Here is a 57,671-nt window from a genome sequence, read left to right as displayed (position 1 = left end):
CCGTACCGAGCCGGTGCGGCAGGTGCGACCGAGGTCATTGCGCAGCAGATCGACAATCATCAGGTTTTCCGCGCGGTCCTTGGGGCTGGCCAGCAGTTCGGCGGCGTTCGCAGCGTCTTGCTCAGGCGTCAGGCCCCGCGGGCGAGTGCCCTTGATCGGGCGGGTTTCCACATGGCCCTGGCTGACTTTGACGAAGCGTTCCGGCGACAGGCTGAGTACGGCATCGCCGTCAGGCAGGCTCTGGAAACCGGAAAAAGGCGTCGGGCACGCTGCGCGCAGCGCGCAGTAAGCGGCCCACGAATCACCCTGGCAGGGTGCGCGAAAGCGTTGGGCGAAATTGACCTGATAACAGTCGCCGGCCTGAATGTACTGCTGGATGCGCTCGATGGCCTGTTGATACTCATCGGCGCTCAACTCGGCAGTCATCGGGGTGAGCAGTTTGAAGGGCGCGACCACTCCCGGCGCAGATTGGCTGAACAGATCGATCAGGCGCTGACGCTCGCTGTCGGGCAGGGTCGGGTGGAACACCAATTGACTGGTCAGCGAAAGGTGATCGCTGATCAATGCCCAGTTGTACAAACCGAAACGTGCGTCAGGCAGCTGCAGGTCGTCACGGGCCTGGCTCGGCAGGCGCTCCAGATGTCGGCCGAAGTCGTAACTCAGGTAGCCGATCAATCCACCGGCAAACGGCAACTCATAAGGTGCTGGCAGGGTGGCTTCGCCCAGGCGTGTCAGGTTATCGCGCAGGCGTTGCAGGAAGGCGTCGCCACTTTCGTCGGGCGATACCGTCAGTTGTTCCAGCGGCCAGGCGCTGAGCAGGTCATAGCGGCCGCGGTCGGCGCTGGGGCGGCCACTGTCGAGCAGCACGGCGCCAGGGGCATGGCGAATCGCCGCGAAATATTCGGCGGGGTTGGCGCGATAGGGCAGCGGGTGTACGGAGCAGGTCAACATGGGCGGGGGAAGTCAGCCATCGAGGCGGGGTGGCGATTGTAGTCCTCTGCAGGACTTGGTCCTAGAGGGATGTCGGAAAGATGCATGTTGATAACGGCCGAAATAAAACTCTGTGGCGAGGGAGCTTGCTCCCGCTCGTCTGCGCAGCAGACGCATGATCCAGCTGGCACACATGGGAGAAGGGGGGGGCTGCTGCGCACCCCAGCGGGAGCAAGCTCCCTCGCCACAAAAGATCAGCCTTCGACCGCAGGAATATGTCCAAACATCTCCTGTACAAACGCCACGCGCTCTTCGACCGATTCAGTCACGCCACGAGCCTTGAGGTCTTCCAGCCGCGCCTCGACCGCATGAGTACGCAACGTCAGCCCGCAATCGTTGGCAATCTGGATATTCAGCCCCGGCCGGGCGTTGAGTTCCAGAATCAGCGGGCCTTTTTCCTGGTCCAGGACCATGTCGACACCGATGTAGCCCAAGCCGCACAACTCATAACAACCAGCGGCGAGTTTCATGAAACCGTCCCAGTAGGGCAGTTGCACGCCATCCACTGCGTTCGTGGTGTCCGGGTGTTTGTTGATGATGTTGTTCAGCCAGGTGCCGCGCAGGGTGAGGCCGGTGGCCAGGTCCACGCCGACACCGATGGCGCCCTGGTGCAGGTTGGCCTTGCCGTTGGACTGGCGCGTCGGCAAGCGCAACATGGCCATCACCGGGTAGCCCATCAAAACAATGATGCGAATGTCCGGCACGCCTTCGTAACTGATGCTCTTGAAGATCTGGTCCGGGATCACGCGGTATTCGATCAGCGCCCGGTCGCGGTGCCCGCCCAGGGAGTACAGGCCGGTCAGGATGCTGGAAATCTGATGCTCGATTTCTTCATGGCTGATGATCCGGCCGGACACCGTGCGATAACGCCCTTCAAAGCGGTCGGCGATGACCAGGATGCCATCGCCGCCAGCGCCCTGGGCCGGTTTGATCACGAAGTCGCTGCGCCCGCCGATGATCTCTTCGAGATTGTCGATTTCCTTCTCGGTGGAGATCACGCCATACAACTCGGGCACGTGGATGCCGGCGGCGATGGCGCGTTCCTTGGTGATGATCTTGTCATCGACGATTGGGTACAGGCTGCGCTTGTTGTACTTGAGCACGTAGTCTGCGTTGCGTCGATTGATCCCCATGATGCCCCGAGCTTCCAGGGCCTTCCAGGTCTTCCAGACGCCGAACATCACGCATCAGCCTTTTTCAGGAAGGCCTTGAAACGCACGAGTTCGGTCAGGCGATAACCGCGATAACGACCCATGGCCAGCATGAAACCCACCAGGATCAGCAGGATCGCCGGGAACGTGAACACGAAGTACACCAGTTCCGGCACGGTCATGATCAGGTGCGCCAGAGACGCGGCGAACAGCGTACCGATGGCCACTTTCATGGCATGGCCACCGCCGCGCTCTTCCCAGGTGATCGACAGGCGTTCGATGGTCATGGTCAGGATCACCATCGGGAACAGCGCCACCGACAAGCCGCGTTCCAGGCCGAGTTTATGGCTGAACAGGCTGATCGCCGCAATCAGCACCACCACGAACGTCAGCACCACCGACAGCCTCGGCAGCATTTGCAGTTTCAGGTGTTCAAGGTAGGAGCGCAGCGACAGGCCCAGCGCCGTGATGATGGTAAACAGCATGATACCGAAGCCGAGCTGGGTTTCGCGGAAGGCCAGGGCGATCAGCACCGGGGTGAAGGTGCCCAGGGTCTGGATGCCGATCAGGTTGCGCAGGATCAGGATCACCAGCACGCCGATCGGGATCATCACCATGATCATGAAGGTCTGCTGGGTTTGCAGCGGCAGGCCGTACAGCGAATATTCGAGGAAGTTGGCGTCGGTGTTTTCGTCGGTCAGCTTGGCCAGGCGAATGGCGTTCATTTCGCTGTTGTTCAGGCTGAAGGTCACATTGGCTTTCTTGCCGCCATCGACGGTGATCAGGTTTTCGTCGCCGGTCCACCACAGCAGGCGATCGGTCGGCAGGCCCTGTTCACCGGTTTCCGGGTTGAAGTACATCCAGTCGGTGCCATTGAAACTGCGCAGCCACAGTTCCGGCATTTGCGGCTGGTCGGCCACCAGGCGGATGGTGTGGACCTTCTCGATCGGCACGTGGGCGATGGACAGCAGCAACTCGACGATTTTCGCCTTGTGCGCGGCGGATGGATCACCGGCCAGCAGCAGTTTCACGTTGTCGTCGTTGAGGTTGTTGACCCGCTTGATGGCTTCGCCGACGAAGGTCTCGACGTCGGCCGAGTGTTGGCGAATCGGTGCGAGCAGGGCTTCGGCGGCGATTTTTTCCGGGCCCTCGATGGTCATGCTGTCGCGAAAGGTCGGGCCTTTGATCTTGGCTTTCTCGCCGGAATAACGCTTGGTCAGCACCAGGCGGTAATACAGCGTCTGGTTGCCTTTGGCCCGGCGTGCCGACCAGGTGACCTTGCGGTTGCCGTCGACCCGGTTCACGGCCACGCCGTAGTTATTGGAGATAAAGCTCTCGTTGAGGCTGACGAAGTCGCGGCTCAGCGGAGGCACGAACATCTGAATCTTGACCGGGTCCTTGGCACTGGCGACGAACTCGACCTTGGCGTCGATGTTCCACAGGTCGTCGGTGGCGTCTTCGGTCACCGGGATGCCCAGCACGAAGATCTGATAGGCCGTAACTGAAATGCCCAGCACCACCAGGATGGCGATCAGCAGTTTCAGGTGAAGGGTAAGAGAGCGCATTTGAATTACTCGGCGGTATGAGCGTCGGTGGTGCAGGCAGGTTTGCCGGCAGCATATTTAAGGCTGGGGTCAACCAGTGCATCGAAGCGCTTGAGTGCTTCGGAGCCAATCAGGAGCGGATATTGGAACGCGCTGCGGTCGGTCAGGTTCACTTCGATGCTGCGCAGGGCCGAGCCCATGCAGATGTCCAGTTCGATCACCGGGCGGGCGGTGTACTTCTTGCCTTCCTCCGGGTCGTAGTCGCCGGCCCGGCGCTTGATCTTGCTGACACGGGCCAGCGGGCGTTCGATCGGGTGCGAATGGGCGGCGTCGATGGCCAGGTAAAAGCGCACCCACGACTCGCCGTTGCGTTTGAAACGTTTGATGTCCCGGGCACTCAGGGAAGCGGTTTTCGCTCCGGTGTCGAGTTTGGCCGCCACTTCCAGATCGATGCCATTGAGCGATGCGTACTCATTGAGGCCATACACGGTCTTTTCCCCGGCCATTGCGAAGCCGGGCAGGCAAAGGAAATAAAGGAAGGTGGGGAAGGGCTTGAGTCTCATAAATCCTGGTGCGCAGCGGTCCGACTTGATTCAAGGCCCTGGCATCGCTGCGCAAGCTCCCTCGTATGCCTGGCAGGGTTTTATGACAGGCAGTGCAGATGTGACAAACAAATGCGGGCGGCATTCTAGCACGGTGGTTTGATGGCGCCAGCGCTGGCCGGTGGCTATAACCTTAGGGGGTTGCTTCGTTATGGTGCAGCCGGTTATCAGAAGATTGTCGACAATATCTATTTATCCTTTGACTGATGCGCCTCTATTCGTTAGTTTTTACGGCATTGGCTTACAAGGTGTCGACAATATGCTGGATCAACTCGATCCCCCGGTTTCTACGCAAGACGATACGGAGACGCTTTCCGAGAACGTCTTCCGACGTATTCAGGCGGCTATCGTCAAAGGCGATATCGCGCCGGGCAGCAAAATCTCCGAACCGGAACTGGCGCGCACCTACGGCATCAGCCGCGGCCCGTTGCGCGAGGCCATCCACCGTCTGGAAGGCCAGCGCCTGCTGGTTCGTGTGCCGCATGTCGGCGCACGGGTGGTGTCGCTCAACCACGCCGAACTGATTGAGCTATACGAAATCCGCGAATCCCTGGAAGGCATGGCCTGTCGCCTGGCCGCCGAGCGCATGAGCCTCGAAGAAATCGACGAACTGCGTCGGGTCCTGGAAACCCACGAGCGCGATGAGGCGTTTCAGGCCGGGAGAGGCTACTACCAGCAGGAAGGCGATTTCGACTTCCATTACCGAATCATCCAAGGCAGCGGCAACCGCACGCTGACCCAAATGCTCTGCGGCGAGCTGTATCAACTGGTGCGCATGTACCGCATCCAGTTTTCCACCACGCCCAATCGCCCGCACCAGGCGTTTGCCGAGCACCACCGAATTCTCGATGCCATCGCCGACCGTGACGGTGAACTGGCCGAGTTGTTGATGCGCCGTCACATCGGCGCCTCCAAACGCAACATCGCCCGTCATTACCAGGACGGCGCTAACCCGACAGCCAAACGAGGTGAGTCATGAGTTTGAACAAGAGCACTCCAGGCCAGCGTTTCCGCGATGCGGTCGCCAGCGAGCATCCATTGCAAGTGGTCGGCGCGATCAACGCCAACCATGCGCTGCTGGCCAAGCGCGCCGGTTTCAAGGCGATCTACCTGTCGGGTGGCGGGGTGGCTGCAGGCTCCCTCGGCGTGCCGGACCTGGGCATCACCGGCCTGGATGACGTTCTGACCGACGTGCGCCGTATCACCGATGTTTGCGACCTGCCACTGCTGGTGGACGTGGACACCGGTTTCGGTTCCTCGGCGTTCAACGTCGCTCGCACCGTCAAGTCGATGATCAAGTTTGGCGCCGCAGCGATTCACATCGAAGACCAGGTCGGCGCCAAGCGCTGCGGTCACCGTCCTAACAAGGAAATCGTGACCCAGCAGGAAATGGTCGACCGCATCAAGGCGGCCGTCGATGCGCGTACCGATGACAGCTTCGTGATCATGGCCCGTACCGACGCCCTGGCAGTGGAAGGCCTGGAGTCTGCCCTGGATCGCGCCGCCGCGTGCATCGAGGCCGGCGCCGACATGGTGTTCCCGGAAGCCATCACTGAACTTGAAATGTACAAGCTGTTCGCCAGCCGCGTGAAAGCGCCGATCCTGGCCAACATCACCGAGTTCGGCGCGACGCCGCTGTACACCACCGAGCAACTGGCCGCTGCCGACGTATCTCTGGTGCTGTACCCGCTGTCGGCTTTCCGGGCCATGAACAAGGCTGCGGAAAACGTCTACACCGCGATCCGTCGCGATGGCACGCAACAGAACGTCATCGACACCATGCAGACCCGCATGGAGCTTTACGATCGCATCGACTACCACACCTTCGAGCAGAAGCTCGATGCGTTGTTCGCCGCGAAAAAGTAAGTCGAATAACTCCCTAATAAATTCAAGAAATTGGAGGCAGAAATGGCCGAAGCAAAAGTACTCAGTGGCGCCGGGCTCCGTGGCCAGGTAGCCGGGCAAACCGCACTGTCCACCGTGGGTCAGTCGGGTGCCGGTCTGACCTATCGTGGTTATGACGTTCGTGAACTGGCGGCAGACGCTCAGTTCGAAGAAGTTGCCTACCTGTTGCTGTACGGCGAACTGCCGAGCAAGGCGCAACTGAATGCCTACATCACCAAACTGAGCAAGCTGCGTGACCTGCCGCAAGCACTGAAAGAAGTGCTGGAACGCATCCCTGCCGACGCCCATCCGATGGACGTGATGCGCACTGGCTGCTCGTTCCTGGGCAACCTGGAGCCGGAGAACAACTTCTCCGAGCAGCACGACAAGACCGACCGCCTGCTGGCCGCGTTCCCGGCGATCATGACCTACTGGTATCGCTTCAGCCACGAAGGCAAGCGCATCGATTGCGTGAGCGACGAGCAGTCCATCGGCGGCCATTTCCTGCACCTTCTGCACGGCAAGAAGCCGAGCGAGCTGCATGTCAAGGTGATGAACGTTTCGCTGATTCTCTACGCAGAGCACGAGTTCAACGCGTCGACCTTTACCGCCCGTGTCTGCGCATCGACCCTGTCCGACCTGTACTCGTGCATTACCGCAGCCATCGGTTCCCTGCGTGGCCCGCTGCACGGCGGCGCCAACGAAGCGGCGATGGAAATGATCGAGCGTTTCTCGTCGCCGGAAGATGCGATCAAGGGCACCCTCGGCATGCTCGAGCGCAAGGACAAGATCATGGGCTTCGGCCACGCGATCTATAAGGACAACGATCCGCGCAACGAGGTGATCAAGGGCTGGTCGAAAAAACTCGCTGACGAAGTGGGCGACAAGGTGTTGTTCCCTGTGTCCGAGGCCATCGACAAGACCATGTGGGAGCAGAAGAAACTGTTCCCGAACGCCGACTTCTACCATGCCTCGGCGTACCACTTCATGGGCATCCCGACCAAGTTGTTCACACCGATCTTCGTCTGCTCACGCCTGACCGGCTGGGCCGCCCACGTGTACGAACAACGTGCCAACAACCGCATCATCCGTCCAAGCGCCGAGTACACCGGCGTTGAACAGCGCAAGTTCGTACCAATCGAACAACGCTGAATGGTGGAGGTCGGCACCGGGATCTGAAATCAACGCAGATCCCTGTGGGAGCGAGCTTGCTCGCGATGACGGGCTGACATTCAACATCAATGTCGCCAGTTACATCGCTATCGCGAGCAAGCTCGCTCCCACAGTGGATTGTGTTCAATTCAAGTCTGGTGCCAGGCCCCACCTTTTGTAACTACCGTGACCGAGTCCTGACGATGAACACTGAATTCCGCAAATCGCTGCCCGGCAGCCACCTGGATTACTTCGACGTCCGCGCGGCAGTCGAGGCGATCCAGCCTGGCGCCTACGACACCCTGCCGTACACCTCCCGTGTGCTGGCGGAAAACCTTGTGCGTCGCTGCGACCCGGCCACGCTCACCGAATCCCTGAAGCAATTCATCGAACGCAAGCGCGACCTCGACTTCCCGTGGTTCCCGGCCCGCGTGGTGTGCCACGATATTCTCGGCCAGACCGCGCTGGTCGACCTCGCCGGCCTGCGTGACGCCATCGCCCTGCAAGGCGGTGACCCTGCGCAAGTCAACCCGGTGGTGCCGACGCAATTGATCGTCGACCACTCCCTGGCCGTCGAGCGCGGTGGTTTCGATCCAGAGGCGTTCGAGAAGAACCGCGCCATCGAAGACCGTCGCAACGAAGACCGTTTCCACTTCATCAACTGGACCAAGAAGGCGTTCAAGAACGTCGACGTGATCCCGCCGGGCAACGGCATCATGCACCAGATCAACCTGGAGAAAATGTCTCCGGTGATCCAGGTGCGTGACGGTGTGGCCTTCCCTGATACCTGCGTCGGCACCGACAGCCACACCCCGCACGTCGATGCGTTGGGCGTGATCGCCATCGGTGTCGGTGGCCTGGAAGCCGAGAGCGTGATGCTCGGCCGCGCATCGTGGATGCGTCTGCCGGAAAGCGTTGGCGTCGAACTGACTGGCAAGCTGCAGCCGGGCATCACCGCCACCGACATGGTGCTGGCGCTGACCGAGTTCCTGCGCAAGCAGAAAGTCGTTGGCGCGTGGCTGGAGTTCTTCGGTGAAGGCGCCTCGGCGCTGACCCTCGGCGACCGCGCAACCATCTCCAACATGGCCCCGGAATACGGCGCCACCGCGGCGATGTTCTACATCGATCAGCAGACCATCGACTACCTCAAGCTCACCGGCCGTGAAGACGAGCAAGTGCAGCTGGTGGAGAACTACGCCAAGCAGACCGGCCTGTGGGCTGACAGCCTCAAAGGCGCGCAATACGAGCGCGGCCTGACCTTCGACCTTTCCTCGGTCGTGCGCAACATGGCTGGCCCGAGCAACCCGCACGCTCGTGTAGCGGTTTCTGATTTGGCGGCCAAAGGCATCTCCGGCCACTGGGATGATGTGCCGGGTCAAATGCCGGACGGCGCGGTGATAATCGCCGCCATCACCAGCTGCACCAATACCAGCAACCCGCGTAACGTGATCGCCGCCGGCCTGCTGGCGCGCAACGCCAACAAGCTTGGCCTGACCCGCAAGCCATGGGTCAAGTCGTCCCTGGCACCGGGTTCGAAAACCGTCGCGCTGTACCTCGACGAAGCTGGCCTGACCGATGAGCTGGACAAACTTGGCTTCGGCGTCGTCGCCTTCGCCTGCACCACCTGCAACGGCATGTCCGGCGCACTGGACCCGGTGATCCAGCAAGAAATCATTGACCGCGACCTGTACGCCACTGCCGTGTTATCCGGTAACCGCAACTTCGACGGTCGGATTCACCCGTACGCCAAGCAAGCGTTCCTGGCTTCGCCGCCATTGGTGGTTGCTTACGCCATTGCCGGTACCATCCGTTTCGACATCGAAAAAGACGTGCTGGGCGTGGTCGACGGCAAGGAAATCCGCCTGAAAGACATCTGGCCGAGCGACGAAGAAATCGACTCGGTGGTGAAGTCCTCGGTGAAACCTGAGCAGTTCCGTCAGGTGTACATTCCGATGTTCGCCATCCACGAAGACACCGGCCCGAAAGTCGCGCCGCTGTACGACTGGCGTGAAATGAGCACCTACATCCGCCGTCCTCCGTACTGGGAAGGCGCGCTGGCCGGCGCTCGTCCGCTCAAGGGCATGCGCCCTCTGGCGGTACTGCCGGACAACATCACCACCGATCACCTGTCACCGTCCAACGCCATCATGCTCGACAGCGCCGCTGGCGAATACCTGGCGAAAATGGGCCTGCCGGAAGAGGACTTCAACTCTTACGCGACTCACCGTGGTGACCACCTGACCGCGCAGCGTGCGACGTTCGCCAACCCGAAACTGTTCAACGAAATGGTTCAGGAAGACGGCAAGGTCAAGCAAGGTTCGCTGGCCCGCGTCGAGCCGGAAGGCAAAGTAATGCGCATGTGGGAGGCCATCGAAACCTACATGGATCGCAAGCAGCCGCTGATCATCATCGCCGGCGCCGACTACGGTCAGGGTTCGTCCCGCGACTGGGCGGCCAAGGGCGTGCGCCTGGCGGGTGTGGAAGCGATTGCCGCCGAAGGTTTCGAGCGCATTCACCGCACCAACCTGGTGGGCATGGGTGTGTTGCCGATGGAATTCAAGCCGGGCACCAACCGCCACACCCTGGCCATCGACGGCAGCGAAACCTACGACGTGATTGGTGAGCGCACCCCGCGTGCCGAACTGACCCTGGTGATCCATCGCAAGAATGGCGAGCGCGTCGATGTGCCGGTGACCTGCCGCCTCGACACCGCCGAAGAAGTGTCGATCTACGAGGCCGGCGGCGTGTTGCAACGCTTCGCCCAGGACTTCCTCGAAGAATCGGCGGTCGCCGTCTAAAACGCTGCACAGACATGGGACTTTGAGTCCCATGTCTGTTTCTAGATCAGGAGTAACGAGCACCATGGCTCACGCAGCTACTTTTCCAAAGCAAATAAGGATACCCGCCACCTACATGCGCGGCGGCACCAGCAAAGGCGTGTTTTTCAGCCTGAAGGATTTGCCTGAAGCGGCACAGGTCCCTGGCCCGGCCCGCGACGCTTTGCTGTTGCGCGTGATCGGCAGTCCCGACCCGTACGACAAACAAATCGATGGCATGGGCGGCGCGACCTCCAGCACCAGCAAAACCGTGATCCTGTCGAAAAGCATCAAGGCCGATCACGATGTCGATTACCTGTTCGGTCAGGTGTCCATCGATAAGCCCTTCGTGGACTGGAGCGGCAACTGCGGCAACCTGTCCGCGGCGGTCGGTTCGTTCGCCGTCAGCAATGGCCTGGTGGACGCCAGTCGCATCCCGCACAGCGGCGTGGCGGTGGTTCGCGTGTGGCAGGCCAATATCGGCAAGACCATCATCGCCCATGTGCCGATCACCAATGGTGAAGTACAGGAAACCGGTGATTTCGAACTCGACGGCGTGACCTTCCCGGCGGCCGAAGTGCAGGTCGAGTTCCTTGATCCGGCGGCGGATGAAGAGGGCGGCGGCGGTTCGATGTTCCCTACCGGCAATCTGGTGGATGACCTGGAAGTGCCCGGCGTCGGTACCTTCAAGGCGACCATGATCAACGCCGGCATCCCGACAATTTTTATCAATGCCGAAGACATCGGCTACAAAGGCACCGAGTTGCAGGGCGCGATCAATGGCGACCCGAAAGCCTTGCTGATGTTCGAAACCATCCGCGCCTACGGCGCATTGCGCATGGGCCTGATTTCCAACATTGACGAAGCGGCCAAACGTCAACACACGCCAAAAGTGGCCTTCGTGGCCAAGCCGGCGGACTACGTTTCGTCCAGCGGCAAAGCCATTGCGGCAGGCGATGTCGACCTGCTGGTGCGTGCGCTATCCATGGGCAAGCTGCACCACGCAATGATGGGCACGGCGGCAGTGGCGATCGGCACGGCGGCAGCGATCACCGGCACTCTGGTTAACCTCGCAGCAGGTGGCACCGAACGCAACGCGGTGCGCTTCGGCCACCCGTCCGGCACCTTGCGCGTCGGCGCCGAGGCCAGCCAGGTCAACGGCGAGTGGACTGTGAACAAGGCGATCATGAGCCGCAGTGCGCGGGTGTTGATGGAAGGGTTTGTGCGGGTGCCGGGGGATTCTTTCTAAGATCACCCAAACCCTGTGGGAGTGAACTTGCTCGCGATGGGGCCAACTCATTCAATACATGTGTTGGCTGATGCACCGCCATCGCGAGCAAGCTCGCTCCCACAGTGGACTGCATTTCAAGAATAAGAATTTGTCATTGACTGAGAATGCCCTGAACCGAGGTCCCATTAACGACCCACTTCATAGAGTGAATCGAACATGAGCGCCAACGTCGACCTGAACAACCGCCCCGACTACGACAAGGTCCTGCAGGATATTGCCGATTACGTCCTCAACTACAAGATCGAGTCAAAAGAAGCGCTGGATACCGCGCGCAACTGCCTGATCGATACCTTGGGTTGCGGCCTGCTGGCCCTGCGTTTTCCCGAGTGCACCAAGCACTTGGGGCCAGTGGTGGAAGGCACCGTCGTGCCGTTCGGCGCCCGTGTGCCGGGGACCAGTTACCGACTCGATCCGGTGAAGGCGGCGTGGGACATCGGCTGCATTGTGCGCTGGCTCGACTACAACGACACCTGGCTCGCGGCGGAGTGGGGGCATCCGTCGGACAACCTCGGCGGTATTCTCGCGGTAGCCGACCATTTATCACAAAAGCACCTGGCTAATGGCGTGGCACCGCTGACCGTGCGTACAGTGCTTGAAGCGATGATCATGGCCCATGAGATTCAGGGCGTGATCGCGCTGGAAAACTCGTTCAACCGTGTCGGCCTCGATCACGTCATCCTGGTGAAGGTCGCCTCAACCGCAGTCACCGCCAAACTGATGGGCGCCAATCGCGAGCAGTTGTTGTCGGCGTTGTCCCACGCTTTTGCTGACGGTCAAGCGTTGCGCACGTATCGGCATGCACCGAATGCGGGTTCGCGTAAATCCTGGGCGGCGGGGGATGCGTCCAGTCGTGGCGTGCGTTTGGCGGACATAGCGATGCGCGGCGAGATGGGCATTCCCGGTGTGTTGAGTGCCAGGCAGTGGGGGTTTTACGACGTGTTGTTCAGCCATGCCAACAATGATCTGGCACTCAAGCCTGAAGACAAACGTGCTTTCAGTTTTTCGCGGCCGTACGGTAGTTATGTGATGGAAAACGTGTTGTTCAAGATCAGCTTTCCGGCCGAGTTCCATGCACAAACGGCCTGTGAGGCGGCGGTGATCCTGCACCCGCAGGTGCGCAATCGCCTGCATGAAATCGACAGGATCGTCATCACCACTCACGAGTCGGCGATTCGCATCATTTCCAAGGTCGGCCCACTGGCCAATGCCGCTGATCGCGATCACTGCATCCAGTACATGACTGCTGTACCGCTGGCCTTCGGCAATCTGGTTGCCGAGTATTACGAAGATGATTTCCACAAGACACACCCGATCATCGATGTGCTGCGCGACAAAATGGTGATTGTTGAGGAACCGCGTTTCACCCGTGAGTATCTGGAGCCCGACAAGCGCTCCATTGCCAACGCGGTGCAGGTATTTTTCAAGGATGGGTCCAGCACTGAGAACGTGGTAGTGGAGTACCCGATTGGCCATCGTCGGCGTCGGGTGGAAGGCATTCCGTTGCTGGAGGACAAGTTCAGGGCGAACTTGCTGACAAGATTCACCGGGCAGCGCAGTGAGGAGATTTTTTCACTGTGCAAGGATCAGCAGAAGCTTGAGGCGACACCGGTGAACCGGTTTGTGGATTTGTTTGTTATCTAGGAGACCGCGTTATCGTTTGATCGCGAGCAGGCTCGCTCCTACAGGGGATCTGCGGTGGACACAAATCAACTGTGGGAGCGAGCTTGCTTGCGATGAGGCCGAACAGACAATAAAGAACTATTTAAACCGCCGCTCCACACCTTTCTCCACGAGAATTTTCGCGGAGATTTCTTCCACGGAAAAATGCGTGGAGTTGATGTTCGGGATGTTTTCGCGGCGGAACAGGTTTTCCACCTCGCGAACCTCGAACTCGCACTGGGCGTAGCTCGAGTAACGGCTGTTGGGCTTGCGCTCGTTGCGGATCGCGGTGAGGCGGTCCGGGTCGATGGTCAGGCCGAACAGCTTGTGCTGGTGAGCGCGCAGGGCGGATGGCAGTTGCAGGCGTTCCATGTCGTCTTCGGTCAGCGGGTAGTTGGCTGCGCGGATACCGAATTGCATCGCCATGTACAGGCACGTCGGCGTCTTACCACATCGCGACACGCCCACTAGTATCAGGTCGGCCTTGTCGTAATAGTGCGTGCGGGCGCCGTCGTCGTTGTCGAGGGCGAAGTTAACGGCCTCGATACGCTCCATGTAATTGGTGTTGGCGCCGATAGAGTGGGACTTGCCCACGGTGTAGGAAGAATGCTCGGTCAGTTCCTGTTCAAGTGGTGCCAGGAACGTCGAGAAAATGTCGATCATGAAACCATTCGAGGTTGCGAGAATCTCACGAATGTCCTGATTGACGATGGTGTCGAAGATTATCGGACGGAAGCCGTCGGTTTCGGCGGCTTTGTTGATTTGTTGTACCATGGCCCGCGCTTTGTCCACGTTGTCGATGTACGGCCGCGTGACCTTGCTGAAGGTAATGTTTTCGAACTGCGCCAGAAGGCTTTGACCCAGGGTTTCGGCGGTAATGCCGGTACCATCGGAGATAAAGAAAGCAGATCGTTTCATTTGCACCTTGGGCCTTAAGCTAGTAACGAATCTTGGATATGATAGGCGCGATTTGCCGGCCGCCATTGGCCCGCATTCTCACTTATTTTCCAGGTCCAGGCCATATAGCCGGTAAATGCTCACTTAAGCAGCCGGTTTCTGAGCTTTTCCAACACAGTTAGTGGAGAGATCACCTTGGTAGAGTACGTAGTTTCCCTCGACAAGCTCGGCAAAGACGACGTTGAGCACGTGGGGGGCAAGAACGCATCCCTGGGCGAGATGATCAGCAACCTGGCAGGTGCCGGTGTATCGGTGCCCGGTGGCTTCGCCACGACCGCTCAGGCGTATCGTGATTTCCTGGAACTGAGCGGCCTGAATCAGCAGATTCACGACGCGCTCGATGCCCTTGACGTCGATGACGTGAATGCCCTGGCCAAGACCGGTGCCCAGATCCGCCAATGGATCATGGAAGCCGAGTTCCCTGAAAAATTGAACGCCGAAATCCGTACCGCGTTCGCCACGCTGTCCGCCGGCAACCCTGACGTGGCCGTGGCCGTGCGTTCTTCCGCTACCGCTGAAGACTTGCCCGACGCTTCCTTCGCCGGCCAGCAGGAAACCTTCCTGAACATCCGTGGTGTGGAAAACGTCATTCGCGCCGCCAAAGAGGTGTTCGCCTCGCTGTTCAACGACCGTGCCATTTCCTATCGCGTGCACCAGGGCTTCGACCACAAACTGGTAGCCCTGTCCGCTGGCGTGCAGCGCATGGTCCGTTCCGAAACCGGCACCGCCGGCGTGATGTTCACCCTCGATACCGAATCGGGCTTCCGTGACGTGGTGTTCATCACCGGCGCTTACGGCCTGGGTGAAACCGTCGTACAAGGCGCGGTGAACCCGGATGAGTTCTACGTCCACAAGGGCACGCTGGCTGCCGGTCGCCCGGCGATCCTGCGTCGCAACCTGGGCAGCAAGGCCATCAAGATGATCTACGGCGACGAGGCCAAGGCCGGTCGTTCGGTCAAGACCGTCGACGTGGACAAGGCTGAGCGCGCACGTTTCTGCCTGACCGACGCTGAAGTCAGCGAACTGGCCAAGCAGGCGATGATCATCGAGAAGCACTACAAGTGCCCGATGGACATCGAGTGGGCCAAGGACGGTGACGACGGCAAGCTGTACATCGTGCAGGCCCGTCCGGAAACCGTGAAGAGCCGCACCCAGGCCAACGTCATGGAACGTTACCTGTTGAAAGAAACCGGCACCGTGCTGGTGGAAGGCCGTGCCATTGGCCAGCGCATCGGCGCCGGCAAGGTCCGCATCATCAAGGACGTGTCCGAGATGGACAAGGTCCAGCCAGGCGACGTACTGGTTTCCGACATGACCGACCCGGACTGGGAGCCGGTCATGAAGCGCGCCAGCGCCATCGTCACCAACCGTGGCGGCCGTACGTGCCACGCGGCGATCATCGCCCGTGAGCTGGGTATTCCTGCGGTAGTAGGTTGTGGCAACGCCACCCAGCTGTTGAAAGACGGCCAGGGCGTGACCGTTTCCTGTGCTGAAGGCGACACCGGTTTCATCTTCGAAGGCGAACTGGGCTTCGACATCAAGAAGAACTCCGTGGACGCCATGCCGGATCTGCCGTTCAAGATCATGATGAACGTCGGCAACCCGGACCGCGCCTTCGACTTCGCGCAGCTGCCGAACGCCGGTGTGGGCCTGGCCCGTCTGGAATTTATCATCAACCGCATGATCGGTGTTCACCCGAAAGCGCTGTTGAACTACGACGGTCTGCCGCAGGACATCAAAGACAGCGTCGACAAGCGCATCGCCGGTTACGACGATCCGGTCGGCTTCTATGTCGACAAGCTGGTTGAAGGCATCAGCACCCTGGCCGCTGCGTTCACCCCGAAAAAGGTCATCGTGCGTCTGTCGGACTTCAAGTCCAACGAATACGCCAACCTGATCGGCGGCAAGCTCTACGAGCCGGAAGAAGAAAACCCGATGCTGGGCTTCCGCGGTGCTTCGCGTTACATCAGCGAATCGTTCCGTGACTGCTTCGAGCTCGAATGCCGCGCCCTCAAGCGCGTGCGCAACGAGATGGGCCTGACCAACGTCGAAATCATGGTGCCGTTCGTCCGTACATTGGGCGAAGCTAGCCAAGTGATCGATCTGTTGGCCGAAAATGGCCTGGCCCGCGGCGAGAATGGCCTGCGCATCATCATGATGTGCGAACTGCCGTCCAACGCGATCCTCGCTGAAGAATTCCTCGAGTTCTTCGACGGCTTCTCCATCGGTTCCAACGACCTGACCCAGCTGACCCTGGGCCTGGACCGTGACTCCGGGATCATCGCGCACCTGTTCGACGAGCGTAATCCGGCGGTCAAGAAGCTGCTGGCCAACGCGATTCAGGCCTGCAACAAGGCTGGCAAGTACATCGGCATATGTGGTCAGGGGCCTTCGGACCACCCGGACCTGGCCAAGTGGCTGATGGAGCAGGGCATTGAAAGCGTTTCGTTGAACCCGGACTCCGTACTGGAAACCTGGTTCTTCCTGGCGGAAGGTCAGGCGCAGGCTTGATCCTGTAGGAGCGAGCCTGCTCGCGATGGACTGCAGAACACCGCGTTTTTTTCAGAATGAACGCGTCATCGTTGGCGACCATCGCGAGCAGGCTCGCTCCTACAATGATTGGCAGCGTGGTCGGTGAACACTGCCTTTAAGATTCAAGCAGGGCGGGCTCCATCTGGATGCCGCCCTTTTTTGTGCAAGAGATTATGCAAAGCAGCAGCAACCTATTTCCTGTCGCCCTGATCAGCGCCGAACGGCGCGGTGATCTGAGCGAAGATGTCTATCGTTTGAAACCCGGTAACAGCCCCGACTTCACCGTCGAACTGGCTGTGACACGCCTTGGCATGGCCGATGGGTCGTCCTCCCGTGGTGTGCCGGTGATCCTGCTACACGGCAGCTTTTCCAATCGCCGGTTCTGGTTTTCTCCCAAGGGCCTGGGGTTGGGTGCTTACCTGGCCCGCCTGGGGTTCGACGTCTGGATTCCGGAAATGCGCGGTCACGGCCTGTCCCAGCGTAACCACGACTACCGTAAGAACCGTGTCGCCGACTACGCACGCTATGATCTGCCGGCCATTGGCGCGTTCGTGCGCGAACAGAGCGGGCAGGTGCCGCACTGGATCGGTCACTCGCTGGGCGGTACTACGTTGGCCGCAGCGTTGGGTGGCGAGTACATCGGTGAGCCGGTCGTGGCCTCGGCGGCGTTTTTCGGTACACAAGTCAGCCGCACCTACTGGCCATTGAAGATTCCGCCGGTGGAGTGGAGTGGTCGCTTCATTCTCAAGCGTTTTGCCCAGTTGTCCGGTTCAAGGCTCAAGCGCGGTCCGGAGGACGAGCCCATCGGCCTGGCCCTGGAAAGCATGCGCTGGTTTGGCTTGTTCGGGCGCTTCGGCGATGCCGACAAGGACTGGTGGGCAGGCCTGGCCGAGGTCAAGTTGCCCGTATTGGCGGTCAGTGCCGCGGGTGATCATCAGGACCCGGCCTGGGCGTGTCGCAAGCTGTTCGAGCAGTTCGGTTCCGAGCACAAGCAATTCATCAATCTGGGGCGCGAGCAGGGCTTCGGCGACAATTTCGGTCACGTGGAAATGCTCGTCAGCAAGGCAGCCCAGGCTGAAGTCTGGCCTTTGGTGACGCGCTGGTTGGCCGATCAGCAGACACCTTTGCCGGGCGCGCAACAGGATTTGGCCGCGGCAATCTGAGCCTGACGCTCTAACAAGGGCATTTCGCTCTGGTCGGCTTGCGGCTAAGATATGACGCATTGAGCTGTTCTGGTCACTTTGCGTGGCTGAGCCATCACTGATGTTCGTGCTGTCTTCCTCTTCACAGGAGTTTCTCGATGATCCATTACCTCACGCCTGACCTGTGCGATGCCTATCCGGAACTGGTGCAGGTGCTGGAACCGATGTTCAGCAATTTCGGCGGCCGTGATTCCTTCGGTGGCGAAATCGTGACCATCAAATGCTTCGAGGACAACTCGCTGGTCAAGGAGCAAGTCGAGCTCAAGGGCGATGGCAAGGTCCTGGTGGTCGATGGCGGGGGCTCTCTGCGCCGTGCGCTGCTGGGTGACATGCTCGCCGAGAAAGCGGCCAAGAATGGCTGGGAAGGCCTGGTGATCTACGGTTGCATCCGTGACGTCGACGTCATCGCGCAAACCGACCTGGGGGTTCAGGCACTGGCCAGCCACCCAATGAAAACCGACAAGCGCGGTATCGGCGATCTCAACGTTGCCGTGACCTTCGCTGGCGTGACCTTCCACCCGGGCCATTACATCTATGCGGACAACAACGGCGTGATCATCTCGCCCAGCCCGCTGAAAATGCCTGAATAAAGCGCGGGTCGACCAAAGGAGTGCGGATGTTCGAGGAAGAAAACGCGCAATGGGGGCTGGTGCATGCCCTGGTACTGGACGGTAAAGGCGGCGCGCGTTCGATTGCCCGGACTGAACTCGATGACTTGCAGCTGCAGGCCCATGAAAGCCTGTGGCTGCACTGGGATCGCAGTCATCCGCAAACCCGGACCTGGTTGCGCAAATCCAGCGGTCTTAGCGAATTCAGCTGTGACCTGTTACTCGAAGAAAACACCCGTCCGCGACTTTTACAGCTTTCCGACAGCGAACTGCTGCTATTTTTGCGCGGGGTCAATCTGAACCCCGGTGCCGAGCCGGAAGACATGGTGTCGGTGCGGATCTTCGGCTCTGCCCAGCGTGTCATTTCCCTGCGTTTGCGTCCGTTGCGTGCCACCGATGAACTGCTGGTGCAACTGTCCGAGGGCAAGGGGCCGAAAACCGCCTCCGAACTCATCCTTTGCATGGCGCAGTACCTCACCAACAAGGTGCAGGATCTGGTCAGCTGTCTCTCGGAAGTGGTCGATGAGGAAGAAGAAAAACTGGATGCCGACGAACGGTATACTCCTGAGCACGGATCGGTTTTGCAGATTCGTCGCCGGGCGGCTGCGTTGAAGCGCTTTCTTGCTCCGCAGCGGGACATTTTCGGGCAGTTGACGCGAATCAAGTTGCCCTGGTTCGTCGAGGATGATGGTGATTACTGGAACGAATTGAACAACAGCCTGACTCGTTATCTTGAAGAGCTGGAATTGACCCGGGAGCGAGTGGGGCTGGTTCTGGAGGCTGAGGACCGTCGCTTGAGCGTGCGCATGAACCGCACGATGTATCGCTTCGGGATCATCACCGGGATCTTTTTGCCGATGAGTTTTCTGACCGGGCTTTTGGGGATCAACGTCGGTGGAATTCCATTCTCTGCCAGCCCTTACGGCTTTCTGATCGCCTGCCTGATGATGGTCTTGGTGGCGCTGGGGCAGTGGTGGTTGTTCCGACGTTTGCGCTGGGTCTGAGGGAAACCATGTGACCCGACCAAATCTGACCGCGTCTCCCACAGACATCACGAGAGGTGCGTATGCACGATCCGTTTGAACAGTCTTTACGCGACATGCTCAACGCCTCACCGTCCACCCGGGACGACGATGCGTGCCTGGGGCGTGTGCTGAAAACCGCCAACCGCCAGGTCGGCGCCGGTGATTTGTTCAGTCTGCTGGGGCGCTGGTTGCCCGCACTGATGATCGCCCTCAACAACGGATCGGCCCATGTCGCGCCGGTATCCCGTCTTCGTAAACCTACTGCTCGCACTGCTGATAAGGCTGATTGAATATGGAACTTGATCTCTGGACTCAGAGCCTCGTCACTGCAATGACTGCGTTGTGGACCAAGGTTGCGAACTTCATTCCGAACCTCTTCGGCGCACTGGTTGTGCTGCTGTTGGGTTTTGTCGTGGCCAAGCTGCTGGACACCTTGCTCTCCAAGTTGCTCGCCAAATTGGGCCTTGACCGCTTGATGGGCGGCACCGGCCTGACCAAATTGCTGTCCCGCGCAGGGTTGCAAGTTCCTATTTCGACCCTGATCGGCAAGATCGTCTATTGGTTCGTTCTGCTTATTTTTCTGGTTTCTGCGGCAGAATCTCTTGGCCTTGAGCGAGTTTCAGCTACGCTGGACATGCTTGCGCTGTATTTGCCGAAGGTATTCGGCGCGGCGCTGGTGTTGCTGGTAGGTGTGCTGCTGGCGCAACTGGCCAACGGACTGGTGCGCGGAGCAGCAGAAGGCGTGGGTCTGGACTATGCTTCAGGGCTTGGGCGGATTGCCCAGGGCTTGGTGATCATCATTAGTATTTCGGTTGCGATCAGCCAGTTGGAGGTCAAGACTGACCTGCTCAACCATGTGATCGTGATTGTGTTGATAACCGTTGGTCTGGCGGTAGCGCTGGCCATGGGGTTGGGAAGCCGGGAAATTGCCGGCCAGATTCTTGCGGGAATCTACGTGCGTGAGCTGTACCAGGTTGGGCAACAAGTGCGGGTTGGCGAGGTCGAAGGCCAGATCGAAGAGATCGGCACGGTTAAAACCACATTGCTGACCGATGAGGGTGAGCTAGTCTCTCTTTCCAATCGGATTCTCCTTGAGCAGCATGTGAGTAGCCGCTAACCCGGCAAACCCTGCTAATGTATGCCGCCGCAAAATGCCTGCTCACGCTGGCAGCGGCGGACATTGACCTGACTGTCGGCCCGACTTGTTTTGAATAAAGCCCAATCGTTATCCATGCGCTACGACCCCCGCGAGCTCTCTGATGAGGAGTTGGTCGCGCGCTCGCATACCGAGCTGTTTCACGTAACACGCGCTTATGAAGAACTGATGCGGCGTTACCAGCGAACATTATTTAACGTGTGCGCACGCTATCTCGGGAACGATCGCGACGCAGACGATGTCTGTCAGGAGGTCATGTTGAAGGTGCTGTATGGCCTGAAGAACTTCGAAGGTAAATCGAAGTTCAAGACATGGCTATATAGCATCACGTACAACGAGTGCATCACACAGTATCGGAAGGAAAGGCGAAAGCGTCGCTTGATGGACGCATTGAGTCTTGACCCCCTCGAGGAAGCGTCCGAAGAAAAGACGCCGAAACCTGAGGAAAAGGGTGGACTTGATCGCTGGTTGGTGTATGTGAACCCGATTGACCGGGAAATTCTGGTGCTACGATTTGTCGCAGAGCTGGAGTTTCAGGAGATCGCAGACATCATGCATATGGGTTTGAGTGCAACAAAAATGCGGTACAAACGCGCTCTAGATAAATTGCGTGAGAAATTTGCAGGCATTGCTGAAACTTAGTTCAGCGCAAATATCTCTTACGTGTAGGCAAGTTCTGTTAGACTTGCCGCCGAGTTGTCCCCCGGTTTGCGGGACTGCTTCACAATCACCAGATGGGGATTTAACGGATGAAACTGAAAAACACCTTGGGCTTGGCCATTGGTACTCTTATTGCCGCTACTTCGTTCGGCGCATTGGCACAAGGCCAAGGCGCAGTTGAAGGCGAGCTCAACTACGGGAAGAAGTACAACGACAGCGTTAACAACGTTGAAGACGGCTACACTCCTGGCGCCTCCATCGGTTACTTCTTGACCGACGACGTATCGTTGAACTTGACCTACAACAATGACGACCACACCCGTTCGAACAACGGTACTGGTAATCAGAAAATCGAAGGCGACCAGTTCGGTCTGAACGCTCAGTACCACTTCAACAACGCTGGCGACGCTCTGCGTCCTTACGTTCAAGGTGGTGTTAAGCACGGCAGCATGACCAACGTAGCCGCTGACGGCCACACCGGTCGTGACCAGTCGACTTTCCTGACTGCTGGCGCTGGCCTGAAGTACTACTTCCTGGAAAACGTCTACGCTCGTGCTGGCGTAGAAGCTGACTACAAGCTGGACAACGGCCGTTGGGACTACATCCCGTCCGTAGGTCTGGGTGTTAACTTCGGTGGCGGCAACAAGCCTGTCGCTGCAGCTCCAGCTCCAGAAGTTTGCTCCGACAGCGACAACGACGGCGTTTGCGACAACGTTGACAAGTGCCCTGACACCCCAGCCAACGTAACTGTTGACGCTGATGGCTGCCCAGCTGTTGCTGAAGTCGTTCGTGTAGAGCTGGACGTGAAGTTCGACTTCGACAAGTCGGTAGTCAAGCCAAACAGCTACGGCGACATCAAGAACCTGGCTGACTTCATGAAGCAGTACCCATCCACCACCACTACTGTTGAAGGTCACACTGACTCCGTCGGTCCTGACGCTTACAACCAGAAACTGTCCGAGCGTCGTGCAAGCGCCGTTAAGCAAGTTCTGACCAACCAGTACGGTGTTGAGTCGTCCCGCGTTCAGTCCGTTGGCTACGGCGAATCCCGCCCAGTTGCTGACAACAAAACTGAAGCTGGTCGCGCTGTTAACCGTCGCGTAGAAGCGCAGGTTGAAGCTCAAGCTAAGTAATTAGCTCGCAGCTCTGAAAAGCCCGGCTCAGGCCGGGCTTTTCTTTGTCTGCGATTTGGTGAAACAGCTGAAACTACGCTGACTGATCCGCCGCCATCACAGGCAAATCATGCTCCCACAGGGATTGAGTTGCACTGGCTGCCACTGCGCCGATCACCAGTATGGCAGGGCTTTTCAGCTGGAATCTGTAGGCCGCTTCATCCATTTCTGTAAGAGTGCTCCGACATTCCCGTTGATGGGGCAAGGAAGCATTTTCAATCATGGCCACGGGCGTATCCGTCGCCATGCCACCGGCCATTAGCTGCTCACGGATTTCACCGAGCTTGGCCACTCCCATGTAAATCACCAATGTCGTTCCGCCTTGAGCCAGTGCCTGCCAGTTCAATTGGCTGTCGTCCTGGGTGTGTGCGGTGACCAGCGTGACACCACGGGCGACACCGCGCAAAGTCAGCGGAATATCGCATTGCGTTGCCCCCGCCAGCCCGGCAGTGATGCCGTTGACCAACTCGGCTTCGACCCCACGCTCACGCAACCACTGCGCTTCTTCACCACCTCGACCGAAAATGCACGGATCTCCGCCCTTGAGCCGGGCCACGCATTTACCCTGCCGGGCATAACGAAGCATCAGGCGATGGATGAACGCTTGCGGGGTGGAGCGGCAGCCACCGCGCTTGCCCACCGGGATGATCCGTGCCCCGGGGCAATGCTCGAGTACCGCGACATTGACCAGGTCATCGATCAGCACCACATCAGCCTCGCGCAAGGCGCGTACCGCTTTCAACGTGAGCAACTCCGGATCACCCGGGCCCGCACCTACCAGCCAGACTTTTGCACTCATAGTGTTTTCCTCACGAGAAGACGGTGATTGGCTGCGCCGTGGCAGCCAGCAGGCGTTTGATTTCCGGAACGCAGGACCCGCATTGCGTGCCGCAACCCAGTTCTTGCTTGAGTCCCTGCAAGTCCAAGCCGCGGCTGATGCCAGCGCAGATCGCGTTCTGGCCGACGTTCTTGCAATTGCACAGGATCTTGTTCGCGTTGACGGGCGCGTCGAGATTGCCCGGTGGTGCGCTCAGCGGCGCAAGCAACCAGCGCCGCAGTTGCTGGTCCGCGCGACCTTCGAGCCACAGCCCCTGCAACCAGTGCTGGGCAAGGGTTTCACCGGCCAATCGAATGGCAGTGATCCGGCCATTTTCGATCCGCACGCGCTTGCCGATGGCCCGTCGAGGGTCGTCGTAAGCCAGCACCGGGCCGTCATCGAGCGCCAGGTTTTTATCGATTTCGCTTAGCAGCTCTGCCGAAGGTGCTGAAGTATTGGCCGCCCGTACAAGCAGGGCAGGGCGCTCGCGACCAACAAGGCTGAGGCTGACGTAGGAAAACGCCTCACAGAGCGGTCGTAGCGTCTCAAAATGCCGTTGAACATCGCCCTCGATCAGTGCGAACAGTTTCCAGGGCAAATCCACCGGATCCAGGCGAACGCCGCTGTGTTTAAGTTCGGGCTGTTTTGACAAAGGATCGAATGCGGGCAGGGTGAGGCTGTTCACCCCGCCCTTGAGAAAACGGTCGCCCCAATGCATCGGCAAAAAGGCCTGGCCCGGGCGCACGCTGTCATCGCTGGCAACCGCGACGACGACGGCGCCGCGTCGGCTTTTCAGGCTGACCAGATCCCCAGGCTGCAGGCGATGGCGGCGCAGTTCGTCCGGGTGCAGGCTCAACTCCGCTTCGTTGACATGGCCGAATAGCTGCGCGGCTGTGCCGGTGCGGCTCATGCCGTGCCATTGATCGCGCAGGCGGCCGGTGATCAGGGTCAGCGGGAAGCGAGCATCCCGTTGCTCTTTGGCGGCGCGATACGGATCGGCCACGAACTTTGCGCGCCCATTGGCAGTGGCAAATATCCCGTCGACGTACAGCCGTGCCGTACCTTCAACGGCACCCACAGGGAAGGGCCATTGCTGCGGGCCGAGACGATCGATCAGTGCATGGCTGATGCCGGACAGATCCAGGTCGCGGCCTTGAGTCAGTTGTTTGTATTCGTCAAAGACCTGAGCGGGATTATCAAATTCAAACAGGCTGGTTTGGCCGGGACGCAGGTGTTTTTCCAGACGTTGTGCGAAATCTACGGTGATTGCCCAGTCCGGCCGCGCCTCACCCGGTGCGACGATTGCCTGGCGTACGTGGGAAATGCGCCGCTCGGAGTTGGTCACGCAACCTTCCTTTTCACCCCAACTGGCAGCGGGCAGCAGAAGGTCGGCGAACTTCGCGGTTTCAGTGGTGCTGAAGGCTTCCTGCAGCACCACGAACGGGCAGGCTTGCAAGGCTGCGCGCACGGCCGTCTGGTCCGGCATGGATTGCGCGGGGTTGGTACAGGCGATCCATAGCGCCTTGATCTTGCCGTTGCGCACTTGCTCAAACAGCTCGATTGCGGTGAGTCCGGGATTTTCCGGCAGTTGCTCGACGCCCCAGTAGGACGCGACTTGCTCACGGTGTTGTGCATTGGCGGCGTCACGGTGGCCGGGCAGCAGGTTGGACAAACTGCCGGTTTCCCGCCCGCCCATGGCATTTGGCTGACCGGTGAGGGAGAAAGGTCCGGCGCCGGGACGACCGATCTGCCCGGTGGCCAGGTGCAGGTTGATCAGTGCACTGTTTTTCGCGCTGCCGGCGGTGGACTGGTTAAGCCCCATGCACCACAGCGACAGAAAGCTCGGTGATGTGCCGATCCACTCGGCACATTGCTGCAATTGCCCGAGGCTGATTCCGCAGAGCTGCGAAACCATTTGCGGCGTGTAGTCACGCACCAGGTTTTTCAGCTCGGCCAGGCCTTCGGTGTGGTCCCGGATGAAGTCACGATCGATCCAGTCTTCCCACAGCAGCAGATGCAAAATCCCATGGAACAGGGCGACATCGGTGCCCGGCAAGATCGCCAGGTGCAGGTCAGCCAGATCGCAGGTGTCTGTACGACGAGGGTCAATGACGATGACCTTCATCTGCGGCCGGCGGGATTTGGCGGCTTCCAGCCGGCGAAACAGCACCGGGTGAGCGTAGGCCATGTTGCTGCCGACGATCATCACGCAATCGCTCAGCTCCAGGTCTTCGTAGCTGCAGGGCGGGGCGTCGGCACCCAGGCTGCGCTTGTAGCCGACCACCGCCGAGGACATGCACAGGCGCGAATTGCTGTCGATGTTGTTGGTGCCTACCAGGGCACGTGCCAGCTTGTTGAAGGCGTAGTAGTCCTCGGTCAACAGTTGCCCGGAAATGTAGAACGCGACGCTGTCCGGGCCATGTTCGGCAATGGTCGCGGCAAACACGCTGGTAGCGTGATCGAGGGCGGTATCCCAATCGGTTCGGTGACGGGCCAGGCCTTTACCGAGACGCAGTTCGGGGTACAGCGCCCGCGCCGTCAAGTCGCCGGTCAGGTGCAGGGTCGAACCCTTGCTGCACAGTTTGCCGAAATTGGCCGGGTGCGCCGGGTCGCCGCTGACGCCGAGGATGCGCTCGCCGTCGTGTTCGATCAGCACGCCACAGCCGACCCCGCAGTAACAGCAGGTGGATGCAGTGATCTGGCGGTCCATCAGCCTGCATCCCGCAGGGCCAGCATCACTCGGCCATTTTCCACCCGGGCGAGATGGTGATGGGCACAGCCGATGTCCGGGGCCAGGGCTTCGCCGCTTTCCAGGTCGATTTGCCAGTTGTGCAACGGGCAGGCCACCCGCTTGCCATAGACCAGGCCTTGGGACAACGGGCCGCCCTTGTGCGGGCAGCGGTCGTCAAGGGCGAACACTTCGTCGTCGCTGGTACGAAAAATCGCGATGTCTCCCTTTGGCCCGGCGATGATCCGCGAGCCCAGGGCATTGATCTCTTCCAGTGCGCAGATATCCAGCCAGTTCATGCCAGCACCTCCAGGTTTTTCACGGGGATGACGTCGAATTCTTTTTTCAGCTGGGGCTGTTCCAGGCGTTCCTTCCACGGGTCCTGTTCGAACGACAGCGAGAACTGCAGGCGATCGTTGAGCGCCTTGCGCCGCTCCGGATCTTCCAGCACGGCTTTCTTGATATGTTCCATGCCGACCCGTTGCAGGTAGTGCACGGTGCGTTCGAGGTAGAAGGCTTCTTCGCGATAGAGCTGCAGGAATGCACCGTTGTATTCGCGCACTTCTTCGGCGGTCTTCAGCTTGACGAAGAACTCCGCGACTTCGGTCTTGATCCCGCCGTTGCCACCGATGTACATCTCCCAGCCGGAGTCCACACCGATAATTCCCACATCCTTGATACCGGCTTCCGAGCAGTTGCGCGGGCAACCGGAGACAGCCAGCTTCACCTTGTGCGGCGACCACATGTTGAACAGGTCATGTTCCAGTTCAATGCCAAGTTGTGTGGAGTTCTGGGTGCCAAAGCGGCAGAACTCGCTGCCGACGCAGGTTTTCACCGTACGGATGGATTTGCCGTAGGCGTGGCCGGACGGCATGTCCAGGTCTTTCCACACCCCCGGCAGGTCTTGCTTGCGGATGCCCAGCAAGTCGATGCGCTGGCCACCGGTGACCTTGACCATCGGCACGTTGTACTTGTCGGCGACGTCGGCAATGCGCCGCAGCTCTGAAGGGTTGGTCACGCCGCCCCACATCCGAGGGACTACAGAGTAGGTGCCGTCTTTCTGAATGTTGGCGTGGGCGCGTTCGTTGATCAGTCGCGATTGCGGATCGTCCTTGGCTTCCCCAGGCCAGGTGGAAATCAGGTAGTAGTTGAGCGCCGGCCGGCAGGTGGCGCAGCCGTTGGGTGTGCGCCAGTTGAGGTAGCTCATGGTGCCGGCGATTGTCAGCAGGTGCTGCTCGCGGATGGCCTGGCGGATTTGCCCGTGGTTGAGGTCGCTGCAGCCGCAGATGGCCTTTTCGCTTTTCGGTTTGACGTCCGCAGCGCCGCCCACGGTGTTGATCAGGATCTGTTCGACGAGGCCGGCGCAGGAGCCGCAGGAGCTGGCAGCCTTGGTGTGTTTCTTGACGTCGTCGACACTGAACAGCCCGTGTTCCTGAATGGCCTTGACGATGGTGCCCTTGCACACACCGTTGCAGCCGCAGACTTCGGCGGTGTCGGCCATGCTCATGGCTTTGTCCTGGCCCTGATGTCCTACATCGCCAAGTGCATTTTCACCAAACATCAGATGATCGCGGATCTCGCCGATGGCGTGATTCTCACGGATCTGCCGGAAATACCAGCCGCCATCTGCCGTATCGCCGTACAGGCAGGCACCGACCAGCACGTCATCCTTGATCACCAGTTTCTTGTAGACCCCGCCAATCGGGTCCGAGAGGGTGATGGTCTCGGTGCCTTCACCGCCCATGAAGTCGCCGGCGGAGAACAGGTCGATGCCGGTAACCTTCAATTTGGTCGAGGTCACCGACCCCTTGTAGGTGGCAAAACCCAGTTGGGCGAGGTGGTTGGCGCAGACTTTGGCCTGTTCGAACAGCGGCGCCACCAATCCATAGGCGATGCCGCGGTGACTGGCACACTCACCGATGGCATAGATCCGTGGGTCGTAGGTTTGCAGTGTGTCGTTGACCAGAATCCCGCGGCTGCACGGAATGCCGGATTTCTCCGCCAGTTCGGTATTGGGGCGAATGCCGGCGGCCATCACGACCAGGTCGGCGGGGATGATGTCGCCGTTCTTGAATTGCACCGATCCGACCCGGCCGTTGCCCGCGTCGTGCAAGGCCTGTGTCTGCTCGCACAGGCGAAAGTGCAGGCCGCGAGATTCCAGCGCGCTTTGCAGTAGCTGGCCGCTGGTCTTGTCCAGTTGCCGTTCCAGCAACCACTCGCCGATATGCACCACGGTCACGTGCATGCCCCGCAGCATCAGGCCATTGGCGGCCTCCAGACCGAGCAGGCCGCCGCCGATCACCACGGCGTGACGGTGGGTTTTCGCGGTGTCGATCATGGCCTGGGTGTCGGCGATGTCACGGTAGCCGATCACGCCCTCAAGGGTGTTGCCGGGAATGGGCAGGATGAAGGGCGTCGAGCCGGTGGCGATCAGCAGGCGATCGTATTCGGCTTCGCTGCCGTCTTCGGCGATGACCCGGCGCTTGACCCGGTCGATCTCCACCACCTTGCGGTTGAGCAGCAGCTTGATGTTGTTTTCCAGGTACCAGTCCAGGTCGTTGAGCACGATCTCTTCGAAGGTCTGTTCGCCCGCCAACACCGGCGACAACAGGATGCGGTTGTAGTTGGTGTGCGGTTCGGCGCCGAAGACCGTGATGTCGTACAGCTCAGTGCTCAGTTTGAGCAGCTCTTCCAGGGTCCGGACCCCGGCCATGCCGTTGCCGATCATCACCAGTTTTAGTTTTTTCATCAGGTTCTCCGGGGAGCTCAGGCCTGCCTCATCAGGGTTCAGGCCATGCTCGACAAATTTTGCGCAAACAAAAAAAGGCGTCCCGCTAGTTGCCTAGCGAGGACGCCTTTGTCCTGGTCCCGTTCTCTCGGGAAGTGCAACCTTCGTCGTTGAAGCCTGCGCTGTATGTCTGTTGCAAGAGGTAATGCAGTGGTTATGCCAAGTCGCTCGAATCCCGTGTTTGTTGGCTATTTCCCCGTTCGCAAGGACAGAGCCGTAAGGGAATGCACCGATTCAAGGCGCATTGCCCGTTAATGGAGCGCAACCACCAGCAGCACCAGGTTCAGCAGCAAGGACACCAGCGCCAATGTCCGCCAGACTTTCAGCGGCTCGCGCTCCAGCAAGGGCTTGGGGCGTACGCTCAAGCTGCGGCGTTCGCCCTGTTCCATCAGCAGCAGCCATTCTTCCGCCGTTTCGAAACGCTGGTCGGGGGCCGCTGCCACGGCGCGCTCCAGGCTATGGGCGATCCAGTCCGGCAGGTCGGGCCGGTAGCGGCTGGCGTCGACCGGGAGGCCAAACCTCGGGCGTTGGAACGCTTCGATTTCGCCATAGGGATAGTGCCCGGTGAGCAGGAAATACAGGGTCACACCGACGGCATACAAATCCTGCCGTGGCGTCGGTACATCGCCGCGAAAGGCTTCGGGCGCGATGTAACTGGGTGTGCCCGGCAGCGCCCAGGGCAGGTCTTGCGAAAGCCCGGGACAGTAGGCGAGGCCGAAATCCAGCAGGCGCAACTCACCATCGTCCCCCAGCAACAGGTTTTCCGGTTTGATATCGCGATGCAGGATCTGCCGTCGATGCAGCAGGCCGACCGCTCGCAGCAAGCGTTCGGCGATGTCTTGCCACTGGGGCAGCGGCAAGGGGCCGCTTTGTTCATGCCGTTGGGCCAGGGTAGCGCCCGAATACTCACGCATCACGTAGTACAAATGCTGACGCTGACTGGCGGCATGGACTTCAGGAAAATGTCGACCGGCCACGCGTTTGAGAAACCATTCTTCCGACAGTAACGCTTGCCCGGCCTGGTGATCGTCGTGCAAACGCCCCGGCAGGGTTTTCAGCAGCCAGGGTTGTTGCTGGCTGTCGCGAACGCGATAAAGCAGTGATTGCTGGCTCTGTGCGACGATCCCCTCGACCTGCCAGCCTTCGAACGCCTGACCCGGTTTCAGGGCTGGCGGCAGTGGCCATTGCTGTAAGTGCATCAACGCATCGCCAATGCTCGCTTCGCCAAGGGCATCGACCCGCACCAGCAGAGCGCTGGCGTTGTCCTGACTGCCCGCCAGGTGTGCGGCATTGACCAGGGTTTGCGCAGCGCTGTGCAAGTCCGGTTGATCCCGCAGGATCGCGGCAATGGCAGTATCGCCCAGGACGGCCCAGACGCCGTCGCTGAGCAGGACGAAGCTTTCATCGACGCGCAACTCACCGTCGAGAAAGTCCAGCACCAGGTGTTGATCGAGCCCCAGCGCCCGTTTCAGCACATGCTGCATGCCCGGCTGGTCCCAGACGTGATCCTCGCTGATTCGCTGCAATTGGTCGGCGTGCCAGCGATACACCCGGCAATCGCCGACATGGGCCAGGGTAAAACGCCGGCCACGCAGGACCAGCGCACTGAGGGTGGTCAGCAGCGGTTGCCCGCCGCCATTGGCCTGCAACCAGCGGTTTTGCGCCAGCAGCAGACGATCGAGTGCCTGTGCGACGCTCCAGGTTTCCGGCGTAGCGTAGTAATCCAGCGCCAGGGCCTGCAGCGTCGAACGGGCAGCCAGACCGCCATCGACGCATTGGCTGACACCGTCGGCAATCGCGAACAGGTAACCCTTGCTCGCGGCCAGCGCCGGAGCCGGCGTGACCAGGCGCAGGGCGTCCTGGTTTTCCTCGCGAGGACCGATGGCGCTGGCTTCAGCGAAACTCAGTTGCAGGCTCATCGTGGCGTCAGACCCGCGCAGCCGTCACGGCGGCCGAACCCCAGGTGGTTCTCCAGCGACGTTTCACGCCGTGCAGACCGAACCAGGCCAGAACGCCGAGGCTGGCGAACAACCACAGCGCCAGTTGATAGCTGCCGGTGCTTTGCTTGATCGCGCCCATGCCGGCCGCAAGGGCAAACCCGCCGATGCCGCCGGCCATGCCGATCAGGCCGGTCATCACGCCGATTTCCCGGCGAAAGCGCTGGGGCACCAACTGGAATACCGCGCCATTGCCTGCACCCAGACCGAGCATGGTGCAGACGAAAAGCGCCAGTGCGGCGTAGGAACTCGGCAGGTTGAAGCCGACCACGGCAATGCAGATCGCCGCGACGGTGTACATCGCCAACAGGGTCCGAATGCCGCCGAACCGGTCAGCCAGCGCGCCACCCAAGGGACGCATCAGGCTGCCGCCGAACACGCAGGCAGCGGTGTAGTAGCCGGCAGTCACCGGGCTCAAGCCGTATTGGTCGTTAAAGTAACCGGGCAGGGCGCTGGCAAGGCCGATGAAGCCGCCGAACGTCACGCTGTAGAAGAACATGAACCACCAGCTGTCACGATCACCCAGGGCCTTGAAGTAGTCGGCGATGGATTTGGCCTTTGGCCGCTCGGGGGCATTGCGGGCCAGCCAGGCGAAGACGACCAGGGTCAGGATCAACGGAATCAGGGCAAACCCGAACACGTTGCTCCAGCCAAACGCCGCCGCCAGCACCGGGGCGATCAATGCCGCGAGCACTGTGCCTGAGTTACCCGCGCCGGCGATGCCCATGGCCTTGCCTTGGTGCTGTGGTGGATACCACTGCGAGGCCAAGGGCAGGGCGACGGCGAAGGAGGCGCCGGCCATACCGAGGAACAGCCCCAGCACCAAGGCTTGCTCGTAGCTGTGGATCCCGAGTTTCCAAGCGCCGAATAGCGCGCAGATCACGATGACCTGACCGATCAGGCCGGCGGTTTTGGGTGACAGGCGATCAGCCAGCATCCCCATCACGAAGCGCAACACCGCCCCGGCCAGAATCGGCGTGGCGACCACCAGCCCCCGTTGCTGCGTCGTCAGGTGCAGGTCGGCGGCGATCTGTACCGCCAAAGGACCGAGCAGGTACCAGACCATGAAACTCAGGTCGAAATAGAGGAACGCTGCGAACAATGTGGGTGTATGGCCGGATTTCCAGAAGCTTGAATTCATTGCGCACCTCAGCTGTGAAGAGTCTCGAAAGGAGTCATGAGCTTGCAGGTGGGGCGCCGATACGGCCGCACCACCGGCCCCGTGCTGTGGGGCCAAAACGAAAAAACGCCGCCACCCGATCCGCCAAGGGCAAATGAGGTGAGCGACGTCTTTGTCGTAGGTGGGGCAACCGCCGTTGGTTACCTGTAGTGATTACTTAGCGAGATCTGTGCCAACACTGCTTTTGTGGCGGGGTCAACCCAGCAACTCGCTCATGGCAATAATCTGCTCCGCCACTTGAATCAGCTTCTGCTGGCGGCTCATCGCCTGGCGGCGCATCAGCGTGTAGGCCTCTTCCTCGTTGCAGTCCTTCATTTTCATCAGCATTCCCTTGGCCAGTTCGATGCGCTTGCGCTCGGCCAATTGCTGGTCGCGGGCATGCAACTGGGCACGCAAGGCCTGGTCGCTTTCGAAGCGTGCCATTGCCACGTCGAGAATCGGCTGCAGGCGTTGTGCGTGAATGCCTTCGACGATGTAGGCACTGACCCCGGACTTGATCGCCTGGCGCATCACATCGGGGTCGTGTTCGTCCGTGAACATCACAATCGGTCGTGGCTGGTCGCGTGTCACCAGCACCACTTGTTCCATGACATCGCGGCCCGGTGACTCGGTATCGATCAGAATCACATCCGGACGCACCGTTTCGACGCGTTCTGGCAGGTCGATGGTCAAACCGGATTCATCGATCACTTCGAATCCGGCCTCGGTCAGGGCGGCCTTCAGGCGTCCGACTTTCTTGGCGGTGTCGTTGATCAGCAGGATACGCAGCATGTTCGTGGTCTCCTGTCAGCGGCTGGCGGATCGGTGCGAGCTGTCGCTCATGGCGTGCAGTTTGAAACTGCGGGCATAACCGGCCGGGTCCGAACCGTCCCAGATCTTGCCGTCGATCAATTGACTGCTACGCATTTGCTCGGCTGACGAAGCGACGCCGACGGCACGGGCGGCTTCACGGTAGAGGTCCAGTTGCTGGACCTGCCGGGCAACCGCGAGATAGTCCGGATCATCGCGCAACAAGCCCCAGCGGCGGAACTGGGTCATGAACCACATGCCGTCGGACAGGTACGGCAGGTTGACCTCGCCATCGCCGTGAAAGCGCAGCGCGTGCGGGTCTTGCCAGCGCTGGCCAAGGCCGTCGGCGTATTCGCCCAGCAGGCGTGGTTCGATGCAGTCCAGTGGTGCGTCAAGGTACTGCGCGGCACTGAGCAATTGTGCGGTACTGCGGCGATTCTCGGTGCTTTGTTCGATGAAGCGGCTGGCTTCCAGAACCGCCATCACCAACACCCGCGCGGTATTGGGGTATTGCTCGACGAATGCACGGGTGCAGCCGAGGACCTTCTCCGGATGATCGGGCCAGAGGGTCTGGGTCGTGGCCAGGGTGAAACCGAGGTCCTGTTGCACGGCGCTGGCGGACCAGGGTTCGCCGACGCAGAAGCCGTCGATACGCCCGGCCCGCAGGTGCGCGACCATCTGCGGTGGCGGCACCACCACGCTGTCGACATCCAGCAGCGGGTGAATGCCCTGGCTGGCGAGCCAGTAATACAACCACATGGCATGGGTGCCGGTGGGAAACGTCTGGGCGAAGGTGAGTTTTGAGCGAGTTTGGTGCACGTGCCTATCCAGTGCTTCAGGACTGGTCACTCCAAGCGCTTGCAAACCGTGGGACAGATTGATGCTCTGGCCGTTCTGATTCAGGCCCATCAACACGGCCATGTCGGTCGCGGCCACGCCACCGATGCCCAGGTGAACGGCATAAATCAGACCGTAGAGGCTGTGGGCGGCATCGAGTTCGCCGCTGACCAGTTTGTCCCGCAGGTTGGCCCAGGACGACTGCCGCTTGAGGTTCAGGGTCAAGCCGTGGGGCTGGGCAAAGCCCTGGGTGGCGGCGACAACCACCGAGGCGCAGTCGCTCAGGGCCATGAAGCCGAGATTGATTTCGGTTTTTTCCGGGGCATCGCTGCCATTGACCCAGGCCAGAGGGCCGGCTGACGGTTCGTTCATCGCGTGTTCACCTTGCAAAAAAAACGTCGTCCCGAGTTCTTGCATGAGCAGGCCGGGGACGACGCCATTGTCTTTGCACACATTCGGTCGTTGGCATGGGTGCTGGTGCCCAGAGTGGTGCAAGGCATATGCCATCGTCCGTTGATTTGATCACGCGCCTCGCTTGCCGCCCCGTTGCACGGCTATAATCGCCACCTCAATTCGCCGCCAATCGAGTCAAATCCGCCCATGTACACCCTGGCCCGTCAGCTGTTGTTCAAACTCTCCCCGGAAACCTCCCACGATCTGTCCCTGGACCTGATCGGCGCGGGCGGGCGTCTTGGACTCAACGGCTTGCTGTGCAAGGCCCCGGCGAAGGTGCCGGTGAATGTCATGGGCCTGGACTTCCCGAATCCGGTGGGGCTGGCCGCCGGCCTGGACAAGAACGGCGCGGCCATCGATGGTTTCGCCCAACTGGGTTTCGGTTTTGTCGAAATCGGCACCATCACGCCGCGTCCGCAGCCGGGCAACCCGAAGCCGCGCCTGTTCCGTTTGCCGGAAGCCGAGGCGATCATCAACCGCATGGGCTTCAACAACCTCGGCGTCGATCACCTGCTGGCCCGCGTGGCGGCGGCCAAGTACAAGGGCGTGCTGGGCATCAACATCGGCAAGAACTTCGATACGCCGGTCGAGCGTGCCGTGGACGACTACCTGATCTGCCTGGACAAGGTCTACGCCCACGCCAGCTATGTGACGGTCAACGTCAGTTCGCCGAACACGCCGGGCCTGCGCAGCCTGCAATTCGGTGACTCGCTCAAGCAGTTGCTGGCCGATCTGGCCGAGCGCCGCGCGGAACTGGCATTGCGTCATGGCAAACATGTACCGCTGGCGATCAAGATCGCGCCGGACATGAGCGACGAAGAAACCGCACAAGTTGCGCAAGCGCTGATCGAAACCGGGATGGATGCGGTCATTGCGACTAACACCACCCTGAGCCGCGTAGGCGTCGAAGGCATGGAGCATGGCGAAGAAGCCGGCGGTCTGTCCGGCGCACCGGTTCGTGACAAGAGTACCCACACGGTGCAAGTGCTGGCGTCGGAGCTGGGCGGGCGTTTACCGATCATTGCGGCGGGCGGCATTACCGAAGGCAAGCACGCGGCGGAGAAAATCGCTGCAGGCGCGAGCCTGGTGCAGATCTACTCGGGCTTCATCTACAAAGGCCCGGCGCTGATTCGTGAGTCGGTCGACGCAATCGCAGCGCTACGCTAACGAGCTTTTGTGGCGAGGGGGCTTGCCCCCGTCCGGCTGCGAAGCAGTCGTGAGCCCTATGATCGCAATGCTATTGATACACCGCATTGTTCGGTTTTAGGGCAGCTTCGCTGCCCAACGGGGGCAAGCCCCCTCGCCACAAAGGTTTGTCGCGGTGTTTCTGGCAGACATAAAAAAGGGCTCCATAAAGGAGCCCCTGGGCCGGAGCCCGCCGTCCGGATGGGACGTGCGTGGTTAATTCAGTACAAAATCAAATTGTCGTGTCGGAGTGTTGTGCCCTGTAATTAGCCGACGGCGTGAAGTTCGTTGAGTCTGTGGATTCCCGCAGTGCCGGTCATACCGTCCCAGTTGTCGCCGCGTCCTTCTCGCCAGCCGTTGATCCAGGCTTGACGTACCGACGGTAGAGTAAATGGGCAAAGCTCACGGGATTTACCACCAACGCCATATTGATATCCGCGCAAAAATGCTCTTTCCAACGGATCACGCTTAAGTCTTCTCATAGGGTGTTGCCCTCACTTGTTGACTGTATTTATCGCGTCGACCTCTATTGAGGTCTGGCAGAAAAACTCTGCCGTTGGTGGCTCGTTGCCGGCGTGACGAGCCAAGGTGTTGGCGTCATTGCGGCGCCAACCTGTATTGAGTTCTAACCAATGCGTCACATCGAGGGAATGATCGTTTTGTCATAAGGACGTAACCGTTCATGTGCTAACGCCATAAGTAACAGAGCGGTGGTAGCGTATTTATTGGCCAAACCCCGGTATGATCGGCCCTGCGCTTGATGATGGGCTTAATCCTTTACTGAGAATGGCTCCCGTTGCCGGGAGGCACTATTCGACGAAGGGTCGACTTATGACATTTTGTTGCATCAACTTTTTTATCTGTCCTTGCATCTAAGCTCATTTAACCCGGGCAGCAGGGGTGGAACGGCACACCTTCGTGCCACGCGGGCGCTCTTCGAGAAAAGCGCCTGATTGAAAACCGGACCGGCAATGCGTTGCCCGGTCACTCAGCTAAAGGTTCTGGAATTCCCATGTCCGATCATTTCGAACTCTTCCTCACTTGCCCAAAAGGCCTTGAAGGCCTGCTCATCGAGGAAGCCGTCGGGCTTGGCCTTGAGGAAGCGCGCGAGCACACCTCTGCCGTACGCGGCATGGCCACCATGGAAACCGCTTATCGCCTGTGCCTGTGGTCGCGCCTGGCCAACCGAGTGCTGCTGGTGCTCAAGCGTTTCCCGATGAAGGACGCCGAAGATTTGTACCACGGCGTGTTGGACATCGAGTGGCAAGACCACATGCTCAATGACGGCACCCTTGCCGTCGAATTCAGCGGCCATGGCTCGGGTATCGACAACACCCACTTCGGCGCGCTGAAGGTCAAGGACGCCATCGTCGACAAACTGCGCACCCCGCAAGGCGATCGTCCGTCCATCGACAAGCTCAACCCGGACCTGCGTATTCACCTGCGCCTGGACCGCGGCGAAGCCATTCTGTCCCTCGACCTGTCGGGCCACAGCCTGCACCAGCGCGGCTATCGCCTGCAGCAAGGTGCGGCACCGCTGAAGGAAAACCTCGCGGCCGCCATCCTGATCCGTTCCGGTTGGCCACGTATCGCGGCCGAAGGCGGCGCACTGGCTGACCCGATGTGCGGTGTCGGCACCTTCCTGGTGGAAGCGGCGATGATCGCCGCCGACATCGCGCCGAACCTGCGTCGCGAGCAGTGGGGCTTCACCGCCTGGCTCGGTCACGTCCCGGCGCTGTGGAAAAAACTGCACGAAGAAGCTTCCGAGCGCGCAGCGGCCGGCCTGGCCAAGACACCATTGTGGATCCGCGGCTACGAAGCCGATCCACGGCTGATTCAACCGGGCCGCAACAACGTCGAGCGTGCCGGCCTGAGCGAGTGGATCAAGATCTACCAGGGCGAAGTCGCGACTTTCGAGCCGCGCCCGGACCAGAACCAGAAAGGCCTGGTGATCTGCAACCCTCCGTACGGCGAGCGTCTGGGCGATGAGGCGAGCCTGCTCTACCTCTACCAGAACCTCGGCGAGCGCCTGCGTCAGGCCTGCCTGAACTGGGAAGCGGCGGTGTTCACCGGCGCGCCGGACCTGGGCAAGCGCATGGGTATCCGCAGCCACAAACAGTATTCGTTCTGGAACGGCGCCTTGCCGTGCAAGCTGCTGCTGATCAAGGTGCTGCCGGATCAGTTCGTCACCGGCGAGCGTCGTACTCCGGAACAGCGCCAGGTCGAGCGCGAGCAAGCCGCCTATGATCAGGCGCCGAACGAACCGCAAGAACGCAAGTTCAACAAAAACGGCAACCCGATCAAACCGACGCCGGCACCGGCTCCGGTGATCGAGCAGCCGCGCCTGAGCGAAGGCGGGCAGATGTTCGCCAACCGCCTGCAAAAGAACCTCAAGGCCCAGGGCAAGTGGGTCAAGCGCGAAGGCATCGACTGCTACCGCGTGTACGATGCCGACATGCCGGAATATTCCATGGCTATCGACCTGTATCACGATTGGGTCCACGTCCAGGAATACGCCGCGCCGAAATCCATCGATCCGGAAAAGGCCTCGGCCCGCATGTTCGATGCCCTGGCAGCCATCCCGCAGGCGTTGAACATCGACAAGAGCCGCGTGGTGGTCAAGCGTCGCGAGCGTCAGAGCGGCACCAAGCAGTACGAGCGCCAGGCGGCACAGGGCAAGTTCGTCGAGGTCAACGAAGGCGGGATCAAACTGCTGGTGAATCTCACCGATTACCTTGATACCGGTCTGTTCCTCGACCACCGGCCGATGCGCATGCGTATCCAGAAAGAGGCGGCCGGCAAACGCTTCCTCAATCTGTACTGCTACACCGCGACGGCCAGTGTGCATGCGGCCAAGGGCGGCGCGCGCAGCACCACCAGCGTCGACCTGTCGAAAACCTATCTGGACTGGGCGCGTCGCAACCTGTCGCTGAACGGTTTTTCCGACAAGAACCGCCTGGAGCAGGGTGATGTGATGGCGTGGCTCGAAGCCAGTCGTGACGAGTACGACCTGATCTTCATCGACCCGCCGACGTTCTCCAACTCCAAGCGCATGGAAGGTGTCTTCGACGTGCAGCGTGACCAGGTGCAACTGATCGACCTGGCCATGGCGCGCTTGGCGCCTGGCGGCGTGTTGTACTTCTCCAACAACTTCCGCAAGTTCGAACTGGAAGCCAATCTCGGCGAGCGTTATGCCGTCGAGGAGATCACTGCCCAGACCATCGATCCGGATTTTTCCCGCAACGCCAAGATCCATCGCGCCTGGAGAATCATGGCTCGTTGACACCTGATGTGACTGGATCCACAGAGCCTTGATTTTCAAAGGCTCTTGGATCCCATCAGTGCTGGTCAAATTAGTGGCTAATAGCTATAACACACCTCAAGGCCAAAGGGCTTTCCCGCACCTGGCGTTTTGAGTTGCGTTCTATGTCGTTGCACGCCGTGCGCCCCAAGATCCTGGGTTTTATCAGCGAAGATGCGTCGGCCTGGTTGGTCGCGTTGCTGGTATTGCTGGTCGGCGGGGTGCTCACCGGGTTGCTGGCGTGGTCGACGCTGAATCTGTTTCACCATCAATTACGGCAACGTTTCCAACTGCTGGCCAGTGAACGTTACAGCCGTATCGAAGAGCGTTTCGAAGATCAGGAGCAGCGCCTCGACGGCCTGCGCCGCTTTTTCGCCAATTCCGATTCGGTGTCCCGAGCGGAGTTCGACGGCTACACCCAACCTTTATTGCTGCGAACCCAGGCGTATTCCTATGCCCAGCGGGTCACTCGTGACGAGCGGGCGGCGTTCGAGCGTCGGGTGCGTGACGAAGGCTTGAGCAGCTTCACCCTGAGAGAACTCAACGCCGACGGCCAATTGCAACTGGCCGGCGAACGAGATGAGTACGTGGCGGTTCTGTATAGCCAGACGCAAAGCAAACTCGGCGCTCCCCTCGGTTACGACTTGCTGGCCCAGCCACTGCGACGTGCCACGCTTGATCGGGCCGATCAGCATGGCGGCATGGCGGTGTCGCAACCGATGCATCTGGTGAGTATCGAGCCGGCTTATGCGCGCGGCGTGCTGCTGGTCGCACCGGTCACGCAGCGCAACGGTCAGGACCACAAAGCCGCGAAGCCCTACGGTTATGTCATGGCCGTGATCAGCATGCGCCAGTTGCTGGCGGACGGACTGCCGGACGCCGGCCATGACTATCTCTCGGTGCGCATCCTCGATTTGTCGATCGAAGACCAGCACGAGGTGCTGTTCGAGTCACCCAACCCACCGGCCATCAGCGAGCTGTCCGCCACGCGCCTGTTGCGCATGGCCGATCATGACTATCAAGTCGATATCCAGCCCAGCGACGCGTTCGTGAAGGCCAACCATTCCTCCGTGACCAGTGTGGTGGTGTTGGGTGGGTTGCTCAGCGTGATGCTCAGTGCCTTGCTGTATGTGTTGGTCAGTCAGCGGCAGCGGGCGTTGAAACTGGTGGAGCAACGCACCCAGGAGCTGCGCGATCGAGAGCAGGAACTGCGGGGTACCCATGGCCAGTTGCGTGGCGTGCTGAATGCCGCCACCCAGGTCGCGATCATCGCCACCGACCTGCGCGGCGTCATCAGCACCTTCAACGCCGGTGCCGAGCAGATGCTTGGCTATTCCAGCGCCGAGGTGGTGGGGCACATGACCCTGGAGAGCCTGCACCTGCCCCGGGAGCTGGTCGCTCGCTCGGCAGAGTTGAGCGCACGCTATGGCAAACCGGTGCCGACCTGCCAGGCGATGCTGGTCGAAGGCGACTCGGAGGGCGACCACGAGGCGCGGGAGTGGACGCTGGTGCGTGGCGATGGCAGCCATTTGATGGTCAACATGCTCGCCACGCCCGTGCTTGACGAGCAAGGCTTGTGGGTAGGGCACCTGGCGGTGTGCATCGACATCACCGAACGCAAACGGGTCCACGAGGCACTCGCGGCGCGGGACCTGTTGTTGAAGAAACTCAGCGCCCATGTGCCTGGTGGCATTTACCAGTTCAAGATGGAGTTCGACGGGCGTTTCAGCGTGATCTATGCCAGCGACGGCATTCGCGAGATCTACGAGCTGGAACCTGATGTGCTGCTGCACAATGCCGAAGCGATCTTCACCCGGATTCACCCCCAGGACACCACCCGTGTCCGTGCCTCGATCCGCGCCTCGGCCGACACCCTCAGCCCGTGGCGCGAGGAATACCGCGTGCAATTGCCGCAACGGGGTCTGCGTTGGGTACGTGGCGAGGCCACGCCGGAGGAACTGCCTGGTGGCGGTGTGCTCTGGCACGGCTACATCTCGGACATTTCTGATATGAAGCGGGTGGAGGAGGAATTGCGCGCGCTGTCTGTCACCGATTCCCTGACCGGTATCCACAACCGCCGTTATTTCCAGGAACGCCTGACCATCGAAATGGCCCGGGTGGAGCGCGGCGGTGGGGATCTGTCGGTGATCATGCTCGATATCGACCATTTCAAGCGCATCAATGACCTGCATGGCCATGCCATCGGTGATCGGGTGTTGCAGGCCGTCTGCCAGCGGATCGGCCACCGGCTGCGTCGCACCGATGTGTTCTGCCGCTTGGGCGGAGAGGAGTTCATGGTGCTGTGCCCGGATATCAGCGGCGAGCATGCCTATGTGTTGGCCCAGCAATTGTGGCAAGGCCTGCGCTGTTCACCCATTGAAGGCGTCGGTACGGTCACCGCCAGTTTCGGGATTGCCAGTTGGCGGGTCGGGGAGGGCGCCGATGCCTTGCTGTTGCGCGCGGATTCGGGGGTCTATGCGGCGAAGCAGGCGGGAAGGGATCGGGTTGAGGAGGAGATGAATTAACCCGGGTTGTACGCGATTAATGTGGGAGCGGGCTTGCTCGCGAAAGCGTCAGTACAGTCAACATTGATGTAACTGACATTCCGTTTTCGCGAGCAAGCTCGCTCCCACAGTTGATCTCTGTAGTTCTCAGGGTCCGGGTTACAACACCGAAGCCGTCTGCGGCAGTTTCGGTTGGCGGTACAGGTCCAGCAGCACCTGATCGAGCACCGACGAGGCGCCGAATGGGGCCTTGTCGTTGAGGATCGCCACCACCGCCCAGGTGTTGCCGTTGACGTCGCGACTGAAACCGGCAATCGCCCGCACGGTGTTCAGGGTGCCGGTCTTGACGTGGGCTTCACCGCGCATGGCAGTGGTCTTCAGGCGTTTGCGCATAGTGCCGTCGGTGCCGGCAATCGGCATCGAACTGATGTACTCGGCGGAATACGGGCTGTGCCACGCAGCTTCGAGCATCGAGGCCATTTCACGGGCGCTGACGCGCTCGGCACGGGACAGGCCAGAGCCGTTCTCCATCACCAGGTGCGGCGCGGTGATGCCCTTTTTCGCCAGCCACTGACGCACGACACGCTGGGCAGCCTTGGCGTCGTCACCATCGGCATCGGTACGGAAGCGTTGGCCGAGACTCAGGAACAACTGCTGGGCCATGGTGTTGTTACTGTACTTGTTGATGTCGCGGATGATTTCCGCCAGGTCCGGCGAGAACGCCCGGGCCAGGACCTTGGCGTCTTTCGGTGTTGGCGCCAGCACATCCTTGCCCTGAATGCTGCCACCCAGTTCCTTCCAGATCGCACGGACGGCGCCGGCGGTGTAGGTCGCGTGGTCGAGCAGCGACAGGTAAGTCTGCGAGCTGCAGCCTTCACCCAGCTGACCGCCGACCGTCACGGTCACGCTGCCGTCAGCCTGTGCAACCGGGTTGTAGCGCACGCCACCGGTGCATTGCTTGGAATTGAGGGCCTTGACCTGGTTGTCGATGCGGATGCTCGCAATCGGCGGCTCCACCGAGACCAGCACCTTGCCCGAGTCATTGCGCGCGACGAAGCGCAGCGCCTTGAGGTTGACCAGCAGCGAGTCGGGCTTGACCAGGAACGGCTTGTTCTCGTCGTTGCCGTCGTCATTGAACTCCGGCAGTTGCGGTTGCACGAAGAAGGTTTTATCCAGCACCAGGTCGCCGGTGACCTGGGTCACGCCATTGGCGCGCAGGTCGCGCATCAGCAGCCAGAGTTTTTCCATGTTCAGCTTCGGATCGCCGCCACCCTTGAGGTAGAGGTTGCCGTTGAGAATGCCGCCACTCAAGGTGCCGTCGGTGTAGAACTCGGTTTTCCACTGGTGGTTCGGGCCGAGCATTTCCAGCGCCGCGTAGGTGGTGACCAGTTTCATGGTCGACGCCGGGTTGACCGACACGTCGGCGTTGAACACCGTCGGGGTGCCGGGGCCGGTGAGCGGGATCATCACCAGCGACAGGGCGTCGTCCTGCAACTTGCTGGCTTTCAAGGCTTTTTCAACGTTGGGCGACAACGCGGTATTGACTGGAGCGGCGGAAACGGAGAAGGCCAGGGGAAGAAGAAAACTGGCCAGCAGCAATGGACGCAAAGATTTGATCATCTGAAATAAAACCCTACAGCCGAGGGAAAATATAAAGAGGGCATGGAGATAAATTCCCTCAATGGTCATGAAAGTGTCGGCATTATGCCCCAAGGTGTCACGGCTTGTGCCGTTCGAGGGCTGTCTGATCGGCTATTTTTTTACCGACGGTAGGCGTGGTGGCCCAGAGAGTCAGGCAATCGGCGGCTTAAACTGCTAAAGTGCCGCCCGTTATTACTTAAGAGGATTGTTCCAATGGCGACTAACCGTTCCCAGCGTCTGCGCAAAAAACTGTGCGTCGATGAATTTCAAGAGCTGGGTTTCGAGCTGAACCTGGATTTCAAAGAAGATTTGGCTGATGAAGCCATTGATGCTTTCCTCGACGCGTTCCTCAAAGAAGCCATGGAAGCCAACGGTCTGGGCTATGTTGGCGGCGACGACTACGGTCTGGTTTGCCTGCAGAAGCGTGGCTCGGTCAGCGCTGAACAGCGCGCTGCCGTTGAAGCCTGGCTCAAAGGCCGCACCGAGTTGACCAGCGTTGAAGTCAGCCCGCTGCTGGACGTCTGGTACCCGGAAAAGCCGATCAATCAGGCTTAAAGGCAGTTGTAAGCCTCAAGCTGCAAGCGGCAAGTTAAATGCGCTTGCAGCTTGCAGCTTGCAGCTTGCAGCTTATGGCTGCTTTCTCCAATTCAGAATCACCAACGTCACCACCCCCGCGACAATCCCCCAGAACGCCGAACCGATGGAAAACAGCGTCAGCCCCGATGCCGTGACCATGAAGGTGATCAGCGCCGCTTCACGTTCCTTCACTTCGCTCATGGCAATGCTCAAGCCGTTGATGATCGAGCCGAACAGCGCCAGCGCCGCAATCGACAGCACCAGTTCCTTGGGCAGCGCGGCAAACAATGCCGCGAGCGTCGCGCCGAACACACCAGCGATCCCGTAGAAAATCCCGCACCAGACCGCTGCGGTGTAGCGCTTGTTGCGATCCTCATGGGCGTGCGGCCCGGTGCAGATCGCTGCGCTGATCGCCGCCAGGTTGATCCCGTGGGAACCGAACGGTGCCAGCAGCAAACTGGCGATGCCGGTGGTGGTAATCAGCGGCGAGGCGGGCACCGTGTAACCATCGGCGCGCAATACGGCGATGCCGGGCATGTTTTGTGAGGTCATGGCGACGACAAACAGCGGGATGCCGATGCTGATGGTCGCGGCGAGGGAGAAGTGCGGCGTGGTCCAGACCGGCGTGGCCACTTCCAGGTGGAAACCGCTGAAGTCCAGCAGCCCCATGAAGCCTGACAATGCCGTGCCGATCAGCAATGCTGCCAACACCGCGTAGCGCGGCGACAGGCGCTTGACCACCAGATAGCTGACAAACATCCCCAGTACCAGGGCGGTGCGGTGTTGCGCCGCGACGAAAATCTCGCTGCCGATCTTGAACAGGATCCCCGCCAGCAGGGCGGCGGCCAGGGATGCCGGAATCTTTTTCATCAGTCGTTCGAAGCTGCCGGTCAGCCCGCAAATCGTCACCAGCACCGCGCAGGTGATGTAGGCACCAATGGCTTCGCCGTAGCTCACGCCACCCAGGCTGGTGATCAGCAGCGCGGCGCCGGGGGTCGACCAGGCGATGGTGATCGGCGTGCGATAGCGCAGGGACAGGCCAATGGAGCACACCGCCATGCCGATGGAAATCGCCCAGATCCACGAAGAAATCTGCCCGCTGCTCAGGCCGGCCGCTTGCCCGGCCTGGAACATCAGCACCAGGGAGCTGGTGTAGCCGGTCATCATGGCGATGAAGCCGGCGACGATGGCCGAGGGCGAGGTGTCGGCCAGCGGGCGGATTTGCGTGTGGGTGGCGTCGTTCATGACGGGTGTTGTTCCTTGTCTATAAAAGCAGTGAATCCAGCAGGTATTTGTGGCTGACCCAAATGTGTGGCGAGGGAGCTTGCTCCCGCTGGGCTGCGAAGCAGCCCCAATCAAGGCACTGCAGTGTGTCCAATGGAATGCGTCGGCTGATTTTACGACTGCTGCGCAGTCGAGCGGGAGCAAGCTCCCTCGCCACAAAAATGTCTCTCGACAAAAGTTTTGTGTTTTAAGCCTAAACTCAAAAGTAATCAGGCGTTGCGATACAGCCGAGGCAACATTCAGCCGTACAGTCGTGTTGCCACCTTCCATTGTGTACAATTGCAGTGTTTTTTACGCGATACTTGCCAGCGACCCACTGTGCCGTATTACAGTCGCGGTCAATTCGCCGCAGTTCTTCCGACTCGAGTGCCCATGAACGAACAGTTGCAACCCCTAAAGAAACAACCGCGAGCAGGCAAAGCCGGCCGCAGCGGTACCCAGGACGATATTGTCTACGCGCATATTTTCGAGGCCATCCTCGAGCAGCGTCTGGCGCCCGGCACCAAGTTGAGCGAAGAAGCGCTGGGGGAAATTTTTGGGGTCAGCCGCACCATCATTCGCCGCGCCTTGTCGCGCCTGGCCCATGAAGGCGTGGTGTTGCTGCGTCCGAATCGCGGCGCCGTGGTCGCCAGCCCTAGCGTCGAAGAAGCCCGCCAGGTGTTCATGGCCCGCCGTCTGGTGGAGCGAGCGATCACCGAGCTGGCGGTTCAGCACGCGACCGCCGAGCAGATTGCCGAATTGCGCCAGATGGTCAACGACGAACGCGACAGCTTCTCCCGTGGCGATCGTGGTGCCGGCATCCGCCTGTCGGGTGAGTTCCACCTGAAGCTGGCCGAAGCGGCGAAAAACGCGCCGCTGATCAGTTTCCAGCGCAGCCTGGTGTCCCAGACGTCGCTGATCATCGCCCAGTATGAAAGCGGCAACCGTTCCCACTGCTCCTACGACGAGCACACCCAGTTGATCGACGCCATCGAGAAGCGCGACGCTGAGCTGGCGGTGAACCTGATGATGCATCACATGGACCACATCGACAGCAAGCTCAACCTCGACGAGGAAAGTGCTTCGGATGATCTGCATGCGGTGTTCTCGCATTTGTTGCAGACCAAGAAGCCTGGGCGTTCGCCGGCGAAAATCTGATAGACCGAGTCGCTGCTTTCGCGAGCAGGCTCGCTCCTACAGGGGATCACATTTCAAATGTAGGAGTGAGCCTGCTCGCGATGACGATCTGACAGGCAACAAAAATCCCCCGGGCTGAAAAGCGCCGGGGGATTTTTTATGCCCGCAAAAGAACTTAGCGCTGATGCACCAGATTCCCCGCCGCATAAGTCTGCTGAACAGTCCGGTCATCTCCCAGGGTCATCAATACAAACAACGTCTCGGCGATGTTGTTGGCCTGCTTCAGGCGATAGCCCAGCAGCGGCGTGGCGTTGTAGTCCAGCACCAGGAAGTCGGCGTCGGTGCCCGGTTGCAGGGTGCCGATCTTGTCTTCCAGGCGCAATGCGCGGGCGCCGCCGAGGGTGGCCAGGTACAGCGACTTGAACGGGCTCAGGCGCGCACCTTGCAGTTGCATGACCTTGTAGGCTTCGTTGAGGGTTTGCAGCAGCGAGAAACTGGTGCCGCCGCCCACATCGGTGCCGATGCCGACATTGAGCTTGTGCTTCTCGGCCATCGGCAGGTTGAACAGGCCGCTGCCGAGGAAGAAGTTCGAGGTCGGGCAGAACGAGATGGCCGAACCGGTTTCTGCCAGCCGCGCGCACTCGTCATCGCACAGGTGCACACCGTGGGCGAACACCGAGCGCTCGCCGAGCAACTGGTAGTGATCGTAGACGTCCAGGTAGCCCTTGCGCTCCGGGAACAGCTCCTTGACCCACTCGATTTCCTTGAGGTTTTCGCTGATGTGGGTCTGCATGTACAGATCCGGGTATTCGGTCAGCAACTGGCCAGCCAGGGTCAGCTGTTCCGGGGTGCTGGTCGGTGCGAAGCGTGGGGTGACCGCGTAGTGCAGGCGACCCTTGCCGTGCCAGCGCTCGATCAGCGCCTTGCTTTCGACGTAGCTGGATTCGGCGGTGTCGGTCAGGTAGTCCGGGGCGTTGCGGTCCATCATCACCTTGCCGGCGATCATCCGAAGGTCGAGCTGCTCGGCGGCTTCGAAGAACGAGTTCACCGATTGCGGGTGCACGCTGCCGAATACCAGCGCAGTGGTGGTGCCGTTGCGCAGCAGTTCCTTGATGAAAATATCCGCGACCTGGTCGGCGTGGGCCTTGTCGGCGAACTGGCTTTCGCACGGGAAGGTGTAGGTGTTGAGCCAGTCCAGCAACTGCTCGCCATAGGCGCCGACCATGCCGGTTTGCGGCAGGTGGATGTGGGTGTCGATGAAACCGGGGGTGATCAGCGCGTCCTGGTAGTGGGTGATTTCGACATCAGCCGGCAGGGTCGGCAGCAGTTCGCTGGCGTGGCCCAGGGCGCTGATCTGGCCGTTATCCACAACCAGCAAGCCGTCTTCGAAATACTCGTAGGAGGCTTCGATGCCCACGACGGCTGGGTCGGCGATGCTGTGCAGGATGGCGGCGCGGTAAGCTTTGCGAGTCAAAGGCATGTGAGTTCTCAATATCAGGCTTGTCAGTTCGAGGCGGCTTGCTTCGAAGCGTGGCTGCGGCGTGAGGCGGGCAGCAGTTTGGCAATAGGCTCGGCGCTGGACGTCTGCTGGCCGAAGTTTACGTTGTAGGTGGCGATGATTTCGCCGGCGATGGAGATGGCGATTTCCACAGGCAACTTGCCTTTGACTTCGCCGATGCCCATCGGGCAGCGCATGCGTTGCACGACGCTGTGGTCGAAACCGCGGTCGCGCAGGCGATGTTCGAACTTCACCCGTTTGGTCTTCGAACCGATCAGGCCGAAGTAGGCGAAGTCGTTGCGCTTGAGGATCGCTGCGGTCAGTTCGAGGTCGAGTTGATGGTTGTGGGTCATCACGATGCAATAGCTGCCGGCCGGCAGATCATCGATTTCATCCACCGGTTCTTCGCTGACGATCTTGCGCACGCCATGGGGGATCTGCTCGGGGAATTCATCTTCCCGCGAATCGATCCAGCGCACCCTGCAGGGCAGGCTGGCCAGCAGCGGCACCAAAGCGCGCCCGACGTGGCCGGCACCGAACACGGCGATCTGCGCTTGAACCTGGCCCATCGGTTCGAACAGCAAAACAGTTGCACCACCGCAGCACTGGCCGAGGCTGGCACCGAGGCTGAAGCGCTCCAGATGGGTGTCCTGCTTGCCGCTGGCGAGCATCTCGCGGGCGATCTTCATGGCCTTGTATTCCAGGTGCCCGCCACCGATGGTGTCGAAGCTCTGGTTCGCGCTGATGACCATCTTCGAGCCAGCGTTGCGCGGCGTCGAGCCGAGCTCTTCGATGATGGTGACCAACACGCAGGGCTCACCCCGGTTTTGCAGGTCGGCGAGGGCGTCGATCCAGTTATACATAAACACCTCAACATCTCTGTTGTCTGTTCGGGCCTCATCGCGAGGAGGGCTCACTCCTACATTTGGAATGCATTCCCCTGTAGGAGTGAGCCTGCTCGCGATGGGCGCGCCTCGGACTTTAAAGCGAAGCCAACTCGGTCTCAGCCTCGACAGCCTTCGCCGCCTTCAGCTGGCGCATCTGCTCGCAGCCCCACAACACTCGCTCCGGGGTCGCCGGTGCGTCGATTTTCGGTTGATGTTTGTAGTCACCAAGGCTCGCCACGGCGTCCTTGATCGCACACCACGAGGCGATGCCGAGCATGAACGGCGGCTCGCCCACGGCCTTGGAGTGGAACACCGTGTCTTCCGGGTTCTTGCGGTTTTCCACCAGCTTCACCCGCAGGTCCAGCGGCATGTCCGCCACGGCCGGGATCTTGTAGCTGGCCGGGCCGTTGGTCATCAGCTTGCCCTTGTTGTTCCACACCAGCTCTTCCATGGTCAGCCAGCCCATGCCCTGGATGAAACCGCCCTCGACCTGACCGATGTCGATGGCCGGGTTCAGCGAGGCGCCGACGTCGTGGAGGATGTCGGTGCGCAGCATCTTGTATTCGCCGGTCAGGGTGTCAACCAGCACTTCGCAGCACGCCGCGCCAAAGGCGAAGTAGTAGAACGGACGGCCGCGCGCCTGGCTGCGGTCGTAGTAGATTTTCGGGGTCTTGTAGAAGCCGGTGCTCGATAGCGACACCTGGGCGAAGTACGCCTGCTGGATCAACGCTTCGAAGGTCAGGATGTGATCGCGGACCCGCACGTGGCCGTTGTGGAACTCCACGTCTTCTTCGCTGACCTTGTACTGACGAGCGGCGAATTCCACCAGACGTTGCTTGATGGTTTCGGCAGCGTTCTGCGCGGCCTTGCCGTTCAGGTCGGCACCGCTGGAAGCGGCGGTCGGCGAGGTGTTCGGTACTTTGTCGGTGTTGGTCGCGGTGATCTGCACACGGTCCATTTCCACCTGGAACACTTCAGCCACGACCTGCGCGACCTTGGTGTTCAGGCCCTGGCCCATTTCGGTGCCGCCGTGGTTGAGGTGGATGCTGCCGTCGGTGTAGACGTGTACCAGCGCGCCGGCCTGGTTGAGGAAGCTGGCGGTGAAGGAAATGCCGAATTTCACCGGGGTCAGCGCCAGGCCTTTTTTCAGGATCGGACTGTTGGCGTTGTAGCGACGGATCGCTTCGCGACGTTCGGCGTACTGGCTGCTTTCTTCCAGTTCCGCAGTCATCTCTTCGAGCATGTTGTGCTCGACGGTCTGGTAGTAGTGGGTGACGTTGCGCTCGGTCTTGCCGTAGTAGTTGGCCTTGCGCACGGCCAAAGGATCCAGGGCCAGATGGCGAGAGATGGCGTCCATCACTTCTTCGATGGCGACCATGCCTTGGGGGCCGCCGAAACCACGGTAGGCGGTGTTCGACGCAGTGTTGGTCTTGCAGCGGTGACCGTTGATGGTCGCATCGCCCAGGTAGTACGAGTTGTCCGAATGGAACATCGCGCGGTCGACGATCGACGCCGACAGGTCAGGGGAGCAACCGCAGTTGCCGGCCAGTTCCAGGTTGATGCCGTGCAGGCGGCCGGTGCTGTCGAAGCCGACGTCGTACTCGACATAGAACGGGTGACGCTTGCCGGTCATCAGCATGTCTTCGACCCGCGGCAGACGCATCTTGGTCGGCTGGCCGGTGAGGTGTGCGATCACCGCGCACAGGCATGCCGGGCTCGCCGCCTGGGTTTCCTTGCCGCCGAAACCGCCGCCCATGCGGCGCATGTCGACAACGATCTTGTTCATCGATACGTCCAGCACTTCGGCCACCAGTTTCTGCACTTCGGTGGGGTTTTGTGTGGAGCAGTAGACGATCATGCCGCCGTCTTCGGTCGGCATCACCGAAGAGATCTGGGTTTCCAGGTAGAAGTGTTCCTGGCCGCCGATGTGCAGCGTGCCCTGGATGCGATGTTCGGCAGTGGCCAGTGCCGTGGCCGAATCGCCGCGCTGATGGGTGTGGCTGTCGAGTACGAAGTGGCGCTTGCGCAGGGCTTCGACCACGTCCAGCACAGGTTCCAGGTCTTCGTATTCGATGATCGCGGCCATGGCCGCCTTGCGCGCGGTTTCCAGGTCTTTCGCCGCCACGGCGATCACCGGTTGACCGACGAACTGCACGGTGTCGATGGCCAGCAGCGGATCGCCCGGCAGCAACGGGCCGATGTCTTTCAGGCCCGGCACGTCTTCGTGGGTGATGGCGATGCGCACGCCTTCGAAGGCGTAGCAGGGCGAGGTGTCGATGCTGATGATCCGCGCGTGGGCACGGTCCGACATGCGCGCATAAACGTGCAGCTGGTTCGGAAACTCCAGGCGATCGTCGATGTACTGCGCTTCACCGGCCACATGCTTGGCGGCGCTGTCGTGCTTGACGCTGCGGCCGACACCGGTGGTCAGGTCCTTGGCGAACAGTTCAGCCAATTCGGCTTGGGTCTTCTCTACGGCGTGATGATTAGACATAAGCGGTCACCCGAGTCTCGATGTGCGGTGTTTGCAGTTCGATGAAGTATTTGCGCAGCAGGTTCTGCGCGCTGAGCAGGCGATATTCCTTGCTGGCGCGGAAGTCCGAGAGCGGCGTGAAGTCTTCTGCCAGGGCAGCGCAGGCGCGTTCAACGGTGGCGTTGTTGAATGGCGAGCCGAGCAATGCGGCCTCGCAGGCAGCAGCGCGTTTCGGGATGGCCGCCATGCCGCCGAAGGCGACGCGGGCTTCAGCGACTACGCCGTTTTCCAGGCGAATGTTGAAGGCGGCGCACACGGCGGAAATGTCATCGTCCAGGCGCTTGGAGATCTTGTAGGCGCGGAACAGTTTTTCGACGCTGGCGCGGGGCACGATGATTTTCTCGATGAACTCGCTTTCCTGGCGCGCAGTGACGCGGTAATCGATGAAGTAATCTTCCAGTGCCAGGGTGCGGCGGGTTTCGCCTTTGCACAGCACGATTTGCGCGCCGAGGGCGATCAGCAGGGGCGGCGAGTCACCAATCGGCGAGGCGTTGCCGATGTTGCCGCCCAGGGTGCCCTGGTTGCGGATCTGCAAGGAGGCGAAGCGGTGCAGCAATTCACCGAAGTCCGGGTACTCGGCATTCAAGGCCTCGTAGCAGTCGGAGAGGGAGGTGGCGGCGCCGATTTCCAGGCGATCGTCAAAACGTTCGATGCGCTTCATCTCGGCGACGTTGCCGACGTAGATCATCACCGGCAGGGTGCGGTGGAACTGCGTGACTTCCAGCGCCAGATCGGTGCCGCCGGCCAGCAGGCGGGCCTGTGGATAAGCGTCGTAGAGGTCGGCCAGGTCGGCCACGGTCAGCGGCACCAGGCAGCGTTTGTCGCCGCTGTTGAGTTCGCCGATATCGGTCGGGGCAATGGCTTTCAGGCGCGCAATGGTGTCGGCCTCGCGGGCGTCGAACTGGTCCGGCTGCTTGCCACAGCAGGATTGCTCGGCGGCTTCCAGGATCGGCCGGTAGCCGGTACAACGGCAGAGATTGCCGGCCAGTGCTTCGTGGGCCTTGGCATGATCCGGTGCATCACTGTTCTTTTGCAGGGCAAACAGCGACATCACGAAACCGGGGGTGCAGAAGCCGCATTGCGAACCGTGGCACTCGACCATGGCTTTCTGCACGCTGTGCAGTTCACCCTTGTGCTTTAGGTCTTCGACGCTGATCAGCTGTTTGCCGTGCAGGGACGACACGAAGGTCAGGCACGAGTTGAGGCTGCGATAGCGAATGTGTTCGCGGCCGTCGTCATCCGTCTGCAATTCGCCGACCACCACGGTGCAGGCGCCGCAGTCACCGCTGGCGCAGCCTTCTTTGGTGCCGGGCTTGCCCACATGGTCGCGCAGATAATTGAGCACGGTCAGGTTCGGGTCCAGGGCGTGCTCGCTACGGAGTTCCTGGTTTAGTAAAAACTGGATCACGGAAGGCCTCGCAGACTCATTATTGTTGTTAACCGATAGGAACTGAATTTAGCAGGTCTGACTTTTCGGTCAATGATTTTCTGACTTAAAGGTCAGGAAATTGCAATTTGTCGATTAACCACCTGTTCCTTAATTATTGTCGCTGGTTCCATAGCCTGCCTTTTTGCTTGAATTTGCTTGAATCGTGCCAAAAAACCTCCGGGTGGGCACTCCGCCCTGATGCAGCAATTGCGCTACACTGCGCCGCTTGTGCAGATCAAAGAGTTTGAAGGACAACCATGACGTTCAAGGCGCCGGACAGCCTCGCCGAGCAAATCGCTCACCACCTCGCCGAACGCATCATTCGCGGCGAAATGAAGCCCGGGGAGCGCATCCAGGAACAGAAGGTCACGCTGGCCCTCAATGTCAGTCGTGGTTCGGTCCGCGAGGCCTTGCTGATCCTCGAGCGTCGGCACCTGATCGCGATCCTGCCGCGACGTGGCGCCCACGTCACCGAACTCACGCCGCACAAGGTGCAGAGCCTGTGCACGCTGATGAGCGAACTCTATATTCTGCTCGGTAACTCGGTGGCCAGTGGCTGGAAAACCCAAGCCGACATGGCGCCGTTCGTGCAGATCCAGCAACGCCTGACAGCCAGCTACGAGCGTCAGGACATCCGCACTTTCGTCGACGACAGCTTCAATGTGATGCGCGCCGCGTATCCGTTCGCCAACAACCCGTACTTGCAGGAAACCGTCGAGAATCTGCAGCCGGCCATGAGCCGTGCGTATTTCCTCGCGCTGGACCAGCGCAAAGCGTCGATGAGTGAATTCCTCGAACTGTTCGAGCGCTTGCTCGCAGCCGTGCTGGCCCGTGACTTTGCGCAGATTCGCGTGGTGCTGACGGCTTATGCCCAGCGCAGTTGCGATCTGGTGATCTCTGCCCTGACGGACGCCTGAGCGTGCGGCTCAAGTGCATCAAGCTGGCGGGGTTCAAGTCCTTCGTCGACCCGACCACGGTAAACTTCCCCAGTAACATGGCGGCGGTGGTCGGGCCCAATGGCTGCGGCAAATCGAACATCATCGACGCCGTGCGCTGGGTGATGGGCGAGAGTTCGGCGAAGAACCTGCGCGGCGAATCGATGACCGACGTCATCTTCAACGGCTCCACCAGCCGAAAGCCAGTGAGCCAGGCGAGCATCGAACTGGTGTTCGACAACTCCGACGGCACCTTGCTCGGGGAATACGCCGCCTACGCGGAAATTTCCATTCGCCGCAAAGTGACCCGCGACAGCCAGACCACCTATTACCTCAACGGCACCAAATGCCGGCGCCGCGACATCACCGATATCTTCCTCGGCACCGGCCTTGGCCCGCGCAGCTACTCGATCATCGAGCAGGGGATGATCTCCAAGCTGATCGAGTCCAAGCCCGAAGACCTGCGTAATTTCATCGAAGAAGCCGCAGGCATCTCCAAGTACAAGGAGCGCCGGCGCGAGACGGAAAACCGCATCCGCCGCACCCACGAAAACCTTGAGCGCCTGACCGACCTTCGCGAAGAGCTTGAGCGTCAGCTCGAACGCTTGCACCGCCAGGCCGAGGCCGCCAAGAAGTATCAGGAATACAAGGGCGAGGAGCGTCAGCTCAAGGCCCAGCTGTCGGCCCTGCGCTGGCAGGCGCTGAACGATCAGGTCGGCCAGCGTGAAGCGATCATCGGTAACCAGGAAGTTTCTTTCGAAGCCCTGGTGGCCGAACAGCGTAATGCCGACGCAAGCATCGAGCGCCTGCGTGACGGGCACCACGATCTCTCGGAACGCTTCAACCTGGTGCAGGGGCGCTTTTACTCGGTCGGTGGCGACATTGCCCGGGTCGAGCAGAGCATCCAGCACGGTCAGCAGCGTTTGCGCCAGTTGCAGGAAGACCTGAAAGAGGCCGAGCGCGCACGCCTGGAAACCGAATCGCACCTGGGCCACGACCGCACGCTGCTGCTGACCCTCGGCGAAGAGCTGGACATGCTCAACCCGGAGCAGGAAGTCACCAGCGCCGCCGCCGAAGAGGCTGCTGCCGCGCTGGAAGAGTCCGAAACCACCATGCACGGCTGGCAAGAGCAGTGGGATACGTTCAACCTCACCGCCGCCGAGCCGCGCCGTCAGGCCGAAGTGCAGCAGTCGCGGATCCAGCAGCTGGAAACCAGCCTCGAGCGCCTGGCCGATCGCCAGAAGCGTCTAGGCGAAGAACGCGCCTTGCTCTCGGCGGACCCGGAAGACGCGGCGATCATGGCGCTCAGCGAGCAGCTCGCCGAATCCGAAGCGACACTTGAGGATTTGCAGACCAGCGAAGAAGCCCAGGTCGAAAAGCTTGAGCAGTTGCGTCAGGAATTGCAGCAAGCGCTGACCGCGCAGCAGCAGGCGCAAGGCGATTTGCAGCGCCTCAACGGTCGGCTGGCTTCGCTCGAAGCTTTGCAGCAAGCCGCGCTCGATCCGGGTACCGGCACCGCCGAATGGCTGCGCGAACAGAATCTTGCGAATCGCCCGCGCCTGGCCGAAGGCCTGAAGGTTGAGGCCGGTTGGGAGCTGGCGGTGGAAACCGTGCTCGGCGCCGATCTACAAGCGGTGCTGGTGGACGACTTCAACGATTTCGATCTGTCGGGCTTTGCCCAGGGCGACTTGCGCTTGCTCAGCCCGTCCAGCGATGGCGTACGGGTGCCGGGCAGTTTGCTGGACAAGGTCGAGGCGCAGCTCGATCTGTCGCCATGGCTGGGGCAGGTCAGTCCGGTGGACAGTCTCGAACAGGCCTTGGCCTTGCGGAGCCAATTGGCTGCCGGGCAGAGCCTGATCAGCCGTGACGGTTACTGGGTCGGTCGGCATTTCCTGCGGGTGCGTCGGGCCAGTGAAGCGGAAAGCGGCGTGCTCGCCCGTGGTCAGGAAATCCAGCAACTGGGCCTTGAGCGTGAAGAGCGCGAAGCCGCCGTCGAAACCCTGGAAACCCGTCTGCAGAATCTCAGGGCGCAGCAGCGTCAGCAGGAAAACGGTCGCGAGCATTTGCGCCGTTTGCTCCAGGACGAAGCGCGTCAGCAAGGTGAATTGAAGGCTCAATTGTCCGCCGGCAAAGCTAAGGCCGAACAATTGACCCTGCGTCGTACCCGCCTCGACGAAGAGCTTGTCGAACTCGATGAGCAGCGAGCGCTGGAACACGAAAATATCGGTGAGGCGCGCCTGCAATTGCAGGAAGCCCTCGACAGCATGGCGCTGGACACCGAGCAGCGTGAGTTGCTGCTGGCCCAGCGCGACAGCCTGCGCGAACGCCTGGACCGGGTGCGCCAGGAAGCGCGGCAGCACAAGGATCACGCCCATCAGCTGGCGGTGCGTCTGGGTTCGCTCAAGGCCCAGCACGATTCAACGCGTCAGGCGCTGGAGCGTCTGGAGATGCAATCCGAGCGGCTGACTGAAAAACGCGAGCAACTGAGCCTCAATCTGGAGGAGGGCGAAGCTCCGTTGGAAGAGCTGCGTTTGAAGCTCGAGGAATTGCTCGACAAGCGCATGACCGTCGACGAAGAACTCAAGACCGCGCAGATCGCCCTCGAAGACGCCGACCGCGAACTGCGCGACGCCGAGAAGCGCCGCAGCCAGGCCGAACAACAATCCCAGTTGATTCGCAGTCAGCTCGAAACCCAGCGCATGGAATGGCAAGCCCTGACCGTGCGCCGCAAGACCTTGCAGGACCAATTGCTGGAAGACGGCTACGATCTCCACGGCGTACTCGCGACGTTGACCGCCGAGGCCAGCGAGAAGGACGCCGAGGAAGAACTCGAGCGCATCGCCGCGAGGATTCAGCGTCTGGGAGCGATCAACCTGGCGGCCATCGATGAGTACCAGCAACAATCGGAACGTAAACGTTATCTGGATGCGCAGAACGACGATCTGGTGGAAGCGCTCGATACTCTTGAGAACGTGATTCGCAAGATCGACAAGGAAACCCGTAACCGTTTCAAGGATACCTTTGATCAGATCAATGGCGGTTTACAGGCGCTTTTCCCAAAAGTTTTCGGTGGAGGTCGCGCGTATTTGGAACTGACGGGCGAAGATTTACTCGATACAGGGGTAACAATCATGGCGCAGCCGCCCGGAAAGAAGAACAGCACCATCCATTTGCTCTCCGGCGGCGAAAAAGCCCTGACCGCATTGGCCCTGGTTTTTGCGATCTTCAAATTGAACCCGGCGCCGTTCTGCATGCTCGATGAGGTTGACGCGCCACTGGATGACGCTAACGTTGGACGCTACGCGCGATTGGTAAAAGAGATGTCACAGACAGTGCAGTTCATCTATATCACCCACAACAAGATCGCCATGGAAATGGCCGAACAACTGATGGGTGTGACGATGCACGAACCCGGTTGTTCACGTCTGGTGGCGGTGGATGTCGAGGAGGCGATGGCGATGGTGGATGCCTGAGTCGTGGTTGTAGGAAAGAGGGTTTACGGTATGTAGGACTCTTTTCCTGGCTTCGACTTGCTGGCCAATCGACATATTCGCGTCAGCCAACGTGGTAGACGGTGTAAAGTTGCCTTTGGTCGTGCTAGTTTAATGTCAATTTTTCGTATACGTGGGCAAAACGCCTGTCAGAACATAGAGTTGGCGCCACGTTTTAAAGCGGTTTGCAGGTTGTAAACCCCTTATTTTTCAGCATTTTTTATAGAGGCACGGGATTACATGGAAATCGGTCTGCGCGAGTGGCTGATCGTCATCGGCATTATTGTCATTGCCGGTATTCTTTTCGATGGCTGGCGCCGTATGCGCGGCGGCAAGGGAAAACTGAAGTTCCGTCTTGATCGAAGTCTGTCCAATCTGCCGGACGAGGACAGCGGCTCCAGCGCCGAGCTGCTGGGCCCGCCGCGCGTGCTGGACACGCATAAAGAGCCGCAACTGGACGAGCACGATCTGCCGTCGGTGAGCATGCCGGCCCGCGAGCCTCGCGAGTCGGGCTCCAAGCGCGGCAAGCGTGGCCACAGCGAGCCTTCCCAGGGAGACATGAACCTCAGCCTGGATCTGGACGGCGGCCCGAGCTTCAGCAGCCGCGACGGCGATTTCCCGGATGACACCAAGTCCGCGCCAGCGGTCAACGACAAAGATCAGCCACAAGCGGAAGAAGTGCTTGTGATCAGCGTGATCTGCCGCGACGCTGCCGGCTTCAAGGGCCCGGCGCTGTTGCAGAACATTCTGGAGAGCGGTTTGCGTTTCGGCGAGATGGATATTTTCCACCGTCACGAAAGCATGGCCGGCAACGGTGAAGTGCTGTTCTCCATGGCCAACGCCGTCAAGCCTGGCGTATTCGATCTGGACGACATCGACCACTTCAGCACCCCGGCAGTGAGCTTCTTCCTCGGTCTGCCAGGCCCTCGCCATCCGAAGCAAGCCTTCGACGTGATGGTGGCAGCGGCGCGTAAATTGTCCCAGGAGCTCAACGGTGAGCTGAAAGACGACCAGCGCAGCGTACTGACCGCCCAGACGATCGAGCACTACCGTCAGCGAATCGTCGAGTTCGAACGCCGCGCCCTGACCCAGAAACGTTGATTGAAATGGTTGTTCCCGCGCGGTGCGCGGGATAATCGGCAAACAGATTGAGCAGCCTCGGCTGCTCTTTTGCTTGTGCGCCAGGCATGGCGCGTTGCGCGTAAGCGCAACCAGCTTGGCTGTGGTGGCCTCGCTGGTGACTTGGAGGTGAAAGTCCTCTACACACCCGGCAAGGGGAAGTGTTAGCCAGAGGCAAGGGT

At 60.3% G+C, this 57,671-nt stretch carries 42 protein-coding genes (1 of these 42 running past the window's edge); 22 read left to right on the top strand and 20 right to left on the bottom strand.

Annotated features, from left to right (window positions below; genetic code table 11):
- The 4 genes from pabB to KGA96_RS24235 form a co-directional block, all read right to left on the bottom strand.
- A protein-coding gene (pabB, locus tag KGA96_RS24250; RefSeq protein WP_046042913.1) for an aminodeoxychorismate synthase component I crosses the window boundary here: on the bottom strand, positions 1 to 951 show its 5' portion. It extends 393 nt beyond the left edge of the window; the window shows 951 of its 1,344 coding nt (coding positions 1-951); it begins with the start codon at positions 949 to 951; the stop codon falls past the left edge of the window.
- 233 nt (positions 952 to 1,184) lie between these two features.
- A complete protein-coding gene (locus KGA96_RS24245; RefSeq protein WP_223515171.1) occupies positions 1,185 to 2,171 on the bottom strand; it encodes an alpha-L-glutamate ligase-like protein in 987 nt (328 codons plus the stop codon).
- Positions 2,171 to 3,706, bottom strand: coding sequence for an inactive transglutaminase family protein (locus tag KGA96_RS24240; protein WP_046042908.1), 1,536 nt, complete (start codon positions 3,704 to 3,706; stop codon positions 2,171 to 2,173). Before KGA96_RS24240 ends, KGA96_RS24245 begins: the two co-directional genes overlap by 1 nt.
- Positions 3,707 to 3,711: 5 nt before the next feature.
- Positions 3,712 to 4,248, bottom strand: coding sequence for an ATP-dependent zinc protease (locus tag KGA96_RS24235; RefSeq protein WP_046042906.1), 537 nt, complete (start codon positions 4,246 to 4,248; stop codon positions 3,712 to 3,714).
- A 298-nt stretch (positions 4,249 to 4,546) separates the two neighbouring features.
- Here KGA96_RS24235 and KGA96_RS24230 point away from each other — a divergent pair, with 298 nt between their 5' ends.
- The 6 genes from KGA96_RS24230 (at position 4,547) to prpD (ending at position 13,071) form a co-directional block, all read left to right on the top strand.
- The gene (locus KGA96_RS24230) at positions 4,547 to 5,266 is read left to right on the top strand and encodes a GntR family transcriptional regulator (protein ID WP_008048579.1); all 720 of its coding nucleotides are present in this window, start codon (positions 4,547 to 4,549) and stop codon (positions 5,264 to 5,266) included.
- Entirely contained in the window at positions 5,263 to 6,153 is an 891-nt protein-coding gene (prpB, locus tag KGA96_RS24225; protein ID WP_008061726.1) for a methylisocitrate lyase, read from the top strand. The genes KGA96_RS24230 and prpB overlap by 4 nt, the downstream gene beginning before the upstream one ends.
- Before the next feature lie 42 nt (positions 6,154 to 6,195).
- Positions 6,196 to 7,323: a 2-methylcitrate synthase gene (gene prpC, locus KGA96_RS24220; RefSeq protein WP_046042905.1), complete on the top strand. Its 1,128-nt coding sequence runs from the start codon at positions 6,196 to 6,198 to the stop codon at positions 7,321 to 7,323.
- Between the two features lie 203 nt (positions 7,324 to 7,526).
- Positions 7,527 to 10,121 carry a Fe/S-dependent 2-methylisocitrate dehydratase AcnD gene (acnD, locus tag KGA96_RS24215; RefSeq protein WP_046042904.1) on the top strand — a complete coding sequence of 865 codons (2,595 nt, stop codon included), beginning with the start codon at positions 7,527 to 7,529 and terminating at the stop codon, positions 10,119 to 10,121.
- Between the two features lie 64 nt (positions 10,122 to 10,185).
- On the top strand, positions 10,186 to 11,388 hold the full coding sequence (prpF, locus tag KGA96_RS24210; protein WP_046042903.1) for a 2-methylaconitate cis-trans isomerase PrpF: 1,203 nt from the start codon (positions 10,186 to 10,188) through the stop codon (positions 11,386 to 11,388).
- Between the two features lie 198 nt (positions 11,389 to 11,586).
- A complete protein-coding gene (prpD, locus tag KGA96_RS24205) occupies positions 11,587 to 13,071 on the top strand; it encodes a 2-methylcitrate dehydratase (protein WP_046042901.1) in 1,485 nt (494 codons plus the stop codon).
- Positions 13,072 to 13,188: 117 nt separating this feature from the next.
- Here the strand turns inward: prpD and KGA96_RS24200 are convergent, their stop codons facing one another.
- Positions 13,189 to 14,007 (bottom strand): pyruvate, water dikinase regulatory protein, encoded by an 819-nt coding sequence (locus KGA96_RS24200; protein ID WP_008048584.1) that lies wholly within the window; start codon positions 14,005 to 14,007, stop codon positions 13,189 to 13,191.
- Between the two features lie 228 nt (positions 14,008 to 14,235).
- Between KGA96_RS24200 and ppsA the strand changes: the two genes are divergently transcribed.
- The 8 genes from ppsA to KGA96_RS24160 all read left to right on the top strand — a co-directional run bounded on the left by ppsA (position 14,236) and on the right by KGA96_RS24160 (position 22,362).
- Positions 14,236 to 16,557, top strand: a complete 2,322-nt coding sequence (ppsA, locus tag KGA96_RS24195; protein WP_317850357.1) for a phosphoenolpyruvate synthase — start codon at positions 14,236 to 14,238, stop codon at positions 16,555 to 16,557.
- Positions 16,558 to 16,751: 194 nt separating this feature from the next.
- Positions 16,752 to 17,741 carry an alpha/beta fold hydrolase gene (locus KGA96_RS24190; RefSeq protein ID WP_046042898.1) on the top strand — a complete coding sequence of 330 codons (990 nt, stop codon included), beginning with the start codon at positions 16,752 to 16,754 and terminating at the stop codon, positions 17,739 to 17,741.
- 140 nt (positions 17,742 to 17,881) lie between these two features.
- On the top strand, positions 17,882 to 18,370 hold the full coding sequence (gene rraA, locus KGA96_RS24185; protein ID WP_172435379.1) for a ribonuclease E activity regulator RraA: 489 nt from the start codon (positions 17,882 to 17,884) through the stop codon (positions 18,368 to 18,370).
- A gap of 26 nt (positions 18,371 to 18,396) precedes the next feature.
- Positions 18,397 to 19,392, top strand: a complete 996-nt coding sequence (locus KGA96_RS24180) for a zinc transporter ZntB (RefSeq protein ID WP_046042896.1) — start codon at positions 18,397 to 18,399, stop codon at positions 19,390 to 19,392.
- A 62-nt stretch (positions 19,393 to 19,454) separates the two neighbouring features.
- Complete coding sequence (locus tag KGA96_RS24175) at positions 19,455 to 19,703, top strand: hypothetical protein (protein ID WP_008017601.1); 249 nt, start codon at positions 19,455 to 19,457, stop codon at positions 19,701 to 19,703.
- Between the two features lie 2 nt (positions 19,704 to 19,705).
- The gene (locus KGA96_RS24170) at positions 19,706 to 20,530 is read left to right on the top strand and encodes a mechanosensitive ion channel family protein (protein WP_008048604.1); all 825 of its coding nucleotides are present in this window, start codon (positions 19,706 to 19,708) and stop codon (positions 20,528 to 20,530) included.
- A gap of 90 nt (positions 20,531 to 20,620) precedes the next feature.
- Positions 20,621 to 21,211, top strand: coding sequence for an RNA polymerase sigma factor SigX (gene sigX, locus KGA96_RS24165; protein WP_015096065.1), 591 nt, complete (start codon positions 20,621 to 20,623; stop codon positions 21,209 to 21,211).
- A 107-nt stretch (positions 21,212 to 21,318) separates the two neighbouring features.
- On the top strand, positions 21,319 to 22,362 hold the full coding sequence (locus KGA96_RS24160; protein ID WP_046042894.1) for an OmpA family protein: 1,044 nt from the start codon (positions 21,319 to 21,321) through the stop codon (positions 22,360 to 22,362).
- A gap of 73 nt (positions 22,363 to 22,435) precedes the next feature.
- Here KGA96_RS24160 and cobA read toward each other — a convergent pair whose 3' ends face one another.
- From cobA to KGA96_RS24120, 8 genes are all read right to left on the bottom strand, one after another.
- Positions 22,436 to 23,200, bottom strand: coding sequence for a uroporphyrinogen-III C-methyltransferase (cobA, locus tag KGA96_RS24155; protein ID WP_046042893.1), 765 nt, complete (start codon positions 23,198 to 23,200; stop codon positions 22,436 to 22,438).
- 10 nt (positions 23,201 to 23,210) lie between these two features.
- Complete coding sequence (locus tag KGA96_RS24150; RefSeq protein WP_046042891.1) at positions 23,211 to 25,928, bottom strand: nitrate reductase; 2,718 nt, start codon at positions 25,926 to 25,928, stop codon at positions 23,211 to 23,213.
- On the bottom strand, positions 25,928 to 26,245 hold the full coding sequence (gene nirD, locus KGA96_RS24145) for a nitrite reductase small subunit NirD (RefSeq protein ID WP_046042889.1): 318 nt from the start codon (positions 26,243 to 26,245) through the stop codon (positions 25,928 to 25,930). Before nirD ends, KGA96_RS24150 begins: the two co-directional genes overlap by 1 nt.
- Positions 26,242 to 28,695 carry a nitrite reductase large subunit NirB gene (gene nirB / locus KGA96_RS24140; RefSeq protein ID WP_151213285.1) on the bottom strand — a complete coding sequence of 818 codons (2,454 nt, stop codon included), beginning with the start codon at positions 28,693 to 28,695 and terminating at the stop codon, positions 26,242 to 26,244. Before nirB ends, nirD begins: the two co-directional genes overlap by 4 nt.
- A 290-nt stretch (positions 28,696 to 28,985) precedes the next feature.
- Complete coding sequence (locus KGA96_RS24135) at positions 28,986 to 30,653, bottom strand: bifunctional protein-serine/threonine kinase/phosphatase (RefSeq protein WP_223515168.1); 1,668 nt, start codon at positions 30,651 to 30,653, stop codon at positions 28,986 to 28,988.
- A 7-nt stretch (positions 30,654 to 30,660) separates the two neighbouring features.
- A complete protein-coding gene (locus KGA96_RS24130; protein ID WP_046042884.1) occupies positions 30,661 to 31,872 on the bottom strand; it encodes a nitrate/nitrite transporter in 1,212 nt (403 codons plus the stop codon).
- 234 nt (positions 31,873 to 32,106) lie between these two features.
- A complete protein-coding gene (locus KGA96_RS24125; protein WP_046042882.1) occupies positions 32,107 to 32,682 on the bottom strand; it encodes an ANTAR domain-containing response regulator in 576 nt (191 codons plus the stop codon).
- Positions 32,683 to 32,697: 15 nt separating this feature from the next.
- A complete protein-coding gene (locus KGA96_RS24120) occupies positions 32,698 to 33,909 on the bottom strand; it encodes a CmpA/NrtA family ABC transporter substrate-binding protein (RefSeq protein WP_046042960.1) in 1,212 nt (403 codons plus the stop codon).
- A gap of 228 nt (positions 33,910 to 34,137) precedes the next feature.
- Here KGA96_RS24120 and KGA96_RS24115 point away from each other — a divergent pair, with 228 nt between their 5' ends.
- Positions 34,138 to 35,157 (top strand): quinone-dependent dihydroorotate dehydrogenase, encoded by a 1,020-nt coding sequence (locus KGA96_RS24115; protein WP_046042881.1) that lies wholly within the window; start codon positions 34,138 to 34,140, stop codon positions 35,155 to 35,157.
- A 284-nt stretch (positions 35,158 to 35,441) separates the two neighbouring features.
- On the opposite strand, the gene rmf is transcribed toward KGA96_RS24115, so the two are convergent.
- Entirely contained in the window at positions 35,442 to 35,657 is a 216-nt protein-coding gene (gene rmf, locus KGA96_RS24110) for a ribosome modulation factor (RefSeq protein WP_003223300.1), read from the bottom strand.
- Between the two features lie 530 nt (positions 35,658 to 36,187).
- Here rmf and rlmKL point away from each other — a divergent pair.
- Complete coding sequence (gene rlmKL / locus KGA96_RS24105; RefSeq protein WP_046042880.1) at positions 36,188 to 38,458, top strand: bifunctional 23S rRNA (guanine(2069)-N(7))-methyltransferase RlmK/23S rRNA (guanine(2445)-N(2))-methyltransferase RlmL; 2,271 nt, start codon at positions 36,188 to 36,190, stop codon at positions 38,456 to 38,458.
- 143 nt (positions 38,459 to 38,601) lie between these two features.
- Positions 38,602 to 41,001, top strand: a complete 2,400-nt coding sequence (locus KGA96_RS24100; protein ID WP_046042879.1) for a GGDEF domain-containing protein — start codon at positions 38,602 to 38,604, stop codon at positions 40,999 to 41,001.
- A 138-nt stretch (positions 41,002 to 41,139) separates the two neighbouring features.
- Here the strand turns inward: KGA96_RS24100 and dacB are convergent, their stop codons facing one another.
- Positions 41,140 to 42,600, bottom strand: coding sequence for a D-alanyl-D-alanine carboxypeptidase/D-alanyl-D-alanine-endopeptidase (dacB, locus tag KGA96_RS24095; protein WP_046042878.1), 1,461 nt, complete (start codon positions 42,598 to 42,600; stop codon positions 41,140 to 41,142).
- A gap of 234 nt (positions 42,601 to 42,834) precedes the next feature.
- Between dacB and KGA96_RS24090 the strand changes: the two genes are divergently transcribed.
- On the top strand, positions 42,835 to 43,176 hold the full coding sequence (locus tag KGA96_RS24090) for a YggL family protein (protein WP_046042876.1): 342 nt from the start codon (positions 42,835 to 42,837) through the stop codon (positions 43,174 to 43,176).
- A 72-nt stretch (positions 43,177 to 43,248) separates the two neighbouring features.
- Here the strand turns inward: KGA96_RS24090 and KGA96_RS24085 are convergent, their stop codons facing one another.
- Entirely contained in the window at positions 43,249 to 44,442 is a 1,194-nt protein-coding gene (locus KGA96_RS24085) for a benzoate/H(+) symporter BenE family transporter (RefSeq protein ID WP_046042874.1), read from the bottom strand.
- 411 nt (positions 44,443 to 44,853) lie between these two features.
- Between KGA96_RS24085 and KGA96_RS24080 the strand changes: the two genes are divergently transcribed.
- Entirely contained in the window at positions 44,854 to 45,618 is a 765-nt protein-coding gene (locus KGA96_RS24080) for a GntR family transcriptional regulator (RefSeq protein ID WP_007971481.1), read from the top strand.
- A gap of 154 nt (positions 45,619 to 45,772) precedes the next feature.
- Here KGA96_RS24080 and guaD read toward each other — a convergent pair whose 3' ends face one another.
- The 4 genes from guaD to xdhA form a co-directional block, all read right to left on the bottom strand.
- Positions 45,773 to 47,077 (bottom strand): guanine deaminase, encoded by a 1,305-nt coding sequence (guaD, locus tag KGA96_RS24075; RefSeq protein WP_046042873.1) that lies wholly within the window; start codon positions 47,075 to 47,077, stop codon positions 45,773 to 45,775.
- Between the two features lie 23 nt (positions 47,078 to 47,100).
- Positions 47,101 to 47,958 (bottom strand): xanthine dehydrogenase accessory protein XdhC, encoded by an 858-nt coding sequence (gene xdhC, locus KGA96_RS24070; RefSeq protein WP_223515165.1) that lies wholly within the window; start codon positions 47,956 to 47,958, stop codon positions 47,101 to 47,103.
- Between the two features lie 118 nt (positions 47,959 to 48,076).
- Positions 48,077 to 50,476 carry a xanthine dehydrogenase molybdopterin binding subunit gene (gene xdhB / locus KGA96_RS24065; RefSeq protein WP_046042871.1) on the bottom strand — a complete coding sequence of 800 codons (2,400 nt, stop codon included), beginning with the start codon at positions 50,474 to 50,476 and terminating at the stop codon, positions 48,077 to 48,079.
- The gene (gene xdhA, locus KGA96_RS24060) at positions 50,469 to 51,923 is read right to left on the bottom strand and encodes a xanthine dehydrogenase small subunit (protein WP_046042870.1); all 1,455 of its coding nucleotides are present in this window, start codon (positions 51,921 to 51,923) and stop codon (positions 50,469 to 50,471) included. The genes xdhB and xdhA overlap by 8 nt, the downstream gene beginning before the upstream one ends.
- Positions 51,924 to 52,201: 278 nt before the next feature.
- On the opposite strand from xdhA, the gene KGA96_RS24055 reads away from it, so the two are divergent.
- The 3 genes from KGA96_RS24055 (at position 52,202) to zipA (ending at position 57,471) form a co-directional block, all read left to right on the top strand.
- Positions 52,202 to 52,861: a GntR family transcriptional regulator gene (locus tag KGA96_RS24055; RefSeq protein ID WP_046042869.1), complete on the top strand. Its 660-nt coding sequence runs from the start codon at positions 52,202 to 52,204 to the stop codon at positions 52,859 to 52,861.
- 2 nt (positions 52,862 to 52,863) lie between these two features.
- Positions 52,864 to 56,352, top strand: a complete 3,489-nt coding sequence (gene smc / locus KGA96_RS24050) for a chromosome segregation protein SMC (protein WP_223515163.1) — start codon at positions 52,864 to 52,866, stop codon at positions 56,350 to 56,352.
- 258 nt (positions 56,353 to 56,610) lie between these two features.
- Positions 56,611 to 57,471 carry a cell division protein ZipA gene (gene zipA, locus KGA96_RS24045; protein WP_046042866.1) on the top strand — a complete coding sequence of 287 codons (861 nt, stop codon included), beginning with the start codon at positions 56,611 to 56,613 and terminating at the stop codon, positions 57,469 to 57,471.
- The last annotated feature ends 200 nt before the right edge of the window (positions 57,472 to 57,671 follow it).

It is taken from the genome of Pseudomonas sp. GL-R-26 (genome assembly GCF_019947365.1).
In the GTDB taxonomy this organism is placed as follows: Bacteria; Pseudomonadota; Gammaproteobacteria; order Pseudomonadales; family Pseudomonadaceae; genus Aquipseudomonas.
This window is presented reverse-complemented; position numbering and strand designations above follow the sequence as displayed.

Bases quoted from the DNA above. Each gene is read 5' to 3' on its own strand.
- KGA96_RS24130 (WP_046042884.1), bottom strand. From the start codon at position 31,872: ATGAATTCAAGCTTCTGGAAATCCGGCCATACACCCACATTGTTCGCA.
- prpD (WP_046042901.1), top strand. From the start codon at position 11,587: ATGAGCGCCAACGTCGACCTGAACAACCGCCCCGACTACGACAAGGTC.
- guaD (WP_046042873.1), bottom strand. From the start codon at position 47,077: ATGCCTTTGACTCGCAAAGCTTACCGCGCCGCCATCCTGCACAGCATC.
- KGA96_RS24135 (WP_223515168.1), bottom strand. From the start codon at position 30,653: ATGAGCCTGCAACTGAGTTTCGCTGAAGCCAGCGCCATCGGTCCTCGC.
- prpF (WP_046042903.1), top strand. From the start codon at position 10,186: ATGGCTCACGCAGCTACTTTTCCAAAGCAAATAAGGATACCCGCCACC.
- KGA96_RS24100 (WP_046042879.1), top strand. From the start codon at position 38,602: ATGTCGTTGCACGCCGTGCGCCCCAAGATCCTGGGTTTTATCAGCGAA.
- KGA96_RS24190 (WP_046042898.1), top strand. From the start codon at position 16,752: ATGCAAAGCAGCAGCAACCTATTTCCTGTCGCCCTGATCAGCGCCGAA.
- zipA (WP_046042866.1), top strand. From the start codon at position 56,611: ATGGAAATCGGTCTGCGCGAGTGGCTGATCGTCATCGGCATTATTGTC.
- prpB (WP_008061726.1), top strand. From the start codon at position 5,263: ATGAGTTTGAACAAGAGCACTCCAGGCCAGCGTTTCCGCGATGCGGTC.
- KGA96_RS24175 (WP_008017601.1), top strand. From the start codon at position 19,455: ATGCACGATCCGTTTGAACAGTCTTTACGCGACATGCTCAACGCCTCA.
- rmf (WP_003223300.1), bottom strand. From the start codon at position 35,657: ATGAGAAGACTTAAGCGTGATCCGTTGGAAAGAGCATTTTTGCGCGGA.
- KGA96_RS24150 (WP_046042891.1), bottom strand. From the start codon at position 25,928: ATGGACCGCCAGATCACTGCATCCACCTGCTGTTACTGCGGGGTCGGC.
- KGA96_RS24180 (WP_046042896.1), top strand. From the start codon at position 18,397: ATGTTCGAGGAAGAAAACGCGCAATGGGGGCTGGTGCATGCCCTGGTA.
- KGA96_RS24085 (WP_046042874.1), bottom strand. From the start codon at position 44,442: ATGAACGACGCCACCCACACGCAAATCCGCCCGCTGGCCGACACCTCG.
- cobA (WP_046042893.1), bottom strand. From the start codon at position 23,200: ATGAGTGCAAAAGTCTGGCTGGTAGGTGCGGGCCCGGGTGATCCGGAG.
- KGA96_RS24230 (WP_008048579.1), top strand. From the start codon at position 4,547: ATGCTGGATCAACTCGATCCCCCGGTTTCTACGCAAGACGATACGGAG.
- KGA96_RS24235 (WP_046042906.1), bottom strand. From the start codon at position 4,248: ATGAGACTCAAGCCCTTCCCCACCTTCCTTTATTTCCTTTGCCTGCCC.
- KGA96_RS24090 (WP_046042876.1), top strand. From the start codon at position 42,835: ATGGCGACTAACCGTTCCCAGCGTCTGCGCAAAAAACTGTGCGTCGAT.
- KGA96_RS24080 (WP_007971481.1), top strand. From the start codon at position 44,854: ATGAACGAACAGTTGCAACCCCTAAAGAAACAACCGCGAGCAGGCAAA.
- KGA96_RS24170 (WP_008048604.1), top strand. From the start codon at position 19,706: ATGGAACTTGATCTCTGGACTCAGAGCCTCGTCACTGCAATGACTGCG.
- KGA96_RS24125 (WP_046042882.1), bottom strand. From the start codon at position 32,682: ATGCTGCGTATCCTGCTGATCAACGACACCGCCAAGAAAGTCGGACGC.
- KGA96_RS24055 (WP_046042869.1), top strand. From the start codon at position 52,202: ATGACGTTCAAGGCGCCGGACAGCCTCGCCGAGCAAATCGCTCACCAC.
- KGA96_RS24160 (WP_046042894.1), top strand. From the start codon at position 21,319: ATGAAACTGAAAAACACCTTGGGCTTGGCCATTGGTACTCTTATTGCC.
- nirB (WP_151213285.1), bottom strand. From the start codon at position 28,695: ATGAAAAAACTAAAACTGGTGATGATCGGCAACGGCATGGCCGGGGTC.
- KGA96_RS24115 (WP_046042881.1), top strand. From the start codon at position 34,138: ATGTACACCCTGGCCCGTCAGCTGTTGTTCAAACTCTCCCCGGAAACC.
- xdhB (WP_046042871.1), bottom strand. From the start codon at position 50,476: ATGTCTAATCATCACGCCGTAGAGAAGACCCAAGCCGAATTGGCTGAA.
- dacB (WP_046042878.1), bottom strand. From the start codon at position 42,600: ATGATCAAATCTTTGCGTCCATTGCTGCTGGCCAGTTTTCTTCTTCCC.
- rlmKL (WP_046042880.1), top strand. From the start codon at position 36,188: ATGTCCGATCATTTCGAACTCTTCCTCACTTGCCCAAAAGGCCTTGAA.
- KGA96_RS24200 (WP_008048584.1), bottom strand. From the start codon at position 14,007: ATGAAACGATCTGCTTTCTTTATCTCCGATGGTACCGGCATTACCGCC.
- nirD (WP_046042889.1), bottom strand. From the start codon at position 26,245: ATGAACTGGCTGGATATCTGCGCACTGGAAGAGATCAATGCCCTGGGC.
- prpC (WP_046042905.1), top strand. From the start codon at position 6,196: ATGGCCGAAGCAAAAGTACTCAGTGGCGCCGGGCTCCGTGGCCAGGTA.
- KGA96_RS24245 (WP_223515171.1), bottom strand. From the start codon at position 2,171: ATGTTCGGCGTCTGGAAGACCTGGAAGGCCCTGGAAGCTCGGGGCATC.
- KGA96_RS24240 (WP_046042908.1), bottom strand. From the start codon at position 3,706: ATGCGCTCTCTTACCCTTCACCTGAAACTGCTGATCGCCATCCTGGTG.
- acnD (WP_046042904.1), top strand. From the start codon at position 7,527: ATGAACACTGAATTCCGCAAATCGCTGCCCGGCAGCCACCTGGATTAC.
- xdhC (WP_223515165.1), bottom strand. From the start codon at position 47,958: ATGTATAACTGGATCGACGCCCTCGCCGACCTGCAAAACCGGGGTGAG.
- KGA96_RS24120 (WP_046042960.1), bottom strand. From the start codon at position 33,909: ATGAACGAACCGTCAGCCGGCCCTCTGGCCTGGGTCAATGGCAGCGAT.